Annotated in this window: 61 protein-coding genes and 2 tRNA genes (2 of these 63 running past the window's edge); 31 read left to right on the forward strand and 32 right to left on the reverse strand. The window is 66.5% G+C overall.

The window, feature by feature from the left end; genetic code table 11:
* Positions 1–452, forward strand: partial view of an AAA family ATPase gene (locus AC07OY_RS27945; RefSeq protein WP_495045880.1) — the 3' end only. The gene continues 1,906 nt to the left of window position 1, outside the view; the window shows 452 of its 2,358 coding nt (coding positions 1,907–2,358); its start codon lies beyond the left edge, outside the window; the stop codon is at positions 450–452.
* A 119-nt stretch (positions 453–571) separates the two neighbouring features.
* Here the strand turns inward: AC07OY_RS27945 and AC07OY_RS27950 are convergent, their stop codons facing one another.
* Positions 572–829, reverse strand: coding sequence for an HNH endonuclease signature motif containing protein (locus AC07OY_RS27950; protein ID WP_495045881.1), 258 nt, complete (start codon positions 827–829; stop codon positions 572–574).
* Entirely contained in the window at positions 826–1,038 is a 213-nt protein-coding gene (locus tag AC07OY_RS27955) for a hypothetical protein (RefSeq protein ID WP_495045882.1), read from the reverse strand. The genes AC07OY_RS27950 and AC07OY_RS27955 overlap by 4 nt, the downstream gene beginning before the upstream one ends.
* A 200-nt stretch (positions 1,039–1,238) precedes the next feature.
* On the opposite strand from AC07OY_RS27955, the gene AC07OY_RS27960 reads away from it, so the two are divergent.
* From AC07OY_RS27960 to AC07OY_RS27970, 3 genes are all read left to right on the forward strand, one after another.
* A complete protein-coding gene (locus AC07OY_RS27960; protein WP_495045883.1) occupies positions 1,239–1,775 on the forward strand; it encodes a hypothetical protein in 537 nt (178 codons plus the stop codon).
* A gap of 302 nt (positions 1,776–2,077) precedes the next feature.
* Positions 2,078–2,899: a hypothetical protein gene (locus tag AC07OY_RS27965; protein ID WP_495045884.1), complete on the forward strand. Its 822-nt coding sequence runs from the start codon at positions 2,078–2,080 to the stop codon at positions 2,897–2,899.
* 85 nt (positions 2,900–2,984) lie between these two features.
* On the forward strand, positions 2,985–3,290 hold the full coding sequence (locus AC07OY_RS27970) for a hypothetical protein (RefSeq protein ID WP_495045885.1): 306 nt from the start codon (positions 2,985–2,987) through the stop codon (positions 3,288–3,290).
* A gap of 117 nt (positions 3,291–3,407) precedes the next feature.
* Here the strand turns inward: AC07OY_RS27970 and csx15 are convergent, their stop codons facing one another.
* The 3 genes from csx15 to AC07OY_RS27985 all read right to left on the reverse strand — a co-directional run bounded on the left by csx15 (position 3,408) and on the right by AC07OY_RS27985 (position 5,004).
* Positions 3,408–3,797, reverse strand: coding sequence for a CRISPR-associated protein Csx15 (csx15, locus tag AC07OY_RS27975; protein ID WP_495045886.1), 390 nt, complete (start codon positions 3,795–3,797; stop codon positions 3,408–3,410).
* Positions 3,794–4,486, reverse strand: coding sequence for a hypothetical protein (locus tag AC07OY_RS27980; RefSeq protein WP_495045887.1), 693 nt, complete (start codon positions 4,484–4,486; stop codon positions 3,794–3,796). The genes csx15 and AC07OY_RS27980 overlap by 4 nt, the downstream gene beginning before the upstream one ends.
* Positions 4,487–4,689: 203 nt before the next feature.
* Complete coding sequence (locus AC07OY_RS27985; RefSeq protein ID WP_495045888.1) at positions 4,690–5,004, reverse strand: hypothetical protein; 315 nt, start codon at positions 5,002–5,004, stop codon at positions 4,690–4,692.
* Positions 5,005–5,292: 288 nt separating this feature from the next.
* Between AC07OY_RS27985 and AC07OY_RS27990 the strand changes: the two genes are divergently transcribed.
* The 4 genes from AC07OY_RS27990 to AC07OY_RS28005 all read left to right on the forward strand — a co-directional run bounded on the left by AC07OY_RS27990 (position 5,293) and on the right by AC07OY_RS28005 (position 7,532).
* On the forward strand, positions 5,293–5,901 hold the full coding sequence (locus tag AC07OY_RS27990; RefSeq protein ID WP_495045889.1) for a hypothetical protein: 609 nt from the start codon (positions 5,293–5,295) through the stop codon (positions 5,899–5,901).
* Positions 5,892–6,167, forward strand: a complete 276-nt coding sequence (locus AC07OY_RS27995) for a hypothetical protein (RefSeq protein ID WP_495045890.1) — start codon at positions 5,892–5,894, stop codon at positions 6,165–6,167. The genes AC07OY_RS27990 and AC07OY_RS27995 overlap by 10 nt, the downstream gene beginning before the upstream one ends.
* Before the next feature lie 288 nt (positions 6,168–6,455).
* Entirely contained in the window at positions 6,456–6,764 is a 309-nt protein-coding gene (locus tag AC07OY_RS28000; RefSeq protein ID WP_495045891.1) for a hypothetical protein, read from the forward strand.
* Between the two features lie 150 nt (positions 6,765–6,914).
* On the forward strand, positions 6,915–7,532 hold the full coding sequence (locus AC07OY_RS28005) for a recombinase family protein (RefSeq protein WP_495045892.1): 618 nt from the start codon (positions 6,915–6,917) through the stop codon (positions 7,530–7,532).
* Positions 7,533–7,823: 291 nt separating this feature from the next.
* Here the strand turns inward: AC07OY_RS28005 and AC07OY_RS28010 are convergent, their stop codons facing one another.
* Positions 7,824–9,482 (reverse strand): hypothetical protein, encoded by a 1,659-nt coding sequence (locus AC07OY_RS28010; protein WP_495045893.1) that lies wholly within the window; start codon positions 9,480–9,482, stop codon positions 7,824–7,826.
* Between the two features lie 149 nt (positions 9,483–9,631).
* A complete protein-coding gene (locus AC07OY_RS28015; protein ID WP_495045894.1) occupies positions 9,632–10,630 on the reverse strand; it encodes a tyrosine-type recombinase/integrase in 999 nt (332 codons plus the stop codon).
* Positions 10,631–10,747: 117 nt separating this feature from the next.
* Between AC07OY_RS28015 and AC07OY_RS28020 the strand changes: the two genes are divergently transcribed.
* Complete coding sequence (locus tag AC07OY_RS28020) at positions 10,748–10,945, forward strand: response regulator transcription factor (RefSeq protein WP_495045895.1); 198 nt, start codon at positions 10,748–10,750, stop codon at positions 10,943–10,945.
* Here the strand turns inward: AC07OY_RS28020 and AC07OY_RS28025 are convergent.
* Entirely contained in the window at positions 10,925–11,623 is a 699-nt protein-coding gene (locus AC07OY_RS28025; RefSeq protein ID WP_495045896.1) for a glutamine amidotransferase, read from the reverse strand. The genes AC07OY_RS28020 and AC07OY_RS28025 overlap by 21 nt on opposite strands.
* A 22-nt stretch (positions 11,624–11,645) precedes the next feature.
* The gene (locus AC07OY_RS28030; protein ID WP_495045897.1) at positions 11,646–12,194 is read right to left on the reverse strand and encodes a carboxymuconolactone decarboxylase family protein; all 549 of its coding nucleotides are present in this window, start codon (positions 12,192–12,194) and stop codon (positions 11,646–11,648) included.
* Positions 12,195–12,291: 97 nt separating this feature from the next.
* Between AC07OY_RS28030 and AC07OY_RS28035 the strand changes: the two genes are divergently transcribed.
* The 8 genes from AC07OY_RS28035 (at position 12,292) to AC07OY_RS28070 (ending at position 17,805) form a co-directional block, all read left to right on the forward strand.
* The gene (locus AC07OY_RS28035; RefSeq protein ID WP_495045898.1) at positions 12,292–13,149 is read left to right on the forward strand and encodes an AraC family transcriptional regulator; all 858 of its coding nucleotides are present in this window, start codon (positions 12,292–12,294) and stop codon (positions 13,147–13,149) included.
* A gap of 9 nt (positions 13,150–13,158) precedes the next feature.
* Positions 13,159–13,506, forward strand: a complete 348-nt coding sequence (locus AC07OY_RS28040) for a hypothetical protein (RefSeq protein WP_495045899.1) — start codon at positions 13,159–13,161, stop codon at positions 13,504–13,506.
* A gap of 83 nt (positions 13,507–13,589) precedes the next feature.
* Complete coding sequence (locus AC07OY_RS28045) at positions 13,590–13,844, forward strand: hypothetical protein (RefSeq protein WP_495045900.1); 255 nt, start codon at positions 13,590–13,592, stop codon at positions 13,842–13,844.
* The gene (locus AC07OY_RS28050) at positions 13,841–15,214 is read left to right on the forward strand and encodes a TolC family protein (RefSeq protein WP_495045901.1); all 1,374 of its coding nucleotides are present in this window, start codon (positions 13,841–13,843) and stop codon (positions 15,212–15,214) included. The genes AC07OY_RS28045 and AC07OY_RS28050 overlap by 4 nt, the downstream gene beginning before the upstream one ends.
* Before the next feature lie 16 nt (positions 15,215–15,230).
* Positions 15,231–16,604 carry a multicopper oxidase family protein gene (locus tag AC07OY_RS28055; RefSeq protein WP_495045902.1) on the forward strand — a complete coding sequence of 458 codons (1,374 nt, stop codon included), beginning with the start codon at positions 15,231–15,233 and terminating at the stop codon, positions 16,602–16,604.
* A 7-nt stretch (positions 16,605–16,611) separates the two neighbouring features.
* On the forward strand, positions 16,612–17,094 hold the full coding sequence (locus tag AC07OY_RS28060) for a cupredoxin domain-containing protein (RefSeq protein ID WP_495045904.1): 483 nt from the start codon (positions 16,612–16,614) through the stop codon (positions 17,092–17,094).
* 22 nt (positions 17,095–17,116) lie between these two features.
* A complete protein-coding gene (locus AC07OY_RS28065; RefSeq protein ID WP_495045905.1) occupies positions 17,117–17,431 on the forward strand; it encodes a copper-binding protein in 315 nt (104 codons plus the stop codon).
* Positions 17,428–17,805 (forward strand): hypothetical protein, encoded by a 378-nt coding sequence (locus tag AC07OY_RS28070; RefSeq protein WP_495045906.1) that lies wholly within the window; start codon positions 17,428–17,430, stop codon positions 17,803–17,805. Before AC07OY_RS28065 ends, AC07OY_RS28070 begins: the two co-directional genes overlap by 4 nt.
* A gap of 45 nt (positions 17,806–17,850) precedes the next feature.
* On the opposite strand, the gene AC07OY_RS28075 is transcribed toward AC07OY_RS28070, so the two are convergent.
* From AC07OY_RS28075 to AC07OY_RS28090, 4 genes are all read right to left on the reverse strand, one after another.
* Positions 17,851–17,941, reverse strand: a tRNA-Ser gene (locus tag AC07OY_RS28075).
* A gap of 209 nt (positions 17,942–18,150) precedes the next feature.
* Positions 18,151–19,452 (reverse strand): serine--tRNA ligase, encoded by a 1,302-nt coding sequence (gene serS, locus AC07OY_RS28080; protein ID WP_495045907.1) that lies wholly within the window; start codon positions 19,450–19,452, stop codon positions 18,151–18,153.
* 72 nt (positions 19,453–19,524) lie between these two features.
* Positions 19,525–20,502, reverse strand: a complete 978-nt coding sequence (ispH, locus tag AC07OY_RS28085) for a 4-hydroxy-3-methylbut-2-enyl diphosphate reductase (RefSeq protein WP_495045908.1) — start codon at positions 20,500–20,502, stop codon at positions 19,525–19,527.
* Entirely contained in the window at positions 20,502–20,945 is a 444-nt protein-coding gene (locus AC07OY_RS28090; RefSeq protein ID WP_495045909.1) for an FKBP-type peptidyl-prolyl cis-trans isomerase, read from the reverse strand. The genes ispH and AC07OY_RS28090 overlap by 1 nt, the downstream gene beginning before the upstream one ends.
* A gap of 40 nt (positions 20,946–20,985) precedes the next feature.
* Between AC07OY_RS28090 and radC the strand changes: the two genes are divergently transcribed.
* Positions 20,986–21,660, forward strand: coding sequence for a RadC family protein (gene radC / locus AC07OY_RS28095; RefSeq protein ID WP_495045910.1), 675 nt, complete (start codon positions 20,986–20,988; stop codon positions 21,658–21,660).
* Positions 21,657–22,304: a Smr/MutS family protein gene (locus AC07OY_RS28100; protein ID WP_495045911.1), complete on the forward strand. Its 648-nt coding sequence runs from the start codon at positions 21,657–21,659 to the stop codon at positions 22,302–22,304. Before radC ends, AC07OY_RS28100 begins: the two co-directional genes overlap by 4 nt.
* Before the next feature lie 18 nt (positions 22,305–22,322).
* Here the strand turns inward: AC07OY_RS28100 and AC07OY_RS28105 are convergent, their stop codons facing one another.
* Positions 22,323–22,889, reverse strand: a complete 567-nt coding sequence (locus AC07OY_RS28105) for a hypothetical protein (protein ID WP_495045912.1) — start codon at positions 22,887–22,889, stop codon at positions 22,323–22,325.
* Positions 22,890–23,164: 275 nt separating this feature from the next.
* Between AC07OY_RS28105 and AC07OY_RS28110 the strand changes: the two genes are divergently transcribed.
* Positions 23,165–23,812, forward strand: a complete 648-nt coding sequence (locus tag AC07OY_RS28110; RefSeq protein ID WP_495045913.1) for a hypothetical protein — start codon at positions 23,165–23,167, stop codon at positions 23,810–23,812.
* Here the strand turns inward: AC07OY_RS28110 and AC07OY_RS28115 are convergent.
* From AC07OY_RS28115 to AC07OY_RS28125, 3 genes are all read right to left on the reverse strand, one after another.
* Positions 23,809–24,189, reverse strand: a complete 381-nt coding sequence (locus AC07OY_RS28115; protein WP_495045914.1) for a group II truncated hemoglobin — start codon at positions 24,187–24,189, stop codon at positions 23,809–23,811. The two genes, AC07OY_RS28110 and AC07OY_RS28115, sit on opposite strands and share 4 nt — an antisense overlap.
* Positions 24,190–24,510: 321 nt before the next feature.
* Positions 24,511–25,308 carry a MinD/ParA family protein gene (locus AC07OY_RS28120; RefSeq protein ID WP_495045915.1) on the reverse strand — a complete coding sequence of 266 codons (798 nt, stop codon included), beginning with the start codon at positions 25,306–25,308 and terminating at the stop codon, positions 24,511–24,513.
* A complete protein-coding gene (locus AC07OY_RS28125) occupies positions 25,305–26,042 on the reverse strand; it encodes a GGDEF domain-containing protein (protein ID WP_495045916.1) in 738 nt (245 codons plus the stop codon). The genes AC07OY_RS28120 and AC07OY_RS28125 overlap by 4 nt, the downstream gene beginning before the upstream one ends.
* Positions 26,043–26,254: 212 nt before the next feature.
* Here AC07OY_RS28125 and AC07OY_RS28130 point away from each other — a divergent pair, with 212 nt between their 5' ends.
* The 3 genes from AC07OY_RS28130 to AC07OY_RS28140 are packed head-to-tail and all read left to right on the forward strand — an operon-like array spanning position 26,255 to position 28,877.
* Positions 26,255–27,106: a CheR family methyltransferase gene (locus tag AC07OY_RS28130; protein WP_495045917.1), complete on the forward strand. Its 852-nt coding sequence runs from the start codon at positions 26,255–26,257 to the stop codon at positions 27,104–27,106.
* 2 nt (positions 27,107–27,108) lie between these two features.
* Positions 27,109–27,777, forward strand: a complete 669-nt coding sequence (cheD, locus tag AC07OY_RS28135; RefSeq protein ID WP_495045918.1) for a chemoreceptor glutamine deamidase CheD — start codon at positions 27,109–27,111, stop codon at positions 27,775–27,777.
* Between the two features lie 11 nt (positions 27,778–27,788).
* On the forward strand, positions 27,789–28,877 hold the full coding sequence (locus AC07OY_RS28140; protein ID WP_495045919.1) for a protein-glutamate methylesterase/protein-glutamine glutaminase: 1,089 nt from the start codon (positions 27,789–27,791) through the stop codon (positions 28,875–28,877).
* Positions 28,878–28,883: 6 nt separating this feature from the next.
* On the opposite strand, the gene AC07OY_RS28145 is transcribed toward AC07OY_RS28140, so the two are convergent.
* Positions 28,884–29,189, reverse strand: coding sequence for a hypothetical protein (locus AC07OY_RS28145; protein WP_495045920.1), 306 nt, complete (start codon positions 29,187–29,189; stop codon positions 28,884–28,886).
* Positions 29,190–29,283: 94 nt separating this feature from the next.
* Between AC07OY_RS28145 and AC07OY_RS28150 the strand changes: the two genes are divergently transcribed.
* Entirely contained in the window at positions 29,284–30,207 is a 924-nt protein-coding gene (locus AC07OY_RS28150; RefSeq protein ID WP_495045921.1) for a LysR substrate-binding domain-containing protein, read from the forward strand.
* Positions 30,208–30,260: 53 nt separating this feature from the next.
* Here the strand turns inward: AC07OY_RS28150 and hemW are convergent, their stop codons facing one another.
* From hemW to AC07OY_RS28175, 5 genes are all read right to left on the reverse strand, one after another.
* Positions 30,261–31,445 (reverse strand): radical SAM family heme chaperone HemW, encoded by a 1,185-nt coding sequence (gene hemW / locus AC07OY_RS28155; protein WP_495045922.1) that lies wholly within the window; start codon positions 31,443–31,445, stop codon positions 30,261–30,263.
* Between the two features lie 2 nt (positions 31,446–31,447).
* Positions 31,448–32,053 (reverse strand): RdgB/HAM1 family non-canonical purine NTP pyrophosphatase, encoded by a 606-nt coding sequence (gene rdgB / locus AC07OY_RS28160; protein WP_495045923.1) that lies wholly within the window; start codon positions 32,051–32,053, stop codon positions 31,448–31,450.
* Positions 32,050–32,772 carry a ribonuclease PH gene (gene rph / locus AC07OY_RS28165; protein ID WP_495045924.1) on the reverse strand — a complete coding sequence of 241 codons (723 nt, stop codon included), beginning with the start codon at positions 32,770–32,772 and terminating at the stop codon, positions 32,050–32,052. Before rph ends, rdgB begins: the two co-directional genes overlap by 4 nt.
* A gap of 22 nt (positions 32,773–32,794) precedes the next feature.
* The gene (locus tag AC07OY_RS28170; protein ID WP_495045925.1) at positions 32,795–33,703 is read right to left on the reverse strand and encodes a PP2C family protein-serine/threonine phosphatase; all 909 of its coding nucleotides are present in this window, start codon (positions 33,701–33,703) and stop codon (positions 32,795–32,797) included.
* 82 nt (positions 33,704–33,785) lie between these two features.
* Positions 33,786–34,754 (reverse strand): serine/threonine protein kinase, encoded by a 969-nt coding sequence (locus AC07OY_RS28175; protein ID WP_056195338.1) that lies wholly within the window; start codon positions 34,752–34,754, stop codon positions 33,786–33,788.
* Positions 34,755–34,786: 32 nt separating this feature from the next.
* On the opposite strand from AC07OY_RS28175, the gene AC07OY_RS28180 reads away from it, so the two are divergent.
* Positions 34,787–35,701 carry a YicC/YloC family endoribonuclease gene (locus AC07OY_RS28180; RefSeq protein WP_495045926.1) on the forward strand — a complete coding sequence of 305 codons (915 nt, stop codon included), beginning with the start codon at positions 34,787–34,789 and terminating at the stop codon, positions 35,699–35,701.
* 5 nt (positions 35,702–35,706) lie between these two features.
* Here AC07OY_RS28180 and AC07OY_RS28185 read toward each other — a convergent pair whose 3' ends face one another.
* A complete protein-coding gene (locus AC07OY_RS28185; RefSeq protein ID WP_495045927.1) occupies positions 35,707–36,336 on the reverse strand; it encodes a Sua5/YciO/YrdC/YwlC family protein in 630 nt (209 codons plus the stop codon).
* Positions 36,337–36,602: 266 nt separating this feature from the next.
* Here AC07OY_RS28185 and gmk point away from each other — a divergent pair, with 266 nt between their 5' ends.
* The 5 genes from gmk to AC07OY_RS28210 all read left to right on the forward strand — a co-directional run bounded on the left by gmk (position 36,603) and on the right by AC07OY_RS28210 (position 45,237).
* Positions 36,603–37,223: a guanylate kinase gene (gene gmk / locus AC07OY_RS28190; protein ID WP_495045928.1), complete on the forward strand. Its 621-nt coding sequence runs from the start codon at positions 36,603–36,605 to the stop codon at positions 37,221–37,223.
* A 23-nt stretch (positions 37,224–37,246) separates the two neighbouring features.
* Entirely contained in the window at positions 37,247–37,450 is a 204-nt protein-coding gene (gene rpoZ, locus AC07OY_RS28195; RefSeq protein WP_025563690.1) for a DNA-directed RNA polymerase subunit omega, read from the forward strand.
* Between the two features lie 78 nt (positions 37,451–37,528).
* The gene (locus AC07OY_RS28200; RefSeq protein ID WP_495045929.1) at positions 37,529–39,787 is read left to right on the forward strand and encodes a RelA/SpoT family protein; all 2,259 of its coding nucleotides are present in this window, start codon (positions 37,529–37,531) and stop codon (positions 39,785–39,787) included.
* Between the two features lie 288 nt (positions 39,788–40,075).
* Positions 40,076–43,783 (forward strand): TonB-dependent receptor domain-containing protein, encoded by a 3,708-nt coding sequence (locus tag AC07OY_RS28205; RefSeq protein ID WP_495045930.1) that lies wholly within the window; start codon positions 40,076–40,078, stop codon positions 43,781–43,783.
* Positions 43,780–45,237: a tetratricopeptide repeat protein gene (locus tag AC07OY_RS28210; protein WP_495045931.1), complete on the forward strand. Its 1,458-nt coding sequence runs from the start codon at positions 43,780–43,782 to the stop codon at positions 45,235–45,237. The genes AC07OY_RS28205 and AC07OY_RS28210 overlap by 4 nt, the downstream gene beginning before the upstream one ends.
* Here AC07OY_RS28210 and greB read toward each other — a convergent pair.
* Positions 45,212–45,775 carry a transcription elongation factor GreB gene (gene greB, locus AC07OY_RS28215; RefSeq protein ID WP_495045932.1) on the reverse strand — a complete coding sequence of 188 codons (564 nt, stop codon included), beginning with the start codon at positions 45,773–45,775 and terminating at the stop codon, positions 45,212–45,214. The genes AC07OY_RS28210 and greB overlap by 26 nt on opposite strands.
* A gap of 14 nt (positions 45,776–45,789) precedes the next feature.
* On the opposite strand from greB, the gene AC07OY_RS28220 reads away from it, so the two are divergent.
* A complete protein-coding gene (locus AC07OY_RS28220; RefSeq protein WP_495045933.1) occupies positions 45,790–46,818 on the forward strand; it encodes a CaiB/BaiF CoA transferase family protein in 1,029 nt (342 codons plus the stop codon).
* Positions 46,819–46,877: 59 nt separating this feature from the next.
* On the opposite strand, the gene AC07OY_RS28225 is transcribed toward AC07OY_RS28220, so the two are convergent.
* From AC07OY_RS28225 to AC07OY_RS28255, 7 genes are all read right to left on the reverse strand, one after another.
* A tRNA-Arg gene (locus AC07OY_RS28225) sits at positions 46,878–46,954 on the reverse strand.
* A gap of 81 nt (positions 46,955–47,035) precedes the next feature.
* The gene (locus AC07OY_RS28230) at positions 47,036–48,283 is read right to left on the reverse strand and encodes a heme biosynthesis HemY N-terminal domain-containing protein (protein ID WP_495045934.1); all 1,248 of its coding nucleotides are present in this window, start codon (positions 48,281–48,283) and stop codon (positions 47,036–47,038) included.
* Positions 48,284–48,285: 2 nt separating this feature from the next.
* Positions 48,286–49,350, reverse strand: a complete 1,065-nt coding sequence (locus tag AC07OY_RS28235) for a uroporphyrinogen-III C-methyltransferase (protein WP_495045935.1) — start codon at positions 49,348–49,350, stop codon at positions 48,286–48,288.
* An 85-nt stretch (positions 49,351–49,435) separates the two neighbouring features.
* Positions 49,436–50,176: a uroporphyrinogen-III synthase gene (locus AC07OY_RS28240; protein ID WP_495045936.1), complete on the reverse strand. Its 741-nt coding sequence runs from the start codon at positions 50,174–50,176 to the stop codon at positions 49,436–49,438.
* Positions 50,173–51,099 (reverse strand): hydroxymethylbilane synthase, encoded by a 927-nt coding sequence (hemC, locus tag AC07OY_RS28245; RefSeq protein ID WP_495045937.1) that lies wholly within the window; start codon positions 51,097–51,099, stop codon positions 50,173–50,175. Before hemC ends, AC07OY_RS28240 begins: the two co-directional genes overlap by 4 nt.
* 24 nt (positions 51,100–51,123) lie before the next feature.
* Positions 51,124–53,367 (reverse strand): DUF6445 family protein, encoded by a 2,244-nt coding sequence (locus AC07OY_RS28250; protein ID WP_495045938.1) that lies wholly within the window; start codon positions 53,365–53,367, stop codon positions 51,124–51,126.
* Positions 53,368–53,372: 5 nt separating this feature from the next.
* Positions 53,373–53,519: the 3' end of a cupin-like domain-containing protein gene (locus AC07OY_RS28255; RefSeq protein WP_495045939.1), read on the reverse strand. Its footprint extends 837 nt past the window's final position; 147 of the gene's 984 nt are visible here — the last part of the coding sequence; the start codon falls outside the window, past its right edge — the gene reads right to left on this strand; it ends in the stop codon at positions 53,373–53,375.

Raw genomic sequence — 53,519 nt, forward strand, 5'->3', positions numbered from 1 at the left:
TCGTCAGGGAGCGCGGTTCATGCACCGTCAAGGTGGACAAGCAGCGGGAGGGCCCAACGAATATGCAGCTCGCCTATCGACTGCAGCAGATGGACCTTGGCGTATCAGGCGAAGCCTTGGAATCGGAGTCCTCGGCCGTTGTGGTGTCTGAGGCCGTGCCGATTGCTCTTGAAGCGACTGATGAGCAGCCGAACCTGTCCGGGTGGGCGGAGCGAGCCTACGACGCCGTGCGGGCCTGCCCGGTACTGTGCAGGGGCGAAGCCATGCTCAAGGGAGACTTCGAAGCGTTTGCTGAGGGGTACTTCATTGAAAGCGGCATCGAGCTGAAGACGCATTGGGCAAAGATGCTGAGGAGGGGCCTTGGCGGGCTGCGGGTCGATGGCCTGATCACGTTGACGGAGACGCATATCGCTATGCCGGGGCCCGACGACGGTGCCTTCACTTTGCATTGACGTGGGCATTGGAACTCTGGAACTCCTCTAAGAGAGGAGTTCCGTGAGTTCCGAGTTCTGCCGGGGGAAATTCCACTCTGCTCATGGAAGCGCCACGCGCTTCAGCACCCGGCAAAGCCTCACCTCTTCGACGTCCTTGGCGCGCGCGTCCTCGACGTCAGCCACTGCATGTTCCAGTGCTCGTCGGCACCTTGCGCGCACAGCGGCTCGATGTGGTCCACGACGTACCCTGGGCATGACCCCGACGTCTCCCCGGTCGACGGACACGGGTTCAGGCGCTTGAAGGTCGCAATGAGCTTCTTTGAGCGTTCAGGCTTGGCCTCGGCGCCGCCTGTCGCGAAAGCCAGTGCGGCGAGGCAGATCAGAAGCGCCTTCATGTCGCGAGCAGTCGAGCGTCGATGGCTGTGTCTTCCCACTCGGCCCACGTCGCTTCCGTGACCTCAACGCCGCTCAAGAACTCAGCGGCCTGCGCCTGGTCCTCGGCCATCTGCGCGGGCGTCCGGCGCATCAGGTGCGACAAGGCCGCTTTGGCCTGGAGGTAGGAGCCAGCGGCAAGCTGGAACAGTTCGTTGGTGCTGGCGGTCAAGATCGTCCTCGATGCGATGACGCCGGTCTCGGCGTCGGGCGCCGCAGACACCATCACCCCTGGGAGGGTGAGAAGGGGGATGCGCCGCAGCCATCCCCCACGGCGTCCTCCTTTTGGTGGATACCCAATTGAGGGCGCTACATTGGCGAGGAAAGCTGTCTTTGAGCCCGCGCCCGCTTGTCTTCCAGCCTACCCCGCCAATGCGCTTCCATTTCCTTTGCGTAACGCTACTAGCACTGACCGCAATCTCCGGCCAAGCCGCGCCAGCAGGTCCATTAGGCCTTGGTAAATTTCGTCCGCAGATGACACGCGAAGAGGCCCGGCTGGCAGGCCAAATCAACTGCCGCCCGGAGATGCGCAACAGAGATGGCAAGCCTGCTCAGGTCTGGTGCGACATCCCAACCGAACAAGCGAAGCTGGGTACTTTAAAAGTGCTCGCGGCGACGTTGCACTACGAGACGCCCGGGTTTGATCGGGTGACGTCTGTCTCTCTGCGTGTGGCAGGGTATTCAGGCCCTGCCGCCACGGAGGTGCAGCGGGTGCAGGGTGTGAAGCTCATGCCGAGCAAGCGAAGCTATACCGGCTCGGCCGGCGGCGTACAGGTAAGGGTGTCGGACGCAGTGGATGATCCCGAGACTTTCATTACTTGGAAGGCAGAGGCTCAGCCAGATGCCAGGATGGTCATCAAGCAGGCGGCGCAAGCTAAGGCCGACAAGGCTCTGCTGAAGGGCTTTTGAAGCGGCGCGATCCGACGCTTCAGCAAACAGTGCCTTACGTCCCTCAGGGGGGCACCTAATTCATGAAACCGCATCGCCTTGTTGTTCCCGCGAGCCTAAATCTTCGATCCGCTCTTGCATTCGGACGTGAAGTTGCGGCCCTACCATTGCAATCGGTATACGAAGTCGACTTTTCCCGCATCGGTTTAATCGAGCCTTTTCCGATGCTATTAGTGGCGAACGAATTGCGTCGACTTAATCAACGAGTTCCCGAGCCCGACATCCTTTGCGTCGGACACGAACTAAAGACGTACGCGGCGCACATGGGTTTCTTCCAATCGTTTGGCCTGTCGCATGGAAACGCGCCGGGACAGGCCAAAGGTAGCGGAAATTACCTGCCTATAACTATATTTGATACCGAAGAGTTGGAGCGTCAGGCTGCTTCTCAAGGAATTGAAGTCGGCGATCAAATTGAAGCGACGAGCAAACGCTTGTCTTCCATTCTTTGTGGTGATTGCGACGGGTCTCTATTTGATACTTTGACTTTCTCGATCAGAGAAATAATGCGCAATGTCGTCGAGCACAGCCGCTCTGAACGTTTTATGCTATGCGCCCAACATTGGCCAACTAAACAACGCGTCGAGGTTGCTATTCTTGACTGTGGAATCGGTCTCAGGAGTAGCCTCTCAAGAAATCCGCATATCGACGTTTCAAGTGATAAAAAGGCAATAAATTACGCGCTCATGCCCGCTATATCAGGTAAAGCTTTTAAAGGGTCAAAGCTCCGCACCAAGGGAAACTGGAGAAATTCCGGGTTCGGCTTGTACATGACCAATCGTATATGTCGAAATGGAGGCAACTTCTTCATCGCTAGTGGCGATACAGGAATGTTGCTCACAAAGACAGACGGAAAAAGCTATTACGACTGTGCGCTTGAAGGGACGGCGGTGCGAATGGTCATCGACACTTCGACCCTTGCCGAACTGCGGGGGTCCTTGGAGCGTTATCGAGAGGAAGGCTACAAGTTCCAACAACAATATAGAGAAATTGTAGACATCGATCCATCTTCCGCGTCGCTGATGTTATCCGACGATTTTGAAACGTCCACTATGGACAAGATATTGGCTAAGCTAAAACTTCGCTAGTCATTTGTCGGCTGAGGTCGAACCAGCGACAAATCGGGTTTTGCCCTAATCGAAGGGCTTGGAGAAGCCAGCAGACACTCGCACCGTGCCGGTCATCCTGCGCATGGAAGTCCGCCTGGACTGGCTGTATTACCCGGTGGCCGACGCCAGCAAGTACCTGCAGTGCTTCCCCGCGGAGCTGCTGGAGACCTACCCTGAGCCCGCGCCCTGGAAGAAGCTGCCGGAGCCTGCGTCATGGGCCAACGCACTTGAGGTGTTCGAAGACGAGTGGCGCGATGCCGCCGAGTACCCAACAGCGCGGATGCTGAATGCCAGGCGAGCAAGGCCGAAGAGCAAGCCACCGTCCTCGCCGGAACCACCACCGCCGATGACAGGCGACCTGTTCGATTGATGACCGCCAAAGGGAAAGGCACACAGACGTCGGTTGCTGGGTGCAAGCGGGCATGGCTGTTGCCCGGCTTGAGCTGCCAGGAGAAACAAACTACTTACTTCGGCGCCATCGCTCGCCTTACCCGCCCGCCAGTTTCGCGCGATAGGTACGACCTGCCGCTCGAACCTGGTTTAGTGTCATATTGAAGTCCATCTTGGGAAGGTATACCCCCTCTTCGGACATTTCCAAATAACATAGGCGTGGGAAATTCCCAAGCACTCCGTGAAGGAAGCCAAATAAGAGGACTGCCAACGTTGCTTGGCCAGGCGGAATAACAGTTACTGGAAAGGTTCCATCGAGATGAAATGGAATTTCATCGACAAGCGACCGCAATTGAAGAGCTGCATCAGCACCGAAGTCAAACTCGATTGGTAGAGCCGTATAGATTGGGTCATACGTTACGCCAAGTACACTGTATGCTTCTGCGCTTAGCGAATGGCCAGAGAAGTTCAGCAGCGCCCCTTTCATCGAGAAACCTTATGGAATTTTTCAAACCCTTCCTTGACAAGCTCATGCACGATGGAATTTGAATAATCCTCAACATGATAAGTAGTTTTTTTGTCGGCAGATTTTCGACTGAAAACAATATGCTTGTCGTCGAAAAGGTACATGGAAGTGGCATTGGCAACCGGTTGCGTGCGATGCACCGTTACAACGGAATCCAAAGTGGACGCCCGCCGCTTTAGCGCCGCCCTCAACCAGTCCACTCCTGATTTTTCGTCGTTGGATTGAAATGCAACGATCTGGATGTCAGCACCTGACTCAAGTTTGTCTTTGAGCGTCTGGATGATTTTCATCAAGTCGGCCCGGTGCTCTTCACGAAAATCGTCGGGATGATCGAAGCTACGCAAATAGATCCTCGCGTAACCGCAGTCACCAAGCCTGTCGACGATTTCGCCGAACCACTCGACGCTTGTCATTTGACTTACCTTGCGCGACCGGTACCACATCCAAACGGCCAAGGACACCACCAGTAGCGCAATGCTCCAGTTTGGCAGCCAAGTCGCGTTGGCGATTGAGATAGCCAAGGCCGGTGCATTGCTAGGAAAGATAACGACCGCAATCCAACCTAATAGACTTACCGCGCCTGCCGCTGCAACACGCATGCTTATAGGGTACAGCCAATGCTTCTTGAAGGGGCTCGATTCTGCGGTCATGTTCTGACGCTCCCGTGTTGATATCTGCGACATGGACCACGAGCCGTCGCCAGACATCACGCCTAGCATAGGGCACGCTGAACGGCGGAGAGCAGAAGAGATACCGCATCAGCTTTCCAGACTCGTCGGTCATTGCCGCCATGTCGAGTCAGAGCCGCGCACCACGCTCAATCCGGCCTCGTTGACGTGCGTGTCGTCGTACTTCATTCGATATCTCCTGACGCGTCTGGCATTACCGATCCGGCTGCCGGGGCGAGCTGATCCATCGACGTGCGTCGGGCCCTGCCCAACGTCGGCGGGAACTTCGCCTTGGCTCGGGCCTCGGCCTCGTCAACCGGTTCACGCACTGGGTCACACCACCACACCTGGGGCACCGGCTTTGGACTCTTCGCGCTGAAGCCATGGTCCTCGTAGCCCAGCACCATGATCTGGCCATCGCGGATCTTGACTCGCACGCGGTCGAGCTGCCGCCAGTGACCCTCACCGCCACCACGCTGAAAGAGCAGTGCGGCCGTCAAGGGCCGACGTTCTCCGTCATCTGCCCAACCACGATGCACCGTCACCCATAGCCGCCCCCGGACGGGCACTAAGGCCTCAAGCCGCTCCTGCGGCAGTCGCCTGCCACGCTGCCTCGTCTGAATTGCATCCACCCACATACTGTATGTTTATACAGCCATCGGCTGACGGATGGGGCCCGCGCAGTGCGGGTAGACGTAGCACCAAAAGTGACGTACTGTATAAATACACAGTCTTTGCGATGGGCCACACGAGAGGGTCGCCGCTGAGCTGCCAGCGTGGAGTCGCCCATGAACAGCAAGTTCTACATCCCTTACTTCGCCATCAACCCCTATGGCGCTGACGTGCCTTCAACGGCCATGGAGGCCGCCGAGACCGCCCTGGAAAGCCATCTGGGCGGCGCCTGGCAGGTGCTGTGTGCCAAAGCAGCCTTTGAAGAGGCTGGAGGCCTGCACGCCTTCTGGCGCGGCCTGCACCCGCCGGACATCACGCGCTGGACCATTGCGGCCCATGCAGCGGTCCAGGCCGCATATCAGGCCCAGCAACCGCTGCAGGCCACCATCGAAGACGTCGAGCAGCTGAATGCGGCCTGCATCGACGTCATCGCAGCAGCGCGCTACGCCTACACCGAGGACGAGTGGCTACGCGTCTTCACGGCCCATTTCGGAATGAGCGACTACTGCGACTCTCATCAGGAAGCGTTGGCCGCTGGCCGTCAGTGGCTGTCCATAGCTCGTGGGGCGTGCCCCATCGCCGCTGCGGATCAAGAAATTCTGAGTAGGTGCCAACGCGGCAGACCACCGGCCATGTCCGCCAACGAGGACCCGGCCGTGCACGTCAGGTCCGGACCGGCTCGCCAGCCCAATCCCGCATCTCATGGAGCGCAGGTATGTATCTGAACCTGAACGACCCCGACAGCATCGTGAACTGGTGGCGCGTCTTCCCTGACCGACACGGCAGCTTCCTCGCCTACAAGGCCAAGAACAGCCCCGAGTTCGGGCCCGCGATCAGGGAGGCCTTGTGGCGCATCGAGGCCGATCCGGAGCTATGTGACCTACTGGCGCAAGCTGAGCGGCGGCGGCGCCAGTTCGAGGCCGACCAAGCCGAGCGCTCCAGCGTCCTCAGCAGCCTCCAGCTACGGCACCAAGAACTTGCCATGGCTTGATGCGACCAAGTGCCAACTTCTGCATAGCGCCCTCCCCTCACCGGGGCCAAAAATGATCCGGCACCACGCTCAACTAAGGCCACTTTAGGAAGGCCAAGTCGCGGCTTGAATCGGGGTGTGTAGGGGGTCAAGTCCGTCCCCCTCTGATTTGACCGCCAGATTTCGAGAAATCGGCGCGGCCGCTCCCGGTAGTCATGCGTGCTCAGCAGCGTGGGGCCCTAAGACCAGCGGATGCGCTGGCGGCGCTGGCGTGACAGGATTACGCCCTACCCATGGTGAGGAGGCCCGATGAACCGCTGGGATGCACTGATTAAAAGCGCCATTGCAACGCGACAGATCCTTGTGCTGCGGTACGAGGGATGGTCTGCTGAGCGCGCCGTTGAACTGCACACGTACGGCCGCGATGCGAAGGGTGATGACAAGTTGTCAGCCTGGCAAGAATTTGGCGGCAGCGACTCAGGCGAGCAGACGGGGTGGAAGATCTTCAAGGTGTCGAAGGTCATCTCGCTTCGAGCCGAAGGAGGCGTGTTCAAAAGTGCGCGTGACGGCTACAGGCGCGGCGACTCCAGGTTTCAGATCATCTATGCCGAGCTGTAGTAAGGCCCTGGTCGCCCATACGGAAAACTAGACCACTTCTTTGATGGTGTGCGCCCACGATGAATGGCCGTCAATTACCCATACGTAAATCACTTGATTTCCGTATAGAAGGCAGGCACGATGCGAGCCCTTCACTTAGGAGGTCGCCCCATGACCAGACGCAGTCATCAGCTCAGGGTCGCGCTGTACGCGCGCGTGTCCACGGACCGCCAGACCACGGACAACCAGCTTCACGAGCTACGCGCCGTGGCCGAACGGCTCGGCTGGGAAGTAGCCCATGAGTACATCGACAAGGGCATCAGCGGGGCCAAGGGACGCAAGGACCGGCCCCAGCTCGATGCAATGCTGAAGGGCGTGGCCCGGAAGGAATTTGATGTCGTCGCGGCCTGGTCCGTGGACCGCCTGGGTCGGTCCCTCATCGACCTCATCACCCTGCTTCAGGAGCTGCACAGCACAGGCGTGGACCTGTACCTGCATCAGCAGGGCATCAACACAACCACGCCCGCCGGCCGCGCCATCTTCGGGATGATGGGAGTCTTCGCCGAGTTCGAGCGAGCGCTGATTCAGGAGCGGATCAAGGCCGGCATCGAGCGGGCCAGGAAGACTGGCACCAAGTCGGGCCAGCCACTCGGAAGGCCCAAAGCCTTGCAGGAAGTTGAGGTCAAGATTCGGGAGCTGCGAGCTCAGAACATGAGCATGCTGAAGATCGCGGCTGCGGTCCCGTGTGGCGTGTCAGTAGTGCAGAGAGTGTTGGCAGCCGAACGCTGAAGAGGCCGTCGCCCGCTGGCCGCCGGCAGCAGCATGAATCAGCAGTTCAGCGACTTACGCGCGACCAAAGTGACATGGCTCGCTGCCCGCACCGCATTTATGCCTGAGCCTGCAGGCTAACCACGCCCGCGCTGCAATGGTCATTCAAGGCTCAGGCGCACTCTGCTGTTTTCGGCCCGCTGCGGGGTGCTGGCAGCAGCCTCGCGGTGTTCACGCGAACTTGTGGCCTCTGCCTGCGTAGTGCCGGAGCGAATGCGCTGGGGAGACGCCAGCGATTTTAAGTGCACGCCGTCAAACGCCGTAGTTTTGAACGCGAAGGGCGTTGAGGATGTTGGTCGCTTTAATCCTCTGAAGTGCTTCCATCGCCTTTTCGGTGATCTGCGCATGCTCCGACTGGGACCATCTCAGCGACCACTTGATGAACATCGCGAGCCTCCTGTCTTCGTGCTGCTTAAGGAACAGCGCTTCGTAGTCGTCGACGGAGGCCTGCTCCAGCGCTTGCAGGTGCTCTTCGTTGTAGCCACTGTTTGTGGCCATAAAGAGCAAGGATTCCTCAAGTCCGGGTAGAGGAATAAGGTTGGCCGACAAATCTTCAAATCTTTCCCGCAGATTGGCGTCGTCGACCGACCCACCGAAGGGATGCTCGCTCAGATCAAAAATCTCGGGTGACCCACGATGCCTGTCTACAAATGCGTCGACAAGTTCATCGGCCAGATCGCCACGTTGCAGCTCACGCAAGGTCCGTGTGGAGCTGTTCAGATTGAGCACTGAAAGGCTGTCAATAGACTGAAGGGTCGCTGCATAAAGCTCTTGTACAAAATCCGCTGGATCGCCACCAAAAGAATTCCGGAAGCTACTCCACACCTGCTCCAGTCGCGATGTTTTCTCACCGCGAATCAGCTCGTCGTGGCGCTTCGCCGCCTCCTCGATGAAGCCCGTCCCTTCAACATAACCATGTGCTACCACACGGGCCAAGGTCAGATCCAGATCGTCCACGTTAGCGAAGCCGTAGGCCTTCAAGCGCTTGACCCACCCAAGCGTCACAGGATCCAGGTTCTCCTCACCTCGGAAGCTGAACAGCGCTTCATTCCACTGGGATATCTCGGCTAGCTTGGGCTTCGATGCATCCGGCGAATAGAAGCACCAGCAAAACAAAACAAGGCTCGGGATAGCTGCCTCCAGAACGCCTGCGTGCATCTCCCGTGCAGCATGCGCTACGCAGTCAATGACACCGTGTAGTTTGCGCAAGATGCGAACGTTAGTGATACCCAGATCCGCTACGTTGCTGAGAACAAGACTTCGGTGAGCGAAGTCAGCGGCAAAGACCAGATCAAACGCCTCCTGAGCGGTAGGCGCGTAAGTAACCTCAAGGTCGATCACCTTCTCTCGACACGCCTCGTATGTCGCTCTCCCCTGTAGCGCCTCGGCATTGAAGATCAGTACGACCTTGCAGCCCCGCTCCTCGCTCAATTCCGTGATGAACCCAAGAACATCTTCCGGGCTGAGCTTGGTCTGGCGCTCAAAGTCGTCAATACACACCAGCGTCCCCCTAACTAGATTGGGGGCTAGCGATTCCAACGCGACGGTCACGCTGCCGCCGTGCGGCACGGTCCTGATCAGAGGCGCCAGCACTCCTGACAGCCCCTTGATCCCATTCTTCGCTAACGACAGCCAGTGCTCATTGATGGCCTCGAAGTCAAGCGCCTTGCCGAGAGTACTCACGGCGACAGACTTCGTGAACAACGCCAACCGCAACTCCGCCATGCTGCTGATGCCAAACAGGCTCACATAGCAGTATTTGTCGAACTTGATCGCGGCGCGGTTTCCCCGTAAGGCTTCATTCCAAGCATGCGTCTTGCCGGTGCCCCAAGCGCCAGTCAGTGCCAACACGTCGCTGTTGGCATTGGCAAGGAATGCCTCAAGCACCTTCTTTGCCGTTTTCACACTCATCGGGCTCTCCCTGCTCGTTGTGCAACAAGGATAGCGAACGGCGGCCGACCAAAGTGAGCATCAGCCCAACCAAGAATGGGCCACTAGGGCCCATTCTGCTCACCACCTGGCGGAGAGGGTGGGATTCGAACCTTCAATACCTGAAAGCTCTAAGCCACGGCGGACAACTCGGCGGCGACAACTGCAAGTCGCCGGGCGAGCTGTGCCGCCGACAGATGCGTGTAGTGACTGAGCATCGAAAGGCTCTTGTGCCCGGTGATGGACTGGAGCTGATGAATGTCGAGCTGCCCCGACGACGCCCAGAAAGTGGCAGCGGTGTGGCGCAGTGCATGCAACGGGAGGTTCTTCAAAAAGCCTGCATCGAGCGCCACCGCTTCGACAGCACAGTCCGCCTCGTACATGGACCGAGCACGCTTCACCGTCGCAATAAACCGGATGCTGACATACACAGCAGAGTTCAGCGGCAGCAAGGGCGCGTCGGCTTCCTTCGATGCAAAGGCCAACAACCGTCGTAGAGCTTCTGCTGCGACCGGACAGAGCGGTACATCCCGAGCGGTGCCGTTCTTGGTCATGCTCAGATGCGCAACCCTTGCCTCGAGGTCCACATCGCGACGCCTCAAGCTGAACAGCTCCCCCCGCCTCATGGCACTGCGGGCAAGCAGCTCGATGGTCGGCCTCATCCACGCCGCCTTGCTCCTATCAGCAGCAGCCAGCAGGTAGCGCATTTCATCGTCCGACACCACGCGAGTTCGACCCGGCGCCGGTTTGGGCCAAACGATCAAGCTCGTTGGATTGCGTTCAAGCCACTGCCGCTGCTTCACTGCATAGGTGAAGATGCAGGACAAAAGTGTCATGTCCTTGCGAACGGTCCCAGCACTTAGCCCGCGCTCAAGGAGGGCATCACGCCACGTTGCCAGGTCATGCGGGGTCACCTCATCGATACGCTTTGAAGCCCAGGGCAGAGCCTCGTAGGCATTCCAATGACGCTCGTAGTAGGGTGCCCCACGCAGCTTCGCACCCTGCGTCGTCCGGTACTCCTTGACGACTTCTCTCAGCGTGGGCGCGGGCTTCTTCTCGGGTATCCACAAGCCTGCCTCCATGTCGGCTTGAGTCTTACGTCCCCAACGCTCTGCGTCGCTGCGGCGCATGAATGTCTTGGACGCAGTAGGTGCGCCTTGCACCCGGACTCTGACGAAGAATCGCCCTCCGCGTTCAGTGATAGATGCCATTCCGATGATCCCTTCAATTGCGTTGTTGGATCATTGGTGGATCAAGAGCCCCCTTGTTGCCTGGCTACCGACCTGACCTATCTGAGCAAGGGCTTCACGATCAAGGAGATCGCGAACCTGATGGGCATCAAGTGGTTCACCGTCAACGACCACATCAAGTCCATCTACAAGAAGCTCAACGTCAGCAGCCGCGCGGAAGCGGCGGTGCTGGCGTCAAAGCAGGGCCTGGTCTAGCCAGCGCTGCATCAGCCGCTCGAGGGCGGCTTTCAAGCCCACAGCTTCGCCCGCCATCGCGGCGCGCAACCCGGCCGGCTCGATGCCGGCTTTTTCAAGCTCGTCGATATGGCCGATCAGCCATTGCTCGAAGCGGGTCGGGTCGACTTCCGGATGGAATTGCAGGCCCAGGGCCTTGCCATGGGGCATGAAGGCCTGATGCGGGCAGACGGCCGTCGCCGCCAATGAGACCGTGCCGGCTGGCAGCTCGAACTGATCGCCATGCCAGTGCAGCATCGGCTGCTCGCCAAGTTCTGCCAGCGCGGTGCCTTGCCCTGCGACCGTCAGCGCCAGCGGCGCAAAGCCGATCTCCTTGACGCCCATGGGCTTGACGCGCGCGCCCAGGGCGCGGGCCATCAGTTGGGCTCCCAGGCAGATACCGAGCAGCGGCGCACCAGAGTCCAGCCGCTGGCGGATCAGGCCCACCTCGTCGATCAGCCAGGGGAAGCGATCCTCGTCCTCGACGCTGATCGGACCGCCGAGCACGATCATCAGATCGACGCCGGCCAGGTCGATGGCATTGAAATCGTCGACGCCGGCCTCGTGATAGCGGACCTCGAAGCCCCTGCCGCGCAGCAGGGGCTCGATGAGGCCGAGATCCTCGAAGGCAAGATGGCGAACGGCGAGCGCGGTCTTCATGGACGCCATCATCGCCTCTCGATCAGGCCGCCGAGCGCAGCTTCACGCCGGGGAAATCCACCGGCACGGCAAAGGCCACGTTCACATAGTTGGTGAACAGGTTCAGCGCGACATGGGCCAGGATCTCGACGATCTGCCCGTCATCAAAACCTGCCGCGCTCAGCGATGCGACATCGGCATCACCGACCTGGCCGCGCTGCTCGACCAGCTTCAGCGCGAAGCGCAGCGCCGCTGCCGCTGCCGGATCGGCCGATTCGCCCGCCTGGGCCGCAGCCATCTCGGCGCTTGAGGCTCCAGCTTTGCGGCCCAGGGCCGTGTGCGCCGCCAGGCAGTATTCGCAGGCATTGCGGTCGGCCACGGCGACGGCGATCTGCTCGCCCAGCTTCGGCGCAATCGTGCCGCTGCCGAGGGCGCCGAAGAAGCCCCACATGGCCTGCAGGGCGGCCGGCGAATTGGCGACGGCGCGGAACATGGCGGGCGTGGCGCCAAAGGCACCGTGCACGGCATCCAGCAGCGCGCGGCTGCCAGCAGGGGTGTCGTTGCCGGAGACGAGAGGAAGACGGGAGCTCATGGTTCACCTTTCGGTTGCAGTGGAGAAGGCCTCCACTGTGCGGCGTCACCCGAGTCGATAGGTATCATTTCATCTTCAATAGATACCGATTCGTCCTGTGACCGACGCCACACCGCTGGACCGCCTCAGTCCCCTGCTTGAACGCTTCCGCGTCCGCGCCAGCCTCTTCCATGCGGGACCGCTGTGCGGCGTGACGCATTTCGACGCCAGGCCGGGGCGCGGCTTCCTGCATGTGATGCGCAATGGCGAGATGGAGGTGCGCCATGCCGCCGGCAGCGGCCTGGTGGAACAGCTCCTCGTGCGCGAGCCCAGCCTGGTCTTCTATCCCCGCCCGCTGGCCCACGACTTCCACAACGCGCCGGCCGAAGGCGCGGACTTCGTCTGCGCGACGCTGGATTTCGAGCAGGGCGAGGCCCATCCCCTCGTCCAGGCCCTGCCGCCCCTGGTCGTGCTGCCCCTGGCCCGCGTCAGCGGCCTCAACGAGACGCTGACCCTGCTGTTCGGCGAGGCCGAGCAGGTGCGCTGCGGCCGGCGCCTGCTGGCCGACCGGCTGTTCGAGGTCCTGCTGCTGCAGCTGCTGCGCTGGATGCTGGACCAGCGCGACGCGGCCCTGCCCGTCGGCCTGCTCAACGCGCTGTCGGACCCGCGCCTGGCCCGGGCACTGACCGCCGTGCATGCCCGCCCGGGCGAAGCCTGGACGCTGGAGACGCTGGCGGCGGAAGCCGGCATGTCGCGCAGCCGCTTTGCCGAGACCTTCCGCAGCGCGATGGGCAGCACGCCAGCCGACTATGTGGCCGACTGGCGGCTCAGCATCGCCCGTGCGGCGTTGCGCGCCGGCAAGCCGCTGAAGGCCCTGGCCACGGAGCTGGGCTATGCCAATGCCTCGGCCCTGAGCCGGGTGTTCACGCAGCGCCATGCGGGGTTGTCGCCCAGGGCCTGGCTGCAACGCAGTTAAAGTGTCCCCATGCGTCGCCCCGGCCGCTTCCTCGTCCTCTGCCTGCTGCTCGTGCTGCTGCCCCTGCGCAGCCTGCTGGCGGCCGTGCAGCTGGAATGCGGCCCGGCCCAGCCGACGACCACGATGGCCGCTCACGCCGAGCATGGCGAGCACCACGACCATCAGGACAGCGGCCATCACCAGGATGCCAGCAGCAAGGCCTGCAAGCTGTGCGCGCCCTGCTGCCTGGCCGCCGCGCCACCACCGGCGCTGGTGTTGACCGCAACGGCCGCCCCGGCCGAGCGCGCCGCCCAGGTGCCGGCTGAGCGCTGGACGGGCGTCGTGCCGCCCCTGCCCGACCCGCCGCCTCGGGCCTGAGCCTCCTCCCAACGCTGCTGTTGTTCCCGCCGCGCGCCTTGCCGCGCCCCCGGCGGGTCGATCACCCGTTCCAAGAGGCTGTCATGCCCCAGTTGTTTCCCCTGCTCGGGGCGCTGCTCACCGCCGGCCTGGCGTTGAGCGCCGCCGCGCAATCGCGCCCCGATCCCGCCGACGCGCGCGCCCAGGTGCCGCCCGCTGCCGTCAAGAAGGCGCCACCACCCCAGGCCGCCGACGATCCACCGCCCGCCGACTGGCGCGCCGCCAATGCCCGCGTCGAACGCGTGGGCGGCTGGCGAACCTATGCCCGCGAGACGCTGCCACCGGAGAAGGCCCGATGAAGCGCGCCCTGCCACTGACGGCACTCGCCCTGGCGCTGGGCGGCTGCGCCAGCCTGAAACCCGGTGACGAGGTCAGCGATGTCAATCGCCTGACCCAGCCCCACACGGGTCAGGCCCTGGCGCTGGAGCCGCTGCCCCCCGACGCCCTGGCCGCACGCCTGCGCGAGCCGCTGACGGCTGACGGCGCCGTGCAGCTCGCGCTGCAGAACAGCCGCGCCCTGCAGGCTCGCATCGCCCGCCTGGGCGTGACGGCCGCCGAGGTCGACGAGGCCGGCCGCCTGCCGAACCCCGGCTTCAGCTTCAGCCGCCTCAAGCGCGGCGACGAGATCGAGCTCGAGCGCGGCTGGCACTTCAATCTGGCCCGGCTGCTGACCCTGCCGCTGGCGCGCCAGGCCGAGCAGCGCCGCCTGCAGGCCGAACAGCAACTCGCCGCCGCCGACGTGCTGGCCCTGGCCGCGGACACGCGCCGCGCCTGGGTCAACGCCGTCGCAGCCGAGGAGTCGCTGACCTATCGCCGCCAGGTGCTGGAGGCCGCCGAAGCCGGCGCCGAACTGGCCCGCCGCATGCAGGCCGTCGGCAACTTCAACGCCCTGGCCCGGGCCCGCGAACAGGGCTTTGCGGCCGAGGCGCGCCTGGCCCTGGCTCGCGCCGAAGGCCAGCGCCTGGCGACGCGCGAGCGCCTCGTGCGCCTGCTGGGCCTTTGGGGCGCGGACGCCGCCGCGCTGCGCGTCCTTGAGCGCCTGCCGGCCCTGCCGGCCGCGCCGCGTGAGCAGCCCGACATCGAGACGCTGGCCCTGGCCCAGCGCCTGGATGTGCAGGCCGCGCGGCTGCGCCTGGAGCAGGCCGGGCGCCAAGTGGAGGCCGGCCGCATCAACCGCTTCGTCTCCATGCTGGAACTGGGCGTCGTGCACAACACCTCCAACGAGGCGCCCGTGCAGCGCGGCTGGGAGGTCACGCTGGAGCTGCCGCTGTTCGGCGCCGGCCCGCTGCCCCGCGCTCAGGCCCTGGCCCGCGAGGCGGCGCATGACGCGGCCGACACCGCCATCCGCGCCCGCTCCGAGGTCCGCGAGGCCTATGGCCTGTACCACGGCGCCTGGGACATCGCCCGCCAGCACCGCGACGAGCTGCTGCCCCTGGCCCGGCGCGTCTCCGACGAACAGCTGCTGCGCTACAACGGCATGCTGATCGGCGTCTTCGAGCTGCTGGCCGATGCCCGCGCCCAGGTCGCCGCCGTGGCCGCCGCCCAGGATGCGCTGCGCGACTTCTGGCTGGCCCAGGCCGACCTGGACCAGTCCCTGCTCGGCCGCGCCACGCCCACCCAGCCCGCCAGCGCGGCCGCCCCTGCCGCCGCCGCTGCGGCGCCCCACTGAATCACCAGGACACCCCATGTTCAACCGACGCTCCCTGCTGGCGGGTTCGAGCCTGGCCTCGCTGGCGGCGGTCTCCAAGGCGGCCCTGGCCGCCCTGCCCGAGCCCGTCATCCAGACCTCGCCCGACACCCAAGCCCCCCTCGTGCCACCCAACGGGCGGCCCTACAACCCCGTCGTCACGCTGAATGGCTGGACGGCGCCCTGGCGCATGAACAACGGCGTCAAGGAGTTCCACCTCGTCGCCGAGCCCGTCGTGCGCGAGATGGCACCCGGCTTCAAGGCCCATCTGTGGGGCTACAACGGCCAGAGCCCCGGCCCGACCATCGAGGTCGTCGAGGGCGACCGCGTGCGCCTGTACGTGACCAACCGCCTGCCCGAGGTCACCAGCATGCACTGGCATGGCCAGCGCCTGCCCAACGGCATGGACGGCGTGACCGGGCTGACTCAGCCGCCCATCCCGCCGGGCAAGACCTGGGTCTACGAGTTCGTCGCGCGCCGGCCCGGCACCTTCATGTACCACCCGCATGCCGACGAGATGGTGCAGATGGCCATGGGCATGATGGGCCTGTGGATCACGCATCCCAAGGCCAGGCATCCGCACATCGCCGAGGCCGACCGCGACTACGCCTTCCTGCTCAATGCCTACGACATCGAGCCCGGCAGCGCGACGCCCAAGGTCATGACCATGCTGGACTTCAACCTGTGGAGCTGGAACAGCCGCGTCTTCCCCGGCATCGCGCCGCTGGTGGCGCGCCAGGGCGAGCGCGTGCGCATCCGCATCGGCAACCTGACGATGACCAACCATCCCATCCACATCCATGGCCATGAGTTCGAGGTCACGGGCACGGACGGCGGCCCGGTGCCCAGGACGGCGCGCTGGCCCGAGGTGACGACGGACATCGCCGTCGGCCAGATGCGCCAGATCGAGTTCATCGCCGATGAGGAAGGCGACTGGGCCTTCCACTGCCACAAGGCCCACCACACCATGAATGCGATGGGCCACAACGTGCCCACCATGATCGGCGTGGACCACAGCGGCCTGGCCGCGAAGATCAAGCAGCTGGTGCCCGACTACATGGTCATGGGCGAACGCGGCATGCACGACATGACCGAGATGAGCATGCCCCTGCCGGACAACACGGCGCCCATGATGGCCGGCGAGGGGCCTTTCGGCCCCGTCGCCATGGGCGGCATGTTCAGCATGCTCAAGGTCAGGCGCGGGCTCAAGCGTGGCGACTACAGCGATCCCGGCTGGTTCCAGCATCCGCCCGGCAGCGTGGCCCGCGAGGTGGGCGATGCGCCGCCCGCCGCCAGCGCACCCGCACCCGCCACGCGCGCCTCCGATGTCGAGGTGCAGATCCGCAAGCCCCAGGGCCACCACAACCATTGAGATCGAGATGAAGACCCTCATCACCACCCTTGCGCTTACCCTGGCCGTGGCCGGCGCCCAGGCTCACGGCGACCATGCCGCGAGCGCGCCCTCAATCGTCAAGAAGGAACAGAAACCCTGGGGCATTGCCGGCGAACGCCGCGGCGCGAAGCGCAGCATCGAGATCAAGATGAGCGACGACATGCGCTTCACGCCGTCGCGCATCGAGGTCCGCCAGGGCGAGACCGTGCGCCTGGTCATGCGCAACACCGGCGCCGTGCTGCATGAGCTCGTCATCGGCACGCCCCAAGAGCTGGAGGAGCACGCGGCCCTGATGCAGAAGTTCCCCGGCATGGAGCATGACGAGCCCTATATGGCCCATGTGAAGCCGGGCCAGACCGGCGAGATCGTCTGGACCTTCAACCGGGCGGGCGAGTTCGACTTCGCCTGCCTCATCGCCGGCCATTTCCAGGCCGGCATGCGCGGCAAGCTCATCGTCCGCGCGCGCTGAATCCCGTCAAGGAGACTGAACCATGAAGAAGCTGTTGCTTTGCGCCGCGCTGCTCGCGGCTCCTGCCTTCGCCGTGGCCGCCGAGCCGCCGGCCACGGCGGCCTCCGCCGCGGACGCCATGACCGATGCCGAGGTCCGCAAGATCGACGCCGCCGCGGCCAAGATCACGCTGCGCCATGCCGAGATCAAGGCCCTGGACATGCCGGCCATGACCATGGTCTTCCAGGCCCGCGACAAGAAACTGCTCGACGGCCTCAAGGTCGGCGACAAGGTGCGCTTCAAGGCTGCGCACGAAGGCGGCCAGTTCATCGTGACGGCCATCGAGGCGGCCAAGTGAAGGCGGCCCTCGCCCTGCTCTGCCTGACTGCAGCCGGCCAGGCTTTCGCCGCCGCCCAGGTCGTCGACATCACCTGGACGGCCGAAGGCCAGTTCATGCATGCGACCACGCTGGCACCCAAGCAGGTGCTGGAGGTCTGCGGCAAGCTGGCCAAGGGCAGCCGCGTGCAATGGTCCTTCGAGGCCGACGCGCCCCTGCCCTTCAACATCCATGTCCATCAAGGCAAGGAAGTCGTCTTCCTCGCCAAGCTGGAGAAGGCCGAGAAGGCCCTGGGCCTGCAGACCTTCGACGCCGAACCGGCGCATTGCTGGATGTGGACGAACAAGGGCGCGGACGCTGCGAAGCTGAGCGTCGACCTTCAGCAGCAGCGCTGAAGGGGCAAAGAAAAAGCCCGCCGGGGTTGCCGGCGGGCTTGTCTTTGGCGGAGAGGGTGGGATTCGAACCCACGGTACGGGGATACCGTACGCCTGATTTCGAGTCAGGTACATTCGACCACTCTGCCACCTCTCCTGATTTGGTGTCGCATGTGGAGCGAAGCCTTGCATTATATGCAGGTTTTTCGCCCTCACCGCACAAATCAGCCGCGCAGCACTTCCACGCCGCCCATGTAGGCGCGCAGCGCCTCAGGCACCGTGATGCTGCCATCGGCGTTCTGGTAATTCTGGCTGCGGCCCGCTGCGCTTCACTTCGCAGAGCGAAGTGAGCCTGCACCGAAACTATCAGCTCTTCGGTGCGAGCACCGAAACTCCGCCCATGTAGGGGCGGAGAACCTCCGGCACCTCAACGGTGCCGTCGGCACGCTGATAGTTCTCGAGAACAGCAACCAGCGTACGGCCGACCGCCAGGCCGGAGCCGTTCAGCGTGTGCACCAGCTCGTTCTTGCCCTGGGCGTTCTTGAAGCGCGCCTGCATGCGGCGGGCCTGGAAGGCGCCCATGTTCGAGCAGGAGCTGATCTCGCGGAAGGTGTTCTGCGCCGGCAGCCAGACTTCGAGGTCGTAGGTCTTGACCGCGCCGAAGCCCATGTCGCCGCTGCACAGCAGCACGGTGCGGTAAGGCAGGCCGAGCTTCTGCAGGATGGCTTCGGCGTGGCCGGTCATCTCCTCCAGCGCGGCCATGCTGTGCTCGGGCTGCTCGATGCGCACCATCTCGACCTTGTCGAACTGGTGCTGGCGGATCATGCCGCGCGTGTCGCGGCCGGCGGAGCCGGCTTCCGAGCGGAAGCAGGGGCTGTGGGCCGTCATCTTGACGGGCAGGTCCTCGGCCTTGAGCACGCTCTCGCGCACGGTGTTGGTCAGCGAGATTTCCGAGGTCGAGATCAGGTACTGCTCGGCCTGTTCGTCGTCGCCGCCGCGCAGCACCCAGAACATGTCTTCCTTGAACTTGGGCAACTGGCCCGTGCCCTCGAGGATTTCGCGGTTGACGATATAGGGCGTGTAGCACTCGGTGTAGCCGTGCTCGGTCGTCTGCACGTCCAGCATGAACTGGGCGAGCGCGCGATGCAGGCGGGCGACGGGGCCGCGCAGGAAGCTGAAGCGCGAACCCGACAGCCTGGCGCCGGTCTCGAAGTCCAGGCCCAGCGGGGCGCCGAGGTCGACATGGTCCTTGACCGCGAAGTCGAAGCTGCGGGGCGTGCCCCAGCGGCGCACTTCGACATTGCCGGTCTCGTCCGAGCCCGCCGGCACGCTGGTGTCGGGCAGGTTGGGCACGCCCATCAGCATGTCGTTGAGCTCGACCTGGATGGCGTCCAGGCGCTCGGCGCCGGCCTTGAGTTCATCGGCAATGCCGCCGACTTCGGCCATCAGGGCCGAGGCATCCTCGCCCTTGCCCTTGGCCATGCCGATCTGCTTGGACAGCGCATTGCGGCGCGCCTGCAGCTCCTCGGTGCGCGTCTGCACGGCCTTGCGCTCGGCCTCGAAGGCCTTGAAGCGTTCCACATCCAGGAAGGGCTGGGGGTTCTTGCGCGCGTTCAGGCGCTCGATGACGGCATCGAGGTCCTTGCGCAGTTGAGTGATGTCGAGCATGGGAATCTTTCGGGAATCAGATGGACAAGCGGCGCCGATGTCAGGCGCCGCCGGATGCTTGAGGCATCGGCGTCAAGATCGTGAGGCACTGACCTCGGCCATGGACTTGTCGCCCAGGCCCATGGGCAGGGGGAAGCGCACATGCTCCTCCACGCCCGGCAGGCTGCGCACCGTCGTCGCGCCGAACTCGCGCAGACGGTCGATGACGGCCTGCACGAGCACGTCGGGCGCCGAGGCGCCGGCCGTCAGGCCCACGCGCGGACGGTTCTCCAGCCACTCGGCCTTCAAGTCCTCGGCGGCGTCGACCATATAGCCCGGCGTGCCCAGGCGCTCGGCCAGCTCGCGCAGGCGGTTGCTGTTGGAGCTGGTCGGGCTGCCGACGACGATGACGACGTCCACCTGCGGCGCCAGCACCTTGACGGCGTCCTGGCGGTTCTGGGTGGCGTAGCAGATGTCCTGCTTCTTGGGCTCGCGCACCTGCGGGAAGACGCGCTTCACCTCGGCCAGGATCTCGGCGGCATCGTCCACGCTCAGCGTGGTCTGCGTGACGACGGCCAGCTTGGCACCGTCCCTGACCTTGACCTTCACCACGTCCTCGACGTCTTCCACCAGGAAGATGCCCTCGGACAGCTGGCCCATGGTGCCTTCGACCTCGGGGTGGCCCTTGTGGCCGATCATGATGAACTCATAGCCCTCGCGGTGCAGCTTGGCCACCTCGACGTGGACCTTGGTCACCAGCGGACAGGTCGCATCAAACACCTGGAAGCCGCGCGCAGCGGCCTCGCGGCGCACCTCCTGGCTGACGCCATGGGCGCTGAACACCAGCGTGGCGCCGGGCGGCACCTCGGCCAGGTCCTCGATGAAGATGGCGCCGCGCGACTTCAGGTCGTTGACGACATAGGTGTTGTGGACGATCTCGTGGCGCACATAGATGGGCGCGCCGAACTTCAGCAGCGCGCGCTCGACGATCTCGATGGCCCGGTCCACGCCGGCGCAGAAGCCGCGCGGCTCGGCCAGCAGCACTTCCTGGGGTTGCACGATCGCATTCATCACAACACCCCGATCACTTGCACTTCGAAGCTGACCGGTTGGCCAGCCAGCGGATGGTTGAAGTCGAACAGCAGGGCCTCATCGCCCAGCTCGCGCACGACGCCGGCATAGCCGCCCTGTCCGTCCGGGCCGGGGAACTGCACGACGTCGCCGACGTTGTAGACCTCGTCGGGATCGCCCAGCTGGCGCAGCAGCGACAGCTTCACACGCTGCAGCAGCTCGGGGTTGCGCTCGCCGAAGGCTTCGCCCGGCGCCAGCTCGAAACGCTCGTGGGCGCCCTCGGGCAGGCCGATGAGGCGCGCCTCGATGGCCGGCGACAGCTGGCCGATGCCGAGGGACAGGGTGGCGGGCTTGTCGTCGAAGGTGTTGACGATGTCGGCGCCGTCCGGGCCCGAAAGCCGGTAATGCAGGGTCAGGAAGGACCCGGCCTGGATGGGGTTCATGCGAGAGAGGGGACCGCTTGGCTAGACTGGGCGCGATTTTATGTCGTTGACCCATCTGCCCCCTGACGCCCGCCCGCGCGAGAAGCTGCTTGCTCGCGGCCCCCAGGCCTTGGCGGATGCCGAACTGCTGGCCCTGCTGCTGCGCACGGGGCTGAAAGGCATGCCGGTACTGCAGCTGGCGCAGAGCCTGCTGGACCAGTTTGGCGGCTGGGCCGGCCTGCTGCAGGCCAGCGTTCAGGACCTGGGCAAGGTCAAGGGCCTGGGCCCCGCCAAGCGCGCGGAGATCGCCGCCGTGCTGGAGATCGCCCGGCGCTCGCTGAGCCAGCAACTGGCCGAAAAACCGGCCATGAGCGATGTGGACACGGTGAAAACCTATCTGCGCCTGCAGCTGGGCGGCCTGGGCCACGAAGTCTTTGCCGTCCTCTTCCTGGACGCCCAGCTGCGCCTGATCGCCATGGAGACGCTGTTCCAAGGCTCGCTGACGTCCACCACCGTGCACCCGCGCGAAGTCGTCAAGCGCGCCCTCGCCCTGGGCGCCGGCGCGGCCATCCTGGCCCACAACCACCCCAGCGGCGTCGCCGCGCCCTCACGGGCCGACGAGTTGCTGACCCAACAGCTCAGCCAGGCCCTGGCCCTGGTGGATGTGCGCGTCGTGGACCATTTCGTCGTCGGCGCCAGCGAGGTCGTGTCCTTTGCAGAGCGAGGCTTGCTGTGACGATCAAGTCCGTTCGCAGCCTGGCCGACCTGAAACCGCTGGCCCGCGAGCTGGCCGCGGCCCGCCTGGCCGCCGAGGTCGAGCGCGAGCGGGTCGCCGCGGCCATGCGCCTGGCCGAGCAGGAAAGGCGGGTCTTCGAGCTGACCGTCGGCCCGGTGACGCCGCTGCGCAGCACCGAGCGCTTCATCCATGCCCTCGAGCAGCCCGCGCCCGAGCCGCGCCAGCGCGAGGCGGACGAGCGCGCCGTGCTGCTGCAGGCCCTGTCCGACGAGATCGACGTCGAATCCCTGCTGGATACCGACGAAACGCTGAGCTTTCGCCGTGAAGGCATCAGCCTGGAGGTGGTGCGCAAGCTGCGCCGCGGCCACTGGTCCTTGCAGGCCCAGCTCGACCTGCACGGCCTGCGCCGCGATGCGGCCCGTGAGGCCCTGGGCCTCTTCATTCACGACAGCGCGCGGCGCGGCCTGCGCTGCGTGCGCGTCGTGCACGGCAAGGGCCATGGCTCGCCGGGCCGCGAGCCCGTGCTCAAGGGCCGGGTGCGGCGCTGGCTGGTGCAGAAGAACGAGGTGCTGGCTTTCGTGCAGGCGCGCGCCAGCGACGGCGGCGCGGGCGCCCTCATCGTGCTGCTGGCGGGAACGCCTTGAGGGCGTGGCGCGGGGCGCCTATTGGATCTTGCTGGCGCCTTCGATGCCGAACACCAGCGGGCGCTTCAGGTCGCCCGCGTTGTGCGGGCCCGAAGGCGTGAGCTGCAGGTCGCGCGCCTTGAAGTACAGGAAGCCGTTGACCTGGCTCACCGTGACGCTGCCCTTGGCGGCACCGCCGGAGTTCCATTCGACGATCTTCTGGTTGGACACGTCGGCGAAGTTCACCTTCACCTGGCGGGCCGCGGGATTGGGCTTGGCGGCAACCTGGTAGACGCCCGGCGCCGGCGCGGCACTGCCGAAGTCCAGCGTGGCCAGCTGCAGCTTGTCGTTGGACGCCAGCACGAAAGCCTCGGGCGTGGAGATGTATTGCAGGCCGGCCTTCATCGCGTACTGCTTCGCGCCGGCACTGGCGCGCAGCTCGCCGAAGTTGAACCAGCCGTTGGGGCCCGCGTAAAGAGGCTTCTTCGGGTTGGTGTAGCGGTCATCCGAAGCCGGGGGCACATTGGTCCAGGCATCCGCCGCCGGCTGGGCCTGTGCCAGCGCGCTGGCCGCGAGAGCGACGCAGAAGAACAGTTTCCGGTGCATGACAGAGCATCCCTTCGAGATGACGAAGCTAGGCAGGCACGGTAGCACGCGTGTCGCCGGTGGCCGGGTCCATCCTGGCGCAGAAAGCACGCGGCAGAGCCCTTCGCCTGACGCGCCGCTGACGGTGAACAACACCGGGCTGTCGCGTCGCGCGGCGGACACGGGGCGGACTGGTAGTGCAGGCGCCATTGACCGGCGCCGTTAGCCCGGAGTAGTCTGGGCTCAGGCCGCCATCAGCGCGACATCCGGTTTCCGCAGCCCAACGAGGAGAGCCCATGTCCCACACGTTTTCTGATCGTGCACCCCAGCCCAAGAGCTATGTGGGCATTGGTCTGGTCGTTGCCGTGCACCTGGCGGCGATCTATGCGCTGAGTGCGGGGTTGATGAAGACGCCACCCACGCACACGGAACCTGCGGCACTGTTGCCGCCCATCAAGGAAAAGCCTCCCGAGCAGCGCCCCGTGGAAACCTTGAAGGCGCAGGAACCCACGCCGATTTCCTTCCCCAAGCCCGAAGTGGTGCCGCCTCCGATCTGGGTCGAGGAGAGGCCCCCCGTCACCGCCGTTGAACAGCGGCCTGGAGAGACCGCCGTTTCCACGGGCAATCCGACGGGCTCGGGCGCTCAAGTCGTGACGCCTCCCTTGACGAAACCCGACACTGGCATCAAGGCGCCCGGCGCCGTCTGTTCCGTGATGCCCCGCCCGGACGTGCCCGTCATCAACTGGGCCGGCGAAGCCGTGCTGCAGGTGGTGGCGACGGTTCGCGGCGGCCGCGTCGTCGGCAGCGATTTCAAGGTCGTGCAAGGCGCCCTGGACAGCAAGAGCCGGCGTTCCCTGCAACGCTCGGTGGAATCCGCCCTGGCCAGCTATCAATGCCAGGGTGACGCGACCTTCCAGCAGGACTTCGCGTTCCGCCTCGACTAAACGTTTCTCATCCAGTCGGCCGTTCCTGCGAAGGACTCGGCCAGACGGGCCTGCAGGGCCGGGTCCACCCCGGTTTCCTGCATGGCCTGGCCCATGCAGGCCAGCCATTCATCGCGCTCGGCGATGCCGATGCGAAATGGCATATGCCGCGCCCGCAACCTCGGGTGACCGAAGCGGCTGATGTAGTGGTCGGGCCCGCCCAGCCAGCCGCACAGGAACCAGAACAGCTTGTCGCGCGCGCTGTCCAGCGAGTCGCCATGCGCCGCACGCAGCCGCGCGTAGGCGGGCTCCAGGTCCATCAGGTCGTAGAAGCGGTCGACGAGTTCGCGCACGCGCGCCTCGCCGCCGACCCATTCAAAAGCAGTACTGGCAGTCACAACTGTTGGCTTGGATTGTTTTCGCGGGCCAAGCGCTGGGCTGCCAAGGGCCAGAGGCCCTTGGCCTGTCGTAGGCACCAGCAGTCCGCAGGGACTGCTGGTGTCCGACTCCAGTTCACCGAGCAGGCCCGCGTGAGGCGATGTGCTTGCGGCTCGATGCCGCAAGCATCGCCGTCCCCTCGGGGGCTGAGGCCGGACACGGCAAGTCCTGGGGACTTGCCGTGCCTGCCGAAGAGCAGCCGCTCTGTCGGCTGCGCGGTCTGCAAGACCGACCAGGGGCGCCCGCGTCCAGCGCGGCGCAACTGGGCGAGGGGCTCCGGTTCAGCCAAGGATTTTCGAGGCGAGCGCCTTGATGGCCTGGGCGGCGTCGCAGCCCGGGTAATGCTCCAGCATCAGCTGGCGCTTCAGCACCGCCTGCTTGACGGCCGGGTCGGCCTTGACCTCGCCATAGAGCTCGAGGCGGAAGTTCTGCCCCGGCGCGGGGCCGACGAAGCGCTGCAACACCTGCTGCAACTGGCCGCAGATCAGCTTGCCTTCGCCGACGCGGTTGGCCTGGTTGACGAGCAGGCCCACCTGGCGGCGCTCCTGCTGGGTGGCCAGCACCTTGATGGTGGCGTAGGCATCGGTCAGCGACGTGGGTTCGGGCGTGGCGACGACGAGGACGTCGGTGGCCAGCGAGATGGCAAACAGCACGACGTCGGAGATGCCGGCGCCGGTGTCCAGCAGCACCCAATCGAAGCGCGGCTTGACGAGGTCGATGATGTGCAGCAGCTTGTCGCGCACCTCGGGGGTCAGGCGTGAATACTCGACCATGCCCGAGCCGGCCAGCAGCACGGAGAAGCCGCCCGGTGCCGGCAGGATGGCCTGTTCCAGCGTGGCCTTCTCGGTGAAGACGTCGTGCAGGGTCAGCTTGGGGTGCAGGTTCAGCACCACGTCGAGGTTGGCGAGGCCGAGGTCGGCGTCCAGCACCAGCACCTTCTGGCCGCGCGCGGCCAGGGCCGCGGCGAGATTGGCGGTGACAAAGGTCTTGCCGACGCCCCCCTTGCCGCTGGTAACGGCAAGCGTGCGGGCGCCGGATCGCGCGGGGCGCGGTGCAGCAGGATCAGTGGTCGTGCTCATGGCAGGTCCTGTTGCGTTTCGAGATTCAGGGAGGCGAACAACATGCCCTTTTCTTCGGCGCTGACCAGGGAGTCGATCTGGGGTTCGAGGCAGGCGCGGTTGCGGCCTTCGGCCTTGGCGCGGTAGAGCTGGCGATCGGCCCGCTCCGTCCACAGCAGCGGCGACGAGCGCACCCATTGCGGGGCAAAGGCGCCGCCCAGGCTGACGGTGACGTTCAGCATCTGGCCCGGGCCGACTTCGATGGCAAGTTCGGACACGCGTTCGCGCACCCGCTCGGCCACGGCCAGGCCGACATGGGAGGCGCAGTTGGGCAGGATGATGGCGAATTCCTCGCCACCCACGCGGGCAACCAGGTCCATGGGCCTGACGGTCTGCTCCACGGCATGCGCCACGGCGCGGATGACCTGGTCACCGGCGCCATGGCCATGGGTGTCGTTGACGGCCTTGAAGTGATCGATGTCCAGCATCAGCAGCAGGGCCGCCTCGCCGGAGCGCGCGACGCGGTCGACCTCGCGCGCCAAGGCCATCTCGAAGCTGCGGCGGTTGACCAGGCCGGTCAGCGCATCCCTGCTGGAGAGATCGCACAGCGCATCGACGACGGCCTGCAGCCAGGCGGCACTCATCGGCGCCTCGTCCGGAAGCAGCGCACCGGCCTGCTGCAGCAATTGCAGGGCCTCGTCCAGAACGAGCGCTTGGGCATCGATCAGGTGGGTGGCGGGCAGGCGTTGTTCCAAAGGCTTTGGCGGTGGGGACGGATGGGTGGATTGTGGTTTCGGGGCAGTCTAGCAGCGGCCTGTGCGCGTCCAGGTCGTGAAACAGGCACGTTCCTGGAGCCTGTTTGCACTATGCTGGCCCGCACCCGGACCGTAAAAACGGCCTGCGGTGCAGAATCGGCGCGCCACGCCAGAACTGCTGCGAGCACCAACAAATCTGATTTGCGACAGACATGCCCGCACCCGACCTCGCCTCCGGCAACGACTCCCTCGACCACGAGTTCAGCTTCAGCAAGGCCGACTTCGACCGTGTGCGCGAGTTGATCTACAAGCATGCCGGCATCAGCCTGCATGACGGCAAGCACGCCATGGTCTACAGCCGGCTGTCGCGCCGCCTGCGCGAGACCGGGCACAAGAGCTTTGCCAGCTATCTGCAGTGGCTGGAGTCCTCGACGGGCCCATCCGGCGCCGCCGAGTGGCAGGAGTTCGTGAACTGCCTGACCACCAACCTGACTTCCTTCTTCCGCGAGGAGCACCACTTCCACGCGCTGAAGGACGATCTCAAGCCCTATGCCGGCAAGGGCGTGCGCATCTGGTGCTGCGCGGCCTCCACCGGCGAGGAGCCCTATTCCATCCTGATGACCTGCAGCGAGGCCTTGGGCGCCAGCGCCTCCGTGCAGCTCGTCTCCAGCGACATCGACACCAATGTGCTGGCCACGGCCAAGCGGGGCGTCTACAACGCCGATGCCCGCGGCCTGGACGCCACGCGGCTGAAGAACTTCTTCATGCGCGGCACTGGCGCCAACGCCGGAAAGATCCGCGTCAAGCCCGAGCTGCAGCGCTGGGTGGAGTTCCGCCCGCTGAACCTGATGGACGCGCAGTGGCAGCTGGGCGATCCCTTCCACATGGTGTTCTGCCGCAACGTCATGATCTATTTCGACGCGCCCACCCAGCGCAAGGTGCTGGAGCGCATCCACCGCGTCATGCGGCCGGGAGGGCTGCTGTTCGTCGGGCATTCGGAGAACTTCACCGAATCCCGCGACCTGTTCAAGCTGCGCGGCAAAACCATTTACGAACGGGTCTGAGCATGAGCACTCCCCTCGCCTCCGCACCCACCCTCGGCCTCGGCGGCAATCCCGTCGCGGTCGCCAAGGTCAACCAGCTCAAGGCCCAGCCGCGCAAGCAAGGCGAGGCCTCGTTCTTCTTCTACGACGCCCACTTCAAGAATGCGGCCGTCAAGATCCTGCCGGGCGAATATTTCGTCGACCAGGAAGACCTGCTCGTCATGACCACGCTGGGCTCCTGCATCGCCGCCTGCCTGTGGGACCGTGTCGCCAAGGTCGGCGGCATGAACCACTTCATGTTGCCCGAGGGCAATGGCGATTCGGGCCGCTACGGCTCCTTCGCGATGGAACTGCTGATCAACGAGATGATGAAGCGCGGCGCCAGCAAGGCCCGCATGGAAGCCAAGATCTTCGGCGGCGGCGCCGTCATCTCGGGCATGAACTCGCTGAACGTCGGCGAGCGCAACACCAACTTCGTCATCGACTTCCTGAAGCTGGAGCGCATTCCCATCGTGTCCAAGGACGTGATGGACGTGTATCCGCGCAAGGTCTGCTTCCTGCCGGCCAGCGGCAAGGCCATGGTCAAGCGCCTGGCGCCGACCAATACCGACGCGCTGGTCCAGCAAGACAAGGCCGCGATTCAAAAGGTGCAGCCGGTCGCCAGCAGCGGCGGCTCCATCGATCTGTTCTGAGGAGGCCAACGATGGCCAAGACCAAAGTCGTGGTGGTGGACGACTCCGCACTGGTGCGTTCCATCCTGACCGAGATCATCAACCGCCAGTCCGACATGGAGTGCATTGGCGCCGCCGCCGACCCGCTGGTCGCGCGCGAGATGATCCGCAACCTCAACCCCGACGTCATCACGCTGGATGTCGAGATGCCGCGCATGGACGGGCTGGACTTCCTGTCGCGCCTGATGCGGCTGCGGCCCATGCCCGTGGTGATGGTGTCGACGCTGACCGAGCGCGGCGCCGAAGTCACGCTGAAGGCGCTGGAGCTCGGGGCCATCGACTTCGTCGCCAAGCCCAAGATCGGCGTGGCCGACGGCATCAAGCTGCTGGCCCAGGACATCACCGACAAGATCCGCATCGCCTCCAAGGCCCACATCCGCCGCGCGCCGCCACCGGCAGCACCCGGCACTGCGGCGCCGGCGCCGGTCAAGGCCGTCACCATGGCCAGCCTGGGCAAGGCCTCGACCGAGAAGATCATCTTCATCGGCGCCTCCACCGGCGGCACCGAGGCCACCAAGGACGTGCTGATCAACCTGCCGGCCGACAGCCCGGCGGTTGTCATCACCCAGCACATGCCGCCCGGCTTCACCCGCAGCTATGCGGCGCGGCTGGACGGCCTGTGCAAGATCCGCGTCAAGGAAGCCCAGGACGGCGAGCGCATCCTGCCCGGCCACGGCTATATCGCGCCGGGCGGCATGCACCTGAGCGTGGAGCGCAGCGGCGCCAACTACATCGCCCGCGTGCAGGACGGCGAGCCCATCAACCGGCACAAGCCGTCGGTCGAGGCCCTCTTCCTGTCGGCCGCCAAGGTCGTCGGCCCGAATGCCATCGGCATCATGCTGACCGGCATGGGCGCCGACGGCGCCAAGGCCATGAAGGTCATGAAGGACGCCGGCGCCTACAACTACTGCCAGGACGAAGCCAGCTGCGTCGTCTTCGGCATGCCGCGCGAGGCCATCGCGGCTGGCGCGGCGGATGAGGTGCTGCCGCTGAACCAGATCGCGACCAAGGTGCTGGAGCGGCTGCGCGCGACCTCGGGCATCTCGCTCAACCGCGTCTAGGAAAGCTCAGCGCCTGGCGGCGCTGGCCGGTGCATCGGCCTTGGCCAGCAGCATCGGGCGTTGGCGTGCGACGACCACGGGATCCGCCGGGAACACCGGCTTGAAGCCGTCCAGGGACTTCGGCGACGCCGGCACCCAGGCGGTGCGCACGGACGGCGCGGCCTTGCCCACGACGACGACGCGGTTCGCCCCTTCGGCAGCGGCTTCCTTGAGGTCGGCATTCGAGTCGGTGAAGGCCCGCGCGCCGCTCGAGGCAAGCACCAGAACGGCGGCAAACGAGGCAAAAGAGATCCAGCGAGGCAGGGGGGACATGGTGTGGCTCCTTCAAGTGCTGGTTATGCTATGCGTCCAACACCTCGCCAAGAAGCGCTTATTTCTGCACTGATTGGTTTGATTGGCTAACCAGATGGCTTCCCTGGACCGTTTCCCCCTGCATTACCTGGCCGCCTTCCGGGCCGCCGCCCAGACCGAGAACCTGCGCGCCGCCGCCGAAAGCCTGCACCTGACACACAGCGCCGTCAGCCAGCAGATCCGCGGTCTGGAGACGGCCCTGGGCTTCGAGGTCTTCACCCGCCAGGGCCGGCGCCTGGTGCTGAATCCGGCCGGCCAGGCCCTGCAGCGCGCCGTCAGCAAGGTGTTTGCCGAGCTGCAGGCCGGCCTGCTGGCCGCCGGCCAGGCCCACGGCAACCAGGCCCAGATGCTGCGCATCACCTCCCTGCCCTCTTTCGCCCAGCGCTGGCTGATGCCGCGCCTGCCGCGCTGGCAGGCCCTGCAGCCCTGCATCACGCTGGACCTGCACACCGGCCAGCAGGTCGTCGACCTGGAGCGCGAGGGCTACCAGATCGGCCTGCGCGTTGGCCGGGGCGGCTGGCCCGGCCTCATCAACGAGCGCCTCTTCCATTCGCCGCTGATTGCCGTGGCCGCGCCCGCCCTGGCGCACCGCCTCATCGGCCAGCCGCTGCAAGCCCTGGCCTCACAGCCGCTCCTGGACGACGTGGATGTGTGGCGCGAATGGTTTGCGCTGGCCGGCCTGCCCATCGCCCCCGTCGTCGTCGCCAGCTTCAACGACGCCGGCGTGCTACTGCAGGCCGCCGAGCAGGGCATGGGTGTGGCACTCGCCCGCGAGCTGATCGCCGGCGACGCGCTGCTGGACGGCCGCCTCGTGCGCGTGGCCGCTCAGGAGCTGGACCTGGACGCCGGCCGCGACTATCACGTCGTCTACCCCGAGGCCTTGCGCGACGACCCGGCCGTGAGGGCCTTCTGCGACTGGCTGCACGCCGAGATCGCCGCACTCCAGCAAAGGCTGAATGAGGCCCACGGGCCGGCGTGACGCCGGCCAGCCCCCGAGGGGCGCGAAGCGGCTAGGGGCGGCCCGTCGCCGCTTCACAGAAACAGCTGCTGCAGATCGCTGAGAAAGTCGAAGCCGCGCGCCGTCGGCTGGATGCGGGCCGGATCGGCTTCCAGCAGGCCTTGGGCGCGGCCCTGGGCCATGCCGGACGAGATGCTGGAAACGGGCAGGCCGGTGCGCTCCAGGAACTGCGTCATGGTGACGCCCTCCTTGAGCCGCAACGCATTCAGCATGAACTCGAAGGGCAGGTCCTTGCGCGCCACCTCGTGCTCGTTGCTGACCTTGTTCTCTTGCGCCATGAAGGCGGCCGGCTCGCGCCAGCGCACCTGGCGCAGCACGCGGTTGGGGAAGGAGAGCTTGCTGTGCGCACCGGCGCCAATGCCCAGGTAATCGCCGAACTGCCAGTAGTTCTGGTTGTGCAGGCAGCGATGGCCCTCGCGGGCATAGGCCGAGACCTCATAGCGCGACAGTCCGGTGGCGCCCGTCTTCTCGGTGATCAGGTCCAGCATGTCGCTTGCGAGATCGGGGTCGGGCAGGCCCGTCGGCGTGCGCGTCGCGAACACCGTGTTGGGTTCGATGGTCAGGTGGTAGACGGACAGATGCGGCGGCTTGAAGCTCAGCGCCGTGTCCAGCTCGCGCGCAAGGTCGTCCAGGGTCTGGCCCGGCAGCGCATACATCAGGTCGAGATTGAAGGTGTCGAAGGCACCCGCCGCCTCGGTGAGCGCCTCGCGCGCCTGGGTCGAACTGTGCACGCGCCCCAGGGTCTTCAGCTGGGCATCGTCAAAGCTCTGCACGCCCACCGACAGCCGCGTGACGCCAGCCTGCCGGAAGCCCGCGAAACGCTCCCGCTCGAAGGTGCCAGGGTTGGCCTCCAGCGTGATCTCGCAGCCCGGCTCCAGCGGCAGCCGCGCGCGGATGTCCGAGATGAGCCGGGCGATCTGCTCGGGATTGAACAGGCTGGGCGTGCCGCCACCGATGAAGATGCTGATGACATGCCGCCCCCAAATCAGCGGCAGCGCGGCCTCGAGGTCCGCCCGCAGCGCGGCAAGATAGGCCTCGGCGGTGTCGGTCGTCAGCCCGCCGGCCTTGACCTCATGCGAATTGAAGTCGCAGTAAGGGCATTTGCGCAGGCACCAGGGCAGGTGGACATACAGCGAAAGCGGGGGCAGCGCGGGCAGCTGCAGCGTGCCCGGGCGCATCAGGTGAACCAGATCAGCCATCTTCAGCCGAGGCGCCAGACCTCGCGGAACTGCTGGATCAGGTGCACGGCCGCCAGCGCGCGGTGGCTGTGGCGGTTCTTCACTTCCGCACCCAGGCTGGCCACCGTCTGGCCGAGTTCGCGGATGTGCATCAGCGGGTCGTAGCCGAAGCCGCCCTCGCCGCTCGGCGCGGCCAGGATCTCGCCCTGCCAACGGCCCATGGCGATCAGGGGCTCGGGGTCGTCGGCGCTTCGCACGGCCACCAGCGCGCAGACAAAGCGCGCGCGGCGGTCTTCGATGGCCGCCATCTCGCGCAGCAGACGCTCGTTGTTGGCGGCATCGCTCTTCTCGCCGCCGGCATCCAGCGCATAGCGCGCCGAACGCACGCCGGGTGCGCCGCCGAGCGCGTCGACGCTCAGGCCCGAATCGTCGGCCAGCGCCGGCAGGCCGCTGAGCTTCGCCGCATGGCGAGCTTTCGCAAGCGCGTTCTCGGCAAAGGTCTCGAACGGCTCTTCCGCCTCCGGGATGCCCAAGCTGCCCTGGTTCACCAGCTCGATGCCGAGCGGCGCGAACAAGGCCTGAAGCTCGACGAGCTTCTTGGCATTGTTGGAGGCCAGGACGAGTTTCATGCGGACTTTTGCAGTTCGATCAGCTCGCGGATGCCCTTGTCGGCCAGGTCGAGCAGGGCATTCATCTCGTCGCGCGTGAAGACCACGCCTTCGGCCGTGCCCTGCAGCTCGACAAAGCCGCCCGAGCCCGTCATGACGACGTTCATGTCGGTGTCGCAGGCAACGTCCTCGATGTACTCCAGGTCCAGCAGCGGCACGCCGTCGACGATGCCGACGGAGATGGCCGCCACCGTGTCCTTGATCGGCGAGCGCGACAGCTTGCTGTCGGCCAGCAGCTTGTTGACGGCGTCCTGGGCCGCGACGAAGGCGCCGGTGATGGCCGCCGTGCGCGTGCCGCCATCGGCCTGGATCACGTCGCAGTCCAGCGTGATGGTGCGCTCGCCCAGGGCGCTCAGGTCGAAGACGGCGCGCAGCGAGCGGCCGATGAGGCGCTGGATCTCCTGCGTGCGGCCGCTCTGCTTGCCGCGGGCGGCTTCACGGTCACCGCGGGTGTGGGTGGCGCGCGGCAGCATGCCGTACTCGGCCGTGACCCAGCCTTCGCCCGAGCCGCGCTTGTGCGGCGGCACGCGCTCCTCGACCGAGGCCGTGCACAGCACGCGGGTACCGCCGAACTCGATCAGCACCGAGCCCTCGGCATGCACGGTGAAACCGCGGGTGATACGCACCGGGCGCAATTGATTGGCAGCGCGGCCTGCGCTGCGCGTGAAGGTCTTGGTCATGGGAAAAGAGAGTTGGTGGCGCTCAGCGCTTGTGGGCGCCGCGGCCGGACTGGCGGATGACTTCGTTGATCTCGCGTATCGAACGCTCGATCTCCTCGTCGTCCATGGCGGCGACGAGGTCGGCATCCAGGGCGCCCTGGATGGTGGAGGCAAAGCCCGAGTTGCCCAGGTTCTGCGTCGTGTCGCCGCTGGGATCGCCTTCGCCTTCCCATTCGACGGCCAGCACGGTGACGTTGTCACTGCGCGCTCCACCGTTGCGCAGGGCCTGCTCGACCAGCTCGGGCACGGCCTCGGCGATGGCCTGGTCGGCCATGTGCTGCACGATCTCGCCGTCCTCGACGCTGCCCCACAGGCCGTCGGAGCACAGCAGGATGCGATCCGAGGCTTCCATGACCAGGGGCCCCTGGCAATCGATCATCGGCTTGCCCGGGCTGCCCAGGCAGGTGAACAGCACATTGCGGTTGAAGGGCTCGCCGCCGCGGGCCACGCGGCCCAGGGCTTCCTGCAACTCGGAATAGGAATGGTCGCGCGTGCGGGCGATCAGCTTGCCGGCGCGCACGAGATACAGGCGAGAGTCGCCGCAATGCGCCCACCAAGCCTGGTTGCCCTGCAGGATGCAGGCGACGACCGTGGTGCGCGGCGTGTCGTGCAGGCCCTTGCTGGCCGCATAGCGCAGCAGCTGCTGGTGGGCGATGACGATGGTTTCCTGCAGGAAGCGCTGCGGATCCTCGATGACGGGACGGGCGTCCTGCTGGAACAGCGCGGCCAGGGTCTGCAGCGCGATCTGGGCCGCGACCTCGCCTTCGGGATGGCCGCCCATGCCGTCGGCCAGCGCGAACAGGCCGGCCTCCCGCGTGAAGCAATAGCCCATGCGGTCTTCATTGGTCTCGCGGCCACCGCGACGACTGACTTGAAAGACACTGAATCGCATTAGGCCAAGGCTCCCGACGGGCCGCCCCTAGGGCAGCCTTGCGCCCCCTCGGGGGGCAGCGGACGAACGTACGCGTGGGGGCTCACGCTTTCGCTCCGGACTTCAGGTTCTCGAGCTGGAGTTTGAGGCGTTCACTGAAACTGAGCTTGGTATAGCGCCTCTCGGTCTCGCGGGCGAGTTCCTTCTGCAGCGCGAACACGCTCTGCGGGCGCGAGAGGGCGTCCAGCGACATGCACCACTCGGTCACTTCGAGCAGATTGTCGGAATAGACATTGCGCAGGCGGCTCAGGCTCAGGGACAGGCGGTCCTTCTCCAGCCGCTGCGGCGCATCATTGGGCGGGTAGCCCTGCATGCAGGCATAGATGCAGGCGCCGATGGCGTAGATGTCGGTCCAGGGACCGAGCGAGCCGTCACGGCGGTACATCTCCGGCGCGGCAAAGCCGGGCGTGTACATCGGGCGGATGAAGTTGCCTTCCTTGCTCAGCACTTCGCGCGCGGCGCCGAAGTCCAGCAGCACGGCCTTGTTGTCATTCGTGATGAAGATATTGGCCGGCTTGATGTCCAGGTGCAGCATCTTGTGCTGGTGGACGATGCGCAGGCCGCGCAGGATCTCGTCGAAGAGGCTGCGGATGGTCGACTCGCGGAACACCTTGTCGCGCTTCATGTCGCGCGCGGTCACGATGAAATCCTGCAGGGTGTCGCCCTGCAGATAGTTCATGACCATGTAGACGGTTTCATTCTCGCGCAGGAAGTTCAGCACCGAGACGACGCTGGGGTGCGAGATCTGCGCGAGCGAGCGGCCTTCTTCGAAGAAGCTCTTCAGGCCGAGCCGGTATAGCGGTTGCTTCTCGGGCTTGACGCGAGGGGTCAGTTCGCCGGGCGAACGTTCGGCCAGCGATGAGGGCAGATATTCCTTCAATGCGACCAGGTGATGGTCGGGATCCTCGGCGAGATAAACCACGCCGAAACCGCCCGCCGCCAGTCGCTTGATGATCTGATAGCCCCCAACCACCGTGCCTGCGGGCAAGGGCGCCGGCTTCGGCTTGGACATAATCGCGTTTTGTCTGTTTTGCGAGATGCGAAATGCCAGTCTACAGCATGACCGGGTATGCGAATTCCCTGGCGCAACCCCCTAAAGCCGAGGATGGCAACAGCTCTGCGCAAGCTTGCGTCAGCGTTGAACTGCGTTCGGTCAATGGCCGGTTTCTGGACCTGTCCATGCGCATGCCCGAAGAATTGCGCGGCCTCGAACCCCAGTTGCGGGACCTGATCGGGGCACGTTTCAAGCGCGGCAAGATCGAGTTGCGCATCAACACCCAGCGCGAGGCCGACGGCGCCTGGCCCCAGCCCCAACCCGAGCAGCTCAACCGCCTGGCCAGCCTGGAGGCCAAGGTGCTGACCTGGCTGCCCCAGGCCGCGCCGCTGTCCGTGCACGAGGCCTTGAACTGGTGCAAGAGCGGTGCCGCCGCGCCGGCCCAGCTGGACGCCGCCACGCTGGAGGCCGCCCAGGCCTGCGTGCAAGGCCTGGCCGAGGCCCGCGAACGCGAGGGTGAGAAGCTGGTGGCCATCCTCAGTGAACGCATCAAGCGCCTGCGCGAGCTGGCCGACGAGGCCGAGCCTTTGCTGCCCGCCGTCGTGCAGCGCCAGCAGCAGCGCTTCCTCGAACGCTGGCAGGAAGCCCTTGCGGCCACCGGCGGCGCCAGCAGCGTGCCCAAGGAGGCCCTGCAGGAGCGGGCCCTGAACGAGGCCGCCGCCTTTGCCATCCGCATCGACGTCGCCGAGGAGCTGGGGCGGCTGCGGGCCCACCTGGAAGAATTGACCCGCCTGCTCAAGAAGGGCGGCGAGCTCGGCAAGCGGCTGGATTTCCTGATTCAGGAATTACATCGGGAAGCGAATACCCTGGGCTCCAAATCCGCGGCGCTGGAATTGACCAATATCTCGGTGGAAATGAAGGTCGCCATCGAGCAGATGCGCGAGCAGGTTCAGAACATCGAATAGCGCGCTCAGGCGGCCAGCCGCACGTCGGGCTGGGAGAAACCGTGGATCCAGCGCGCCAGGCTGGGCCGGGCCGGCTGGAAAAGCTCGACACAGGCCGGGCCACGCGGCTCGACCACAGGTCCGGCGTCCAGCACCACGTCCAGCAAGGCCTGGGCCTGGGCAGGCATGAGATCGATCTCCTCGACGCCCTGCCCCGCCAGCAGCGGCATGGCGAGCAGCGGCTCGTCGAGCAGTTCCAGCAGGCCGTGGCAGACCGGATGGGCGCCGAAGTACAACAGGCCCGCACCGCCGGCTGCCGACGCCAGCCGACGCGGCACGCGGTGGGTGCACCGCAGCAAAAAGGCGGCGGCTCCGGCCTCGGTCTCCCGAAGTGCCCGGAAGGCCTGGTCGTCAATCTGCAGATAGCGCGCAGCCTGGGCCAGATCGCGGCACAGCAGCATGGCGGGCTGGCCCTCGTCCGCCTGACGCATCAGGCGGGCCGCGGCGGCCTTCTCATCCAGCAGGCAGGCCAGCAGATAGCCGGCCGCCGTGGGCAGGGCGACCAGGCCACCCGCGCGCAGCCGTTCGGCGGCCGCCTGCAGCAAGCGGGGCTGCGGGTTGTCGGGATGGACCTCATAGCGCTGAAGGCGTCGCATGGTGGACCTCGTCATGCCGGGATGGCACGGCCTGACGATAAAAACGGCCGACCGCCGGCCACGTCAGACAAGTCGCCACGGTACTGCCGGATCGAGGCCCGAAAACCGCGCGGGAATGCCAAAAATGCCGGGCCTGACCACCCTGTCCGAGGGGGCCGCGCGCGGTCGCAAGCTAAAGTCCGGACTTGATCAATCGTGGGGCGGCAGCAAAAACTGCCCGGGCGACAGGCACTTAGCCCAGCCCACCCCAGCGTTCGAATACATCCATGGAATACCCGGGCAATCTCTTCGTCGTCGCCGCCCCCAGCGGCGCCGGCAAATCCAGCCTTGTGAAGGCGCTGCTGGAACTGGACGCGCGTCTTGCCGTCTCCGTCTCCCACACGTCCCGCGGGCCGCGCGGCCAGGAGCAGCACGGCCGCGAATACTGGTTCATCTCGCCGGAGGAGTTCCGCGCCAAGGTCGAGCACGGCGACTTCTTTGAATGGGCCGAGGTGCACGGCAACCTCTACGGCACCTCGCGCGCCGGCATCGAGCAGCGCCTGCAGCACGGCGAGGACGTGGTTCTGGAGATCGACTACCAGGGCGCCCTGCAGATCAAGCAGCTCTTCCCCTATGCGGTGCTGATCTTCATCCTGCCGCCCAGCTGGGACGAGTTGCGCCTGCGCCTGAACCGGCGCGGCGACACCGAGCCCGAGGTCATCGCCACGCGCATGAACAATGCGCGCATCGAGGTGGCCCAGGCCCAGCACTTCGATTTTGTGGTCGTGAATGCGGTGTTCGACACGGCGGTTTTCGACCTCAAGACCATCGTCCACGCACAACGGCTAAAATACGCGGCTCAGCGCCGAAACCGCTCGGCCGTCTTTCAGGCGCTCGATCTGCCCTGATCGCGCAAATCACAAGGAACACCATGGCCCGCATCACCGTCGAAGACTGCCTGACCAAGATCCCGAACCGCTTCCAGCTCGTGCTGGCCGCCACCTACCGCGCCCGCATGCTGAGCCAGGGCCACAGCCCCCGCATCGAGAGCAAGAACAAGCCGGGCGTGACCGCCCTGCGCGAAATTGCCGCCGGCGAAGTCGGTATCGAGATGCTGCGCAAGGTTCCGGTCTAATTCAGACCCTGCCGAAGCTGAAACGGGCGTCCTTGGACGCCCGTTGCCTTTGGGGCATCGGATAAATTCGGGGCCAACATGGCCCAACGCTCCCTCACTGCCTGGTTCACGCTGCCCGGTCTGCGTGAAAAGGCTCCGCCGACCCAGGCGGAGGCCGCTTCCTTTGACGCGCTCGCCCCCAAGCTCGGCTACCTGAGCAAGGCCGAGGTCAAGCGGGTGCGCGAGGCCTACAAGTTCGCCGACGAGGCCCATCTGGGCCAGAAGCGGGCCACCGGCGAGCCCTACATCACCCACCCCATCGCCGTGGCGGGCATCTGCGCCGAGTGGCGGCTGGACGCCCAGGCCCTGATGGCGGCGCTGATGCACGACGTCGTCGAGGATTGCGGCGTCTCCAAGACCGAGCTGATCGAAAAGTTCGACGCGACGACGGCCGACCTGGTCGACGGCCTCACCAAGCTGGACAAGCTGCAGTTCTCCACCAAGGAGGAATCGCAGGCCGAGTCCTTCCGCAAGATGCTGCTGGCGATGGCGCGCGACCTGCGCGTCATCCTCATCAAGCTGGCCGACCGCCTGCACAACATGCGCACCATGGGTGCGATGGCGCCGCACAAGGCCCGCCGCATCGCGCGCGAGACCTTCGACATCTACGCGCCCATCGCCCACCGGCTGGGGCTGAACCAGACCTTCCGCGAGCTGCAGGACCTGTCCTTCCAGTATTTCCATCCCTGGCGATACGCGGCCCTCTCCAAGGCCGTCGGCAAGGCACGCGGCAACCGGCGCGACCTGGTGTCGCGCATCGAGGCCGAGATCCGCGCCGCCTTCGCCAAGGCCAGCCTGCGGGTGGAGGTGCAGGGCCGCGAGAAGACGGTCTATTCCATCTACAAGAAGATGCGCGAGAAGGGCGGCCTGAGCTTCGCCCAGGTCAGCGACATCTTCGGCTTTCGCATCCTGACCGAGGAGCCGCTGCAGTGCTACACGGCCCTGGGCGTGCTGCACCAGCTCTACAAGCCGCAGGCGGGGCGCTTCAAGGACTACATCGCCACGCCCAAGGACAACGGCTACCAGTCCCTGCACACGACGCTGATGGGCCCGCTGGCCACGCCGCTGGAGTTCCAGCTGCGCACCGAGGGCATGCACCAGATCGCCGAACAGGGCGTGGCGGCGCACTGGATCTACAAGAGCCGCGGCAAGCAGGCCTCGGCCCTGATCGCCCAGCAGGCCAATGCGCGCTGGCTGCAGAGCCTCATCGACATCCAGGACGAGACGCGCGACGCCAACGAGTTCCTCGAGCACGTCAAGATCGACCTCTTCCCGGATGCGATCTACGTCTTCACGCCCAAGTCCAAGATCATGGCCCTGCCCAAGGGCGCCACGCCGGTGGACTTCGCCTACGCCATCCACTCCGACGTCGGTGACCACTGCGTCGCGGCCCAGGTCAATGGCGAGGCCGTGCCGCTGCGGGCCGAGCTGCGCAGCGGCGACATCGTCGAGATCATCACCGCCCCCGGCGCCAGCCCCAACCCGGCCTGGCTGAGCTTTGTGCGCACCGGCCGCGCCCGCTCCAAGATCCGCCACTACCTGAAGGACCTGGAGCAGGAGGAGTCGCGCGAGCTGGGCGAGAAGATGCTGGCCCAGGCCATGCGCGTCGAAGGCCTGGGCCTGCCCAGCCTGGAAGCGGACGACCCGGCCGCACCGATCTGGCATGAGTTGGCCGCCTGGGCCGGCAGCAGCAGCACCGAACAGCTCCTCGTCGACATCGGCGCCGGCCGCAAGATCGCCACCATCATCGCCAAGAAGCTGGCGCGGCTGATGGCCGAGCAGGGCCAGAAGCCCGATGCGCTGGCCCTGACGCTGGGCCGCTTCACGGAACAGCCGGCCAGCCAGGGCAGCGTCACCATCGACGGCAGCGAAGGCGCCTCGGTGCAGCTCGCCAGTTGCTGCCGCCCCATCCCCGGCGACGAGGTGCGCGGCTATCTGGGCCGTGGCGAAGGCCTGGTCGTGCACACCTGCGAATGCGCCGTCGGCCGTCGCCTGTTCCAGCGCGACAGCGAGCACTGGATCCAGGTCGAATGGGCCGAGGAGCTCAGCCGCAGCTTCGAGGCCGGCATCGCGCTGCTGATGAGCAATGGCAAGGGCGTGCTGGCCCAGGTGGCCCAGGCCGTCGCCCAGGCCGAGGCCGACATCACCCACATCTCGATGACCGAAGAGTCGCAGATGCGCGAGACGGCGGAGATGACCCTGCTCATCGCGGTTCGCGACCGCCTGCATCTGGCCGATGTGCTGCGCGTGCTGCGCCGCACGGCCTCGGTCCAGCGCGTCTGGCGCGTCAAGCCCTGACGCAACGCGCACAACCGCGGCGAGCGCCTGACGCCGCCGTCCGCTGACAACGCTGACAGCGAGCCGCGGCCAATCACGGCCGTGACTGTTTCTGTTCGATTCCCCGGGTTAACCAGTGTTTCTGGGCCCGGTATTCCTGGCGCGGATAGCAAACCGGCCAAAACGAATTTCTCCCCGTTTCAACGCCTGCTTAAGGTCGCGCCGCGGCTTGGGAAAGACGAAAAGTCTGACTTTTAGCCTCCGAACGACCCACAACAAGCCCGGCTGGACCGGAGCGCGGAGAGACGAATGAACAAGTTCAGCAGGCCTGCGGTGAGCACCGCGGTTTCCATGGCCCTGGCTCTGTGGGCCCAGCAGGCGGCTCTGGCCCAGCAGGCGGCCGCTCCCGAGGCTGCCAAACCCACCGAGGCCAAGCCCAAGGCAGCGGTCCAGGAACTGGAGACGGTGCTGGTGGTCGGCACGCGCCAATCCCAGCAGTCGGCCATCGGCCGCAAGAAGAACGCCGCCACGGCCCAGGACTCCATCGTCGCCGAGGACGTCGGCGCCTTCCCCGACCGCAATATCGGCGAGGCCCTGTCGCGCGTCGCCGGCGTGGCCCTGGACCGCGGCGACTACGGCGAGGGCGTCAACGTCTCCATCCGCGGCAACGGCCCCGAGCTGACCCGCGTCGAACTCGACGGCCAGACCGTACGCTCCGGCGCCGGCACCGACCTGCTCGGCGGCGGCGACGGCCGCGGCGCCGAATTCCGCGAGCTGTCGTCCGACCTCATCAAGAGCGTCGACATCGTCAAGGGCTCGACGGCCAAGATGGTGGAAGGCTCGCTCGGCGGCGGCATCATCATCGAGACCCGCACCGGCCTGGACTTCGACAAGCCCTACTACTCGCTGCGCGTCGCCGCCACCCAGAGCGACCTGAACAAGAAGACCACGCCCAACTACAACCTGGTGCTGGCCGACAAGTTCCTCGACAAGCGCCTGGGCGTGCTGATCAACCTGAACGACTCGCGCTACCGCAGCGAGGTCCATCAGCTCACCAACGGCGGCAGCAACAACCAGCAGGGCCTGCTGCGCCAGCTGGACTTCGACAACTCGCCGCAGAAGACTTTCTCCTTCCAGCCCGGCACGCTGTCGACGACCGACCCCAGCGTCAACACCACCTTCCTGGCCTCGCCGCTGACGGCCGGCGGCACGTTCAATGCGGCCACGCCGATGGAGCTGCTGACCAGGTCGGCCGCGGCCACCAGCAAGGCCGACTGCTTCACCGCATTCCCCAACCTGACGACGGCGCAGACCAATGCCATCAACGGTGCGACGGCCCGCACCGCCGCCATCAACCAGCGCAACAACGAGCAGCTGACCTGCCTGAACCAGTGGAATGACTACATCCCGGCGTTGATCCGCTCCTATGTGCGCAGCCAGGACGACAAGCGCACCGGCGGCGACATCCGCGTCGACTTCAAGGTCAACGACCAGCTCTCCGTCTACGGCAAGTACAGCAGCAACCGCCGCGACGTCGCCGACGTGGTCGGCAACTTCTCGGTGGGCGGTGCGCCCAACATCAATGGCGCCGGCCTCTTCGTCGACTCGGCCAGCGGCGTGCGCTCGGTGGCCTCAGGCCTGGCCTGGCCCTACTACGTCAACCCCAACACCTACAGCTACCGCGCCGGCACGACGCTGGCGACCGGCGCCGTCTCCAACATCAAGCCCGGCTACACGGTGGACGACTCCCACCACGTCACCAGCTACACGACGACCGACGGCTTCTACAACACGGACATGATCTTCAGCCGTGTGAACACCAATTCGCACTATCTGCAGGCCGGCGGCGAGTACAAGGACGGCCGCGTCAACCTGAAGGCCATGGTCGGCACGAACGACTCCGCCGCCTTCCGCCACGACCGCCGCGCCGCCTTCGGCTACCAGTACGGCGAGGGCAGCTTCAAGCTGCAGAACGACGGCTCCTGGACCTTCGCCCTGCCGCCCGGCAGCGCCAACGACCAGCTCAACTACGACAAATACGCCCAGCTGTCGCCGCAGCTCGCCACGGCCGCCGTGCCCATCTCGGCCACCAACACCGTGGCCGTGCCGGCCTATGCCGCGGCCCAGAAGGCCCTGCTGACGCCGACGACCAATCTGCAGGTCATTCGCCTCTACAAGAGCGACAACAGCGAGAAGACCGGCAAGCTGGACTTCACGCTGGACCTGCGCGACCAGTCCAACTTCTTCCAGAACCTGCAGGCCGGCCTGAACTTCCGCGACACCCGCGGCAGCTACTGGGGACTGGGTGGCGCCACCGTGCGTGACCCGCAAGGCACTTTCGGCACCGCCGGCTATGTACCGGGCATCTACCTGCCCACGGTGAACACGCGCTCCTCGGTCGTCGGCTGCGAGAACACGGCCGGGTCGCTCGGCCCCGGCGGCCAGCCCTGCGTCTACGGCTACAACCCCAGCACCAACCCCGCCACGCCGCAGAACGGCCAGACCGTGCTGACCAAGGCCCAGTACCTGGACATGGTCAAGCAGGTGTTGTCCGTCGCGCCGGCCGGCCAGTTCTATGCCGGCGCCAAGAACCGTGCTTCCGGACTCATCGACGGCTGGCAGCAGCTCGACATCGACAAGCTGTTCAGCATGGCCGGCATCCCGCTGAACCTGGACTGCGTCGTCAGCTGCAAGGCCAACGACGGCCAGGTCTACGACCAGCCGGTCACGCGCTTCCAGGAACGGGCCTATGCCACCTATCTGATGACGGACTTCGAGACCGACCGCGTGCCGTTCACGAACTGGCAGCTGCCCTTCGGCATGGAGCTGGCCGGCAATGTCGGCGTGCGCATCGTGCAAACCGAGGCCGCTGGCACCGGCCAGCTGACCTTCCAGACCATCCGCAAGACGGCCGCCTTCGACCCCACCAACCCCGGCGCCGCGGCCGGCATGACCTCCACCTTCTTCCGCCAGAACACCGCCATCAAGGGCAGCAACACCGACGTGATGCCGTCCCTGAACCTGGCGCTGTGGGTGGTGCCGGACAAGGTCGTCACGCGCTACAACATCGGCAAGACCATCGCCCGCCCGCCGGTCAGCAAGCTGCTGCCCTCGGGCACCTGCATCTACAGCGAGATCGTCGACCAGGGCGCCGACGACAGCGACGGCAGCGATGCCGACCAGCGCTGCACCGGCACCATGGGCAACCCCAACCTGAAGCCGCAGACCAACGTCAACCAGAACCTGTCGGTCGAGTGGTTCGCCAACCGCGACACCCTGCTCAGCGCCGCCGTGTTCCGCCAGCGCGGCCTGGTCGGCGCGCCGACGCTGGTGGCGCCGCGCACCAACACCAAGGTCTTCCAGGGCAGCAACGCCATCGACCCGGTGACCGGCAAACCGCTGGCCGACATGGAGTTCGCCTTCAACCAGTGGGACAACCAGCAGGCCTCGACGCGCCGCGGCGTCGAGCTGGGCCTGAAGACGGCCTTCACCTTCCTGCCCTGGCTGCTGCGCTACACCGGCTTCGACGCCAACTACACCCGCGTGCGCTCCACCCAGGGCATGCCGACGCTGGACCTCCTCAGCGGCGACGTGCTGCCCGTCATCAACGAGCCCAAGTATTCCTACAACGCCTCGCTCTGGTACGACGACGGCGGCTTCTCGGCCCGCGTCGCGATGCAGGTCGTGTCCCCCCGCTACTACGCCTTCTCGCCCAACACGACGACCAATATCGGCATCAACAACTACCCGTCGGTCGGCACCACCGGCTGGCGCCTGCCCTACAACCCGGGCGCGCCCATCTTCGGCAGCCGCACACGCTTCGTCGATGCCAAGCTGTCCTATCGCTTCAAGAACGGGCTGGAGCTGTTCGCCGACGTACGCAACCTGACCGGCGAGCGCACCCAGAGCGACACCGGCGGCTACCAGGGCTACAGCGACGGCATCCCCAGCCTCTATCTCGATGCCTACAGCGGCCGGCGCTACATGGTGGGCATGACGTTGCGCAGCCCGCGATGAGGCGCGCCCTCGTCGCCGGCCTGTTGATCGCGACGGCCGCTGTTGCCCAGCAGGACAACCAGCTGCCCGCCGTGCAGCTGAAGGGCCAGCGCAACGGCGGCGTCGATCCCGGCATCGTCACCGCCGCCAAGAGCAAGTTGCTCTCTCGCCAGTACGCCTCGTCCTGCGTCTTCATGAGCGGCTACTCGGCCGCTGAAGACGAAGTCACCCTGGCGTATATGCGCGACTTCGGCCTGCAGGACAGCCCGTCCAACGAGGCCGAACGCTTCAACGACCGCAGCCCCGAGGGCAATGCCAAGACGACGGACGTGGCGAGCGGCATGCCCGACAGCGCCGCCGAAGCCGGCACGCCGATGACGCCCTCGGCGGCCTGCGCCGGCAGCGACCGTCGCTTTGCCGCCGGCCGCAACTGGATCGCGCGCAAGGACAAGTCGCTCGCCCAGGCTTTTGAGGCCTACGAGGCGGGCGACCATGCACAGGCGCGCATGAAGTTCGAGGAAGGCTGGAGCAAGCTGGGCTACGAGGAGGCCGCACTCATGCTGGGCCGCATCCACCTGCTCGGTCTGGGCACGCCCGCCAGCACGCCCCAGGCGGTGCAGTGGCTGCGCAAGGTGACCGATGCACGCTACGACCCGGTCGCCGATCGCCTGCGTTTCGACCCGCGGCAGCCCGACCAGATCACGACCCGCGTCGAGGCCGCCCTGTTGCTGGCCCGCATTCAGCTGACCGGCCAGGGCACGAAGCGCGACCCGGCCGAGGCCTACCGCTGGTGGACCCAGGCGCTGGACTTCGGTTTCGAACCCGCCGGCACCCTGCTGGGCCAGGCCGAGCTGAACGGCGTCGGCACGCCGCGCGATGCCAGGCGCGCACTGGCACATCTACAGACCGCGGGTGCGGCTGGCCATGTGCCGGCCCTCTTCCTGCTTGGCCAGCTTTATCACCACCAGTTGCCGCGTCAGCCCGAGGGCGTGCCGCTGGACCTGCAGCGCGCCGGCGCCTATTACGGCGCAGCGGCCAAGGCCTGGCATGTGGAGGCCACCTACGCCGCCGCCCGCATGCTGGACCTGGGCGAAGGCGTGCCCGCAGCGCCCGAGCGCGCGCTCGTGCTCTACAAGGAGGCCGCCCTGAAGGGCCACGCCGATGCGCAGAACGCGCTGGCCACCTTCTTCTACCGGGGCGAGCTGGTGCCGCAGAACCTCGCGACCGCACGCCAGCTCTTCCAGGCCGCGGCCCAGCGCCGCCAGCCCGAGGCCATGTTCAACCTCGCCGTCATGCTGGCCCAGGGCCAGGGTGGCGACAAGGACATGGCTGCCGCCTATGCCTGGTGCGCGCTGGCCAGCAACCTGGGACACGAGCAGGCTGCCGCAGCACTGCCCAGCATCGCCGCGCGCCTCAGCCCCGAGGACAGGGCTCGTGCCGACGCCTTGCTCAAGCCTCCGGCGCGGGGTAGCTGACCTCGACCACCTCGATCTTCTCGACGCCCACCGGCGTGACCAGATTGAGTTCGTCGCCGACGCGCGCCTTCAACAGCGTGCGCGCGATCGGCGAGATCCAGCTGACCTCGCCGGCCAGGCTGTCGGACTCGTCGATGCCCTTGATCATGATGGTCTTCTCTTCACCCTTGGCGTTGGCATAGGTCACCGTCGCGCCGAAGAAGATCTGCTCGCTGCCATGATGGGCGCTGGGGTCGACGACCTCGGCGATGTCCAGGCGCTTGGTCAGGAAGCGCAGCCGGCGGTCGATCTCGCGCAGCCGCTTCTTGCCATAGAGGTAGTCGCCGTTCTCCGAGCGGTCGCCGTTTTTGGCCGCCCAGGACACCGTTTCCACCATCTTGGGCCGCTCGACGTCGATGAGCTGCATGAACTCCGCGCGCAACCGGGCATAACCGCCCGGTGTCATGTAGTTGCGCGTGCCGGCCGGCAGGCTGGGCAGCGACGGGCCATCGTCGTCATCTTCGGCGCCGTCGGATTCCTTGGTGAAGGCCTTGTTCATGACAACATTGTCCGATGCAAGCGCCCTCCTCCACCGGCCCTCTGAAGGGCCTTCGCGTCATCGAAATGGCTGGCATCGGCCCCTGCCCGCTGACCGGCATGCTGCTGGCCGATCATGGCGCCGATGTCCTCGTCATCGAGCGGCCCGGTGGCCAGGTGCTGGACACCGGCACCGCCCTGGACCGCGGCAAACGACGTGTCTGCCTGAACCTGAAGACGCCCGAGGGGCTGGCCGAAGCACGCGCATTGATCGAAGCGGCGGACGCGCTGATCGAGGGCTTTCGCCCCGGCGTCATGGAGCGCCTCGGCCTCGGACCGCAGGATTTCCCGCAACACCCGCGCCTGGTCTACGGCCGCGTGACGGGCTGGGGCCAGACCGGCCCGCTGGCTCAGGCCGCCGGCCACGACATCAACTACGTCGCGCTGACAGGCGTGCTGTCGGCCGCGACGCGCGCCGGCGTGGCGCCCAGCATCCCGGCCACGCTGATCGGCGACATGGGCGGCGGCGCGATGTTCCTCGCCTTCGGCCTGATGGCCGCGCTGTGGCAAGCCCAACGAAGCGGCCGCGGCCAGATCGTCGATGCGGCCATGGTGGACGGCGTGGGCCTGCTCTCCAGCCTGCTGCATTCGCTGCGCGCGGCCGGCCGCTGGAGCGAAGAGCCGGCGCAGAACTTCTTCCTGCACAGCTCCCCCTTCTACGACTGCTTCGAGTGTGCGGACGGCCGCTTCGTGTCGCTGGGCGCGCTGGAGCCGCAGTTCTATGCGGAATTGCTGCAGCGCCTGGACCTGGTCGATGTCGATCCCAGGGCCCAGCAGGACCAGCGTCAATGGCCCGCGCTGCGCGAGCGCGTCGCTGCGCGCATCCGCGAAAAGACCCTGGAGGGCTGGACTGCGCTGCTAGAAGGCACGAATGTCTGCTTCGCGCCGGTGCTGAGCCTGGCCGAGGCCCCGCTGCACCCCCATGCCCAGGCGCGGGCGAGCTTTGTGCGGGATGCAGACGGCCACTGGCAGCCGGCCGCAGCGCCGCGCTTCTCGACGCGCTGAGCGCACAAAGAAAAACGCCCCGGAGCAAGCTCCGAGGCGTTTCCATTTCTTCTTGTTTTTGGTGCGGCTGGCAGGATTCGAACCCACGACCCCTTGGTTCGTAGCCAAGTACTCTATCCAACTGAGCTACAGCCGCTGAAGCCTCACAGTATAGCCAGATTTTTCGAGGCCCGGCAAGACTTTGGCTTTTTTTTCAAAATAGTTTGAGTGGCCGGGTTCAAGGCAGGCGCGCGGCTGCTTCAAAGCAGCGCGCGCGACGGCCATCATCGCCCTCCTGTTCGGCCAGCGCCGCGAGGGCCAGCCAGCTGCGGCGGCGGGCTGAACTGGGCATGGTCACGTCGTCCGCGGCGGCTTCGAGCATCAGGCGGGCCTTGCCCCAGAGTTGGCGCTCTGCCAGCGCATGGCCCAGCGCATAGGCCAGGGCACGCTCGCGCGGGAAGCGCGACTGCGCGGACTCGAGGCGCTGCAGCCAGTCCGGGCCGCAACCGGCCAGCACCGGCACGAGGGCATTGGCGAGAGCGCCGCGGTCGTCGGACTGCAGCTCGCCCAGGTCGTCGAAGAAGGGGCGCAGCCAGCCGCGGCCATCATCCGGCGCGCCGAGCTGGCCAGCACATTGAGCGGCACGCGCGGCAACCAGCGGGTCTCGGCGATCGGCGGGATCGAGCTGCTGCCACACCGATCGCAGTTGGTCGACATCGCGGGCGCCGTCCAAGGCCTCGAAGGCCAGCGAGCGCAGCAGGCCCTGGGCCGCCACCTTCGAGAAGGCCTGGTGCTTGGCCAGCAGGCGGGCGGTGCGCAGGGCGTCCAGCGGCTGGCGGGCCAGGCGCGAGGCCTGCAGGCGCAAGCGCAGAGCCTGGGTGCGGCGGGCCACGCCGGGGGCCAGTTCGCCAAGCACGCTGAGGGCGCGCGTGGCGTCGCGATCATCGAGGGCCCACTCGGCGGCCAGCAGCCGGGCGCCGTCTTCCTGGGCGCGCGCGCCGGTGGTCCGGTGGGCGAGGTCCAGGGCGCGGGCGAGCTGTTCGTCGCGATGGCGGCGGTCCTGCAGGCGATGGGCGCTGGCCGCGGCCAGCAGGTGGGCCAGGGCCATGAAGGATTGGTCGGCGGCCAGCTCGGGCGTGGCCGACTGGATGTTGAGCGCCTTCTGCGCCGCCTTCTGGGCGCGGCTGAAGCGGGCGCCGAAGAGCTCGACCAGGGCCTCGCGCAGGGCCAGCTGGGCGCTGCGCTCGCGCTGGGCCAGACGCCATTCGCGGGCGCGCTTGGGCAGGGTGGTCAGCGCCTCGATGGCCTGGATGGCCGTGACAAGGGCGAAGCAGCTGGCCACCAGCAGCAGCAGGAAGAGGTTGAGCGAGATGTCCAGGCGCCAGCCGGCCCAGTAAAAGCTGGCGAGACCGTCGTTGCTGCCCAGGGTCAGGGCCGCGACGACGGCGACGACGAAGAGCAGGACCAGCCAGATGACGAGGCGCATGCTCAACGCCCCGCGGCGGCGGCGGTCAGTGCAGCCAGCGTGTCATCCGGGCGCGGCACGCTGACCTGGCGGGCCTGGCCCGACACCTGGCGCAGCAGCTCGGCCACGCCGGCCACCTTGCGCGAGCGGGTGTCGAAATAGCGGCTCAGCATCTCCTGGCTGTCGCGCAAGTCGCTTTGTGCCGTGTCGAACTGGCGGCTCAGCAGGGCCAGGCGCGCATTCAGCAGGCGCAGCTTGAGGTTCTCGCGCAGGAAGAAGCTCTGGTCGGGCGAGATCAGGGCGGCCTCGGGATGCTCGATGCGGGTCACCCGCAGCAGGGTCTTGGCCTCGCCCCAGACCAGGCCGGTCCAGCTGGACAGCTGCTGCGTGGCCTGCCACCACCACAGCGAGACCTTGCCGTCGGCCGCGGCGGCGGCCTGCTCGCGCTGCAGCTTGAGCGCGCGCTCGCGCTCCTTGGCGGCATCGCCGTTGCGCTCGTCGCGCGGGCGCGGGGCGGACTCGTTGCCCGACACCAGGGGCAGTTCGTCAGCCATGCGCACGACCTCGTCGAGCTTGATGGTCAGCGTGGACACGTCGACGACGGCGACCGCCTTGACGCGGTCCAGGTCACGCGCGACGGCGCGGCGCACGCCTTCCATGCGCGGCTGCTTGTAGCGCAGCAGGCGCTCGTCGGCCTGCTTCAGGGTGGCGACGAGGGGCTCGGCGCTGCCGGTGATCTGGGTCTGCTGCAGGGCCACGCGGATGGCGGCCTCGATGTCGCCGACGACGTTCTCGTCGCGCGAGCGGGACATGGACTGGATCAGCTCCTCCAGCTGGCCGCGCTGCAGGGCCACTTCGGCCAGGCGGGCGTCCAGCAAGGAGACCTTGGCGGCCGTGTCGCGCACCAGCTCGGCCGATTGCTTGGCCGCCAGGCGCGCCTCGGTGGCCTGGGCCTGGCTGGCCTCCTGGCGGCGCACCAGCTCCTGCTCCAGCGACTGCTGGCGGGACAGGCTCTGCCAGGCCAGCACGACGCACAGCAGCACGCCGACGCCCATCAGGGCCAGCAGCCAAGGCAGCCAGGCCGGCAATGCGGGGGCGGGAGGGGGTGGCGGGGCGGCAGGCTCGGCCGCGGCGGCTACGGAAATCGGCTCACTCACAGTGCGATGGATTCTGTCAGAGGCCTTTCAGGGCCTGAGTCACCGCTTCAGGGGCCGGTCGCGCCAAAACCACAGGCTCGAAGCCCGCCGCACGGGCGGCTTCGGCGATGCGCTCATGGGTGGCAATGGCGCGCTGGCCGTCGAGGCCCAGGCCTTGCAGATGCCCGACGGCTTCCGCGCTGCTGAACAGCCACACAAAGGCTGTGGGCTCTGCGCGGATGGCGTCGAGCAGCCGCTGCTCGGCCGCGTCGAAGCGCGGGCCTGCGCGGTGATAGGTCGTCACGGCCTGGACCTGCGCGCCGGCCGCCGCCAGCCTCTCGGCCAGCCATTCACGGCCGCCGTCGCCACGCAGCAGCAGAACCCGGGCGCCAGCCCAATCGCGGCGGGATGACAGTTGTTGCCAGAGGTGTTCGGAGTCCAGGCTGGCGGCGTCCGCGGCGGGTTGGACGATGAGGCTGGCTGGCACGCCATGCTCGATCAGCGCCTGGGCGCTGCCCGGCCCGACGCAGGCCGCCAGCGTGTGCGCCGGCCAGGGGCGGTCGGCGTGCTGGAAAAACTGCTCGACGGCGTTGGGGCTGACGAAGACCGCCAGGTCCACTTCGGCCAGGCCGGCCCAGACGGCGGCGACCGGCGCCGGGTCGCGAGCGGGCAGGATCTCGATCAGCGGCAAGGCCACCGCCTGGACGCCCAGTTCGGCCAGTCGTGCCAGCCAGGCCGCACATTGGGGCCGCGGGCGCGTGACGATGAGTGTCGTCATCCAGGCAGATAGGAGCCGGCGCCGAGCTCGCGCAGTCGGGCCGCCGCCTGCTGGCCCAGGGCTCGGGCGGCGGATACGTCGGCCACGTCGGCATTGACAGCCGTGCGCAGCAAGGGCGAGGCGTGGGCCTCGGCATGGCCCAGGGCGGCGTCCAGGCGCAGCGTCCCGCCCTGCCAATGGGCATGGGCCGCCAACGGCAGGCTGCAGCTGCCACCCAGGGCGCGCGACACGGCGCGCTCGGCCTCACAGGCCAGTTGCGTCGGGGTGTGGATCAGCTTTGCCAGGGCCTCCGCCAGCGCCCCATCGTCGGCGCGGATCTCCAGCCCGAGAGCGCCCTGCCCTGCGCAAGGCAGCATCTGGTCGATCTCGAAATAGCCGCGCACGCGATGGGCCAGGCCCAGGCGCTTGACGCCGGCCGCGGCCAGCACGATGGCGTGATAGCCGCCCTCGTCGAGCTTGCGCAGCCGGGTGTCGAGGTTGCCGCGCAGGGGCTCGACGCGCAGGTCGGGCCGCAGGCTGAGCAACTGAGTCACGCGGCGCAGGCTGGAACTGCCGACGACGGCGCCCTGGGGCAGATCGGCCAGCGAAGCGTAGTCGTTGGCGATGAAGGCGTCGCGCGGATCCTCGCGCTCCAGCACGGCGGCCAGCAGGAAGCCCTCGGGCAATTCCATGGGCACGTCCTTCAGCGAATGCACGGCGAGCTGGGCCCGGCCTTCGGCCAGGGCCGTCTCCAGCTCCTTCACGAACAGGCCCTTGCCGCCGATCTTGGACAGGGTGCGGTCGAGGATCTGGTCGCCGCGCGTCGTCATGCCCAGCAGCGTGGCGGTGATGCCGAGTTCGTCGGCGAGGCGGGACTGCACATGCTCGGCCTGCCACAGCGCCAGGCGGCTTTCGCGCGTGGCGATGGTGATGGAAGTGGTCATGGCCCCGATTATCGAGGCCGGTCTTCAACCAACCGGCCTGCGGCTCTTGAAGAAGGCGTTGATCGTCAGCCGGCCTGCCCCCTCGCGATAGGCCGCAGGCGGCGCGCGGCCGATGTCGCCGGAATGGAAGATGCCGCCGTCGTAGAAGATGGCGCGGTTCCATTTCGCCGGCACGCGGCCGATGAGCTCGAAGTAGCGGTTGCTCTCCGTCATATAGCCCGGCGGGATGCCGTACTTGTCGCCAAAGGCACTGGCGTCAAGCGTGTTCGCGTCCAGGCGGAACTGCTGGGTGTCGGCCTCTGACATCAGCGAGCGGAAGAACAGGGTGCCGCCCAGGGCCTCGTCGCGGAACAGGTAGTGGACCGAGGCGGCGATCATCTCGCCGGCCTGCAGGCCCGAGTCGTCGCGATGGCAGATGCGCTGGCGCCCGTCCAGCGTGGCGGCCTCCTGCAGGACGCGGCCGAAGCGGGCATACATGCCCAGCGGCGCGCCGCTGCCCAGGCGGGCGCGCAGTTGCTGCTCGAAGAACTCGGTCAGCTCGGCGCTGGCGCCGTCGGGCAGGTCGAGCTGCGGCCCCGGATAGGGGTGGCCAGGGATGGCCTGGAACTGGCCGGCCATGCCGCGCGCCAGGCCCACCAAGGCCTCGGGGTCCTGCACGAAGTCGTCGATGATGAAGACCTGGGCGCCGCCGTCCAGCGCCACAGTGTCGATGCGCGCCGACGGCTTGATGCGCAGCGAGGGCCCAGCCATGACCGGCTTGGCCATGGCTAGCTCGGGCCGGGGCGCGGGGCAGAACTGGTGGATGAACTGCTGGTGCGTGGGCAGCTTCATCAGCTTGCGCGCCACGTCCTTGCGCACGCCGCCGAGAAAGTCGGCCAGGCTGCGGTCGTCCATGTTGCGCGTGATGGGGTGATGCGCGGCCGGCGTGATGCCCTGCCCCATCATGACCTGCACCCAGGAATTCTCCTGGAACAGCTCGCCGAGGTTGAGCATGATGCGCGCGGTGTCGCGGAAATGCTGGATGCGGTGCTGGAGCAGCGGCGGCACCTCCATCTCGCGGCAGTGGTTCCAGAACGCGGAGTCCCTGCGATTCGTGACGTGGTAGTGCAGGATGATGAAGTCGCGGATGACCTCGATTTGCTCGCGCGCCTGGCGGTTGTACTCGTCGATGTCGCTCTGGCGCACGCCATCCGTCGGGAAAAGCTCGACGAGGCGCAGCAGGCCCTTCTGGATGAGGTGGATGCTGGTCGACTCCAGCGGTTCCAGGAAGCCGCTGGACAGGCCGATGGCGACGCAGTTCTTCTTCCAGACCACCTCGCGCTGGCCCGGCGTGAAGCGGATGACGCGCGGCGGGCGCAGCACCTCGCCCTGCACATTGGCGAGCAGGGCCGCCTTGGCGTCGTCGTCGCTGATGTGCTGGCTGCTGAAGACCACGCCGTTGCCGACGCGGTGCTGCAGCGGGATGCGCCACTGCCAGCCCCAGGGGTGGGCGATGGAGCGGGTATAGGGCACGGGTTCGCCGACGGAGGCCGTCTGCACGGCCAGCGCGCTGTCGCAAGGCAGCCAATGCGCCCAGCTCTCGTAGGGCACGCCCAAGGTGTCGCCGAGCAGCAGGGAGCGCATGCCGGAGCAGTCGACGAAGAGGTCGCCGTCGATCAGCGCGCCGCCGTCGAGCTGCAGGCCGGTGATGTCGCCGCTGGCCGCGTCCGTGTGGACCTTGACGATCTTGCCCTCGATGCGCTGCACGCCCAGGCCTTCCGAGAAGCGGCGCAGGTATTGGCCGTACAGCGTCGCGTCGAAGTGATAGGCGTAGTTGATGCCCTTGTCGGGCAGCAGCGCGAAGCGGTTCTCCATGGCCGCGCGCAGCTCCAGGCAGTAGTCGCCGTAGTCGCTGGCCAGGTTGCGCCTGCGGCCTTCCAGCCAGAAGTGCTGGAAGCCGGCCGTCCAGTGGCTGTTGCCGGTCTTGCCGAAGGAGTGGAAATAGTGCTCGCCGACGTTGCGCCAGTTCTCGAACTGGATGCCGAGCTTGAAGGTGGCCTGGGTGGCCTGGATGAAGTCCTTCTCGTCCAGGTCCAGCACCTCGTGCAGGAAGTGCAGCGTCGGGATGGTGGCCTCGCCGACGCCGACGGTGCCGATCTCCTCGGACTCGACGAGGCGGATGTCGATCTGCCGGCCCAGGCATTTGGACAGGCCGGCGGCAACCATCCAGCCGGCGGTGCCACCGCCAGCGATGACGACGCGTCGAACGGGTTTGCGGTCAGGAGTCATGGGGCTTATCGGTTCAGGCGATTCAGCAGCAGCGAGCGCAGCTGGCGGGCGCTGGCCTCGTTGATGGGCGCCAGCACGCCGCGGGCCGCGGCGGGGATGTGGGCCGGCGTCTGGGCGTCGGCGTCGAAGACGTAGTGATCGAACAGCGCGCG

It is taken from the genome of Roseateles sp. GW821-FHT09H10 (assembly GCF_059415865.1).

What these genes read in the sequence shown, in the direction of transcription:
- AC07OY_RS28010 (WP_495045893.1), bottom strand. Translation starts at nt 9,482, where the DNA reads ATGAGTGTGAAAACGGCAAAGAAGGTGCTTGAGGCATTCCTTGCCAAT.
- ispH (WP_495045908.1), bottom strand. Translation starts at nt 20,502, where the DNA reads ATGAATGCGATCGTGCAACCCCAGGAAGTGCTGCTGGCCGAGCCGCGC.
- AC07OY_RS28110 (WP_495045913.1), top strand. Translation starts at nt 23,165, where the DNA reads ATGTCCCACACGTTTTCTGATCGTGCACCCCAGCCCAAGAGCTATGTG.
- AC07OY_RS28025 (WP_495045896.1), bottom strand. Translation starts at nt 11,623, where the DNA reads ATGAAGACCGCGCTCGCCGTTCGCCATCTTGCCTTCGAGGATCTCGGC.
- cheD (WP_495045918.1), top strand. Translation starts at nt 27,109, where the DNA reads ATGAGCACTCCCCTCGCCTCCGCACCCACCCTCGGCCTCGGCGGCAAT.
- AC07OY_RS28220 (WP_495045933.1), top strand. Translation starts at nt 45,790, where the DNA reads ATGCAAGCGCCCTCCTCCACCGGCCCTCTGAAGGGCCTTCGCGTCATC.
- AC07OY_RS28005 (WP_495045892.1), top strand. Translation starts at nt 6,915, where the DNA reads ATGACCAGACGCAGTCATCAGCTCAGGGTCGCGCTGTACGCGCGCGTG.
- AC07OY_RS28090 (WP_495045909.1), bottom strand. Translation starts at nt 20,945, where the DNA reads ATGAACCCCATCCAGGCCGGGTCCTTCCTGACCCTGCATTACCGGCTT.
- AC07OY_RS27995 (WP_495045890.1), top strand. Translation starts at nt 5,892, where the DNA reads ATGTATCTGAACCTGAACGACCCCGACAGCATCGTGAACTGGTGGCGC.
- AC07OY_RS27990 (WP_495045889.1), top strand. Translation starts at nt 5,293, where the DNA reads ATGAACAGCAAGTTCTACATCCCTTACTTCGCCATCAACCCCTATGGC.
- hemC (WP_495045937.1), bottom strand. Translation starts at nt 51,099, where the DNA reads ATGACCACTTCCATCACCATCGCCACGCGCGAAAGCCGCCTGGCGCTG.
- AC07OY_RS28150 (WP_495045921.1), top strand. Translation starts at nt 29,284, where the DNA reads ATGGCTTCCCTGGACCGTTTCCCCCTGCATTACCTGGCCGCCTTCCGG.
- AC07OY_RS28250 (WP_495045938.1), bottom strand. Translation starts at nt 53,367, where the DNA reads ATGACTCCTGACCGCAAACCCGTTCGACGCGTCGTCATCGCTGGCGGT.
- AC07OY_RS28200 (WP_495045929.1), top strand. Translation starts at nt 37,529, where the DNA reads ATGGCCCAACGCTCCCTCACTGCCTGGTTCACGCTGCCCGGTCTGCGT.
- AC07OY_RS28045 (WP_495045900.1), top strand. Translation starts at nt 13,590, where the DNA reads ATGCCCCAGTTGTTTCCCCTGCTCGGGGCGCTGCTCACCGCCGGCCTG.
- greB (WP_495045932.1), bottom strand. Translation starts at nt 45,775, where the DNA reads ATGAACAAGGCCTTCACCAAGGAATCCGACGGCGCCGAAGATGACGAC.
- rph (WP_495045924.1), bottom strand. Translation starts at nt 32,772, where the DNA reads ATGACCAAGACCTTCACGCGCAGCGCAGGCCGCGCTGCCAATCAATTG.
- AC07OY_RS28040 (WP_495045899.1), top strand. Translation starts at nt 13,159, where the DNA reads ATGCGTCGCCCCGGCCGCTTCCTCGTCCTCTGCCTGCTGCTCGTGCTG.
- AC07OY_RS28130 (WP_495045917.1), top strand. Translation starts at nt 26,255, where the DNA reads ATGCCCGCACCCGACCTCGCCTCCGGCAACGACTCCCTCGACCACGAG.
- AC07OY_RS28230 (WP_495045934.1), bottom strand. Translation starts at nt 48,283, where the DNA reads ATGCGCCTCGTCATCTGGCTGGTCCTGCTCTTCGTCGTCGCCGTCGTC.
- AC07OY_RS28205 (WP_495045930.1), top strand. Translation starts at nt 40,076, where the DNA reads ATGAACAAGTTCAGCAGGCCTGCGGTGAGCACCGCGGTTTCCATGGCC.
- AC07OY_RS28015 (WP_495045894.1), bottom strand. Translation starts at nt 10,630, where the DNA reads ATGCGCCGCAGCGACGCAGAGCGTTGGGGACGTAAGACTCAAGCCGAC.
- AC07OY_RS28145 (WP_495045920.1), bottom strand. Translation starts at nt 29,189, where the DNA reads ATGTCCCCCCTGCCTCGCTGGATCTCTTTTGCCTCGTTTGCCGCCGTT.
- AC07OY_RS28065 (WP_495045905.1), top strand. Translation starts at nt 17,117, where the DNA reads ATGAAGAAGCTGTTGCTTTGCGCCGCGCTGCTCGCGGCTCCTGCCTTC.
- csx15 (WP_495045886.1), bottom strand. Translation starts at nt 3,797, where the DNA reads ATGAAAGGGGCGCTGCTGAACTTCTCTGGCCATTCGCTAAGCGCAGAA.
- AC07OY_RS28055 (WP_495045902.1), top strand. Translation starts at nt 15,231, where the DNA reads ATGTTCAACCGACGCTCCCTGCTGGCGGGTTCGAGCCTGGCCTCGCTG.
- AC07OY_RS28240 (WP_495045936.1), bottom strand. Translation starts at nt 50,176, where the DNA reads ATGACGACACTCATCGTCACGCGCCCGCGGCCCCAATGTGCGGCCTGG.
- AC07OY_RS28030 (WP_495045897.1), bottom strand. Translation starts at nt 12,194, where the DNA reads ATGAGCTCCCGTCTTCCTCTCGTCTCCGGCAACGACACCCCTGCTGGC.
- gmk (WP_495045928.1), top strand. Translation starts at nt 36,603, where the DNA reads ATGGAATACCCGGGCAATCTCTTCGTCGTCGCCGCCCCCAGCGGCGCC.
- serS (WP_495045907.1), bottom strand. Translation starts at nt 19,452, where the DNA reads ATGCTCGACATCACTCAACTGCGCAAGGACCTCGATGCCGTCATCGAG.
- AC07OY_RS28000 (WP_495045891.1), top strand. Translation starts at nt 6,456, where the DNA reads ATGAACCGCTGGGATGCACTGATTAAAAGCGCCATTGCAACGCGACAG.
- AC07OY_RS28050 (WP_495045901.1), top strand. Translation starts at nt 13,841, where the DNA reads ATGAAGCGCGCCCTGCCACTGACGGCACTCGCCCTGGCGCTGGGCGGC.
- AC07OY_RS28105 (WP_495045912.1), bottom strand. Translation starts at nt 22,889, where the DNA reads ATGCACCGGAAACTGTTCTTCTGCGTCGCTCTCGCGGCCAGCGCGCTG.
- AC07OY_RS28185 (WP_495045927.1), bottom strand. Translation starts at nt 36,336, where the DNA reads ATGCGACGCCTTCAGCGCTATGAGGTCCATCCCGACAACCCGCAGCCC.
- rpoZ (WP_025563690.1), top strand. Translation starts at nt 37,247, where the DNA reads ATGGCCCGCATCACCGTCGAAGACTGCCTGACCAAGATCCCGAACCGC.
- AC07OY_RS27965 (WP_495045884.1), top strand. Translation starts at nt 2,078, where the DNA reads ATGGGTTTCTTCCAATCGTTTGGCCTGTCGCATGGAAACGCGCCGGGA.
- AC07OY_RS28170 (WP_495045925.1), bottom strand. Translation starts at nt 33,703, where the DNA reads ATGCGATTCAGTGTCTTTCAAGTCAGTCGTCGCGGTGGCCGCGAGACC.
- AC07OY_RS28060 (WP_495045904.1), top strand. Translation starts at nt 16,612, where the DNA reads ATGAAGACCCTCATCACCACCCTTGCGCTTACCCTGGCCGTGGCCGGC.
- hemW (WP_495045922.1), bottom strand. Translation starts at nt 31,445, where the DNA reads ATGGCTGATCTGGTTCACCTGATGCGCCCGGGCACGCTGCAGCTGCCC.
- AC07OY_RS27980 (WP_495045887.1), bottom strand. Translation starts at nt 4,486, where the DNA reads ATGACCGCAGAATCGAGCCCCTTCAAGAAGCATTGGCTGTACCCTATA.
- AC07OY_RS28140 (WP_495045919.1), top strand. Translation starts at nt 27,789, where the DNA reads ATGGCCAAGACCAAAGTCGTGGTGGTGGACGACTCCGCACTGGTGCGT.
- AC07OY_RS28120 (WP_495045915.1), bottom strand. Translation starts at nt 25,308, where the DNA reads ATGAGCACGACCACTGATCCTGCTGCACCGCGCCCCGCGCGATCCGGC.
- AC07OY_RS28180 (WP_495045926.1), top strand. Translation starts at nt 34,787, where the DNA reads ATGCCAGTCTACAGCATGACCGGGTATGCGAATTCCCTGGCGCAACCC.
- AC07OY_RS28175 (WP_056195338.1), bottom strand. Translation starts at nt 34,754, where the DNA reads ATGTCCAAGCCGAAGCCGGCGCCCTTGCCCGCAGGCACGGTGGTTGGG.
- AC07OY_RS27950 (WP_495045881.1), bottom strand. Translation starts at nt 829, where the DNA reads ATGAAGGCGCTTCTGATCTGCCTCGCCGCACTGGCTTTCGCGACAGGC.
- AC07OY_RS27960 (WP_495045883.1), top strand. Translation starts at nt 1,239, where the DNA reads ATGCGCTTCCATTTCCTTTGCGTAACGCTACTAGCACTGACCGCAATC.
- radC (WP_495045910.1), top strand. Translation starts at nt 20,986, where the DNA reads ATGTCGTTGACCCATCTGCCCCCTGACGCCCGCCCGCGCGAGAAGCTG.
- rdgB (WP_495045923.1), bottom strand. Translation starts at nt 32,053, where the DNA reads ATGAAACTCGTCCTGGCCTCCAACAATGCCAAGAAGCTCGTCGAGCTT.
- AC07OY_RS28210 (WP_495045931.1), top strand. Translation starts at nt 43,780, where the DNA reads ATGAGGCGCGCCCTCGTCGCCGGCCTGTTGATCGCGACGGCCGCTGTT.